Below are 57376 nucleotides of genomic sequence, written 5' to 3'. Positions count from 1 at the left end.
ACTTGCAAGCATCAAAATCACAGCTAAAAGTGGTGGAGTATAGACTTGTTGTCTGTTTAAATTTCCTGTAATTGCATAATCAATAGTCCCTCCGTTTGCTTGAGTTGCACTAGTTGGAAAAACCACTCTAATTTTATTTGCTAATTCTCTATCCACTGTATTTGTTATAGTAGAAGGATCACGGTTAAAATCCCCTGCTATCATCCAGTTAACTTGAGGTATATTTACAAAATGTGTATTTATGGGCTGTGATAATTGCTCCTACATCTGTTCCTTCATTGGCTAAAACATGGATATTGAAAAAAGCATCACTTCCATCGCGAATTCCTATAATGGGTCTTGAAACTATAGCTAAATTTACACGATTAGCTCCTACATCAACGCGAGAATAATAAATAAAAACCCTATCAGGTCTTGAAAGAGTCCTCAAATTCTACTCATATTCATCAATAGGCGTTCCACCTTGTTGCACATGGCGTCCTGTTGGAGTGGCTATTCTTAGTAAAGTTCCTATTTCTTGTATCATTAAGATATCTAAGGGGTTTGCTCCACTTGCAAGTTGTCTTATTGCATTATTGTTGATGCTACTAGTTAAAGGTGGGGTAAATAGGAGTAATAAGTGCTAAATCAGCATTGCTAATTAAACTTGGAATTTCTTGATTAGTAGGAAAAATAGGTTCAAGTCCTAGTTTTAAAGAAAAAGAATTAGTATCTTCAAATTCTCCAAATGAACGCCCCAAAGGATTTACATTTTCAAAATTTAGAAGAACATTCATTAAAGAAAAAAATCATAAAAAAAATAAAAACTTTAATTTTTTGCATTAAAAACCTTGATTATGTATTTAAATTTTTTTAAGAAAATAATAACATAATTTTCATTATAATTTTCCGCTTCTTAAAATGTTTTATTTTGTTGTTTTTAAAGGTAGAATTTACATGCATCTTAAACACTTATATTTTAGTATTTCTCAAATTTTTAATTTTTACAAAGAAGGTTTTAAAAATTTAACTCTTGGAAAGACCCTTTGGAAAATTATCTTTATCAAACTTTTTGTTATGTTTGTGATTTTAAAACTTTTTGTTTTTGATGTAAATTTTAATTCTATTTTTAAAAGCGACAAAGAAAAAAGCACTTTTGTACTCAAAAATCTTACACTCGAAGGAAAATAAATGAACGAACTTAATAGCGTTGATTGGTCAAGAGCGCAGTTTGCTTTAACTGCACTTTATCATTTTTTGTTTGTGCCTTTAACCTTAGGCTTATCTTTTATCATTGCTATCATGGAGACTATCTATGTAAAAACTAAAAATGAAAGATGGAAAAAAATCACCAAATTTTGGCTTTCATTATTTGCTATAAATTTTGCTATCGGTGTAGCTACAGGTATTATAATGGAATTTGAATTTGGAACAAACTGGGCAAATTATAGCTGGTTTGTGGGAGATATTTTTGGTGCACCTTTGGCGATTGAAGGTATTATGGCATTTTTTTTAGAGGCTACTTTTTTTGCAGTTATGTTTTTTGGCTGGGATAAAGTAAGTAAGGGTTTTCACTTACTTTCAACTTGGTGTGTGGCTATAGGAAGTAATCTTTCTGCTTTTTGGATTTTAGTGGCAAATGGTTGGATGCAATATCCTGTAGGAATGAGCTTTAACCCTGATACAGCAAGAAATGAAATGCAAAGCTTTTTTGAAGTAGCACTTTCTCCTGTGGCTATTTCAAAATTTTTACATACCATAGGCAGCGGTTATGTGATTTCAGCTTTATTTGTAATAGGAATTTCAGCTTGGTTTATGTTAAAGGGACGTTATATTATCGAGGCTAAAAAAAGCTTAGTTGTAGGAGCTAGTTTTGGTTTGGTTTGTTCAATCTTTTTGTTTTTCAGCGGAGATGAAAGTGCTTATCGTGTAACTCAAACTCAACCTATGAAACTTGCAGCTATGGAAGGGGTTTATCAAGGTGAACATCGTGCAGGGCTTGTGCCTTTTGGAATTTTAAACCCTAAAAAAACCATAGACAATAACGAAAGTGTGTTTTTATTTGACATTACTATACCTTACGCTCTTTCTATATTAGGAAACCGTGATCCAAATTCTTTTGTTCCAGGAATTGAAGATTTAATCTATGGAAATGAAAGCAAAGGTATAGAACCTATGCAAAATCGTATCGATAGAGGAAAAATCGCTATACAAGCTCTAAAAGACTATAAACTTGCTAAAGAAAACAATGATACAATAGCTATGGCAAATCACAAATCTATTTTAGAAACTCATTTTAAAGATTTTGGTTATGGATATTTAGAAAAACCAAGTGATACTATTCCGCCTGTGGCTTTAACTTTTTATAGCTTTCATATTATGGTTGCTTTAGGAAGTTTTTTCTTTTTACTTTTCATCGTTACACTTTATCTTACTATGGCAAATGATATTGAGAAATTTAGAAAAGTACTTTGGGTGTGTTTGTTATCCATTCCATTGGGTTATATCGCCGCTGAAGCAGGCTGGATTGTTGCTGAAGTAGGCAGACAACCTTGGGCAATTCAAGACTTACTTCCCGTACATATCGCAGCAACACAACTTGGAAAAGTCAATGTTCAAATTTCATTTTGGATTTTTGCAGTACTTTTTACAGCCTTATTGATTGCAGAAGTTAAAATAATACTTACTCAGATTAAAAAAGGTTTTGACGCACATGCAGGACATACTCCACTTATGGGCAAAGGAGAAAAATAATGTTTTTTGGTTTAGAACTTGAAGGTTTGCAAATTTATTGGTGGTTGATTTTAAGTTTGCTCGGTGGACTTTTAGTTTTTATGTTTTTTGTCCAAGGTGGACAGACTTTAATCGATGAGCTTAGCAAGGATGAGCTTGAAAAAACCATGCTAGTCAATTCTTTAGGGCGTAAATGGGAGCTTGGTTTTACAACTCTCGTACTTTTTGGCGGAGCAGCTTTTGCAGCTTTTCCACTTTTTTATAGTACCAGTTTTGGCGGAGCTTATTGGGCTTGGCTTTGTATTTTATTTTGTTTTATTTTACAAGCTGTGGCTTATGAGTATCGTAAAAAAGAAAATAATGTTTATGGCTCTAAAACCTATGAAATTTTTCTTAAAATCAATGGATATTTAGGGGTATTTTTAATCGGAGTTGCAGTAAGTAGCTTTTTTAGCGGTTCTGAATTTATCTTAAATGAGCATAATTTTGTTTCTTGGCAAAACCCTTTGCACGGCTTAGAACTTTTACTCAATCCTTTTAATTATCTCTTAGGCTTAGCTTTGGTATTTTTAGCAAGGCTTTTAGGCGCAGCGTATTTTATGAACAATATCAATGATGAGAATATCAAAATAAGAGCTATGAAAAAACTTATGATCAATAGCATTCTATTTTTACCTTTTTTCTTAGGTTTTTTAGCGTGGATTTTCTTAAAAGATGGTTTTAGTGTAGATGCAAATGGAACTGTAAGCATGAATGCGAATTTATATTTATATAATTTCTTAAATCAAATGATTTTTGCTGTTTTGCTTGTTATTGGTGTGATTTTAGTGCTTTTAGGTATGGTTCAAGGAGCAAAAGGTTGTTCTAAGGCTATTTTTACTCTAGGACTTGGAACGGTTTTAATAGTTTTTGCTTTATTATCAAGTATTGGTTTAGGTCAAAGTGCTTTTTACCCATCTTTAAGTGATTTACAAAGTTCTTTAACTTTAAAAAATGCAAGTTCAAGCTATTATACTCTAAGCGTCATGGCTTATGTGTCTTTGCTTGTACCTTTTGTTTTAGCTTATATTATCTATGTTTGGAATGCAATGGATAAGGTAAAAATCACACGCGAAGAAATCGCAAACGATGATCACGCATATTAAGGAGAAAAAATGTTACATGCTTTGTTTTTATTGACTTGGCCTTTAGTAATTTATCTAAGCTATAAATTTATAATGCTAAATATCAATCAATTAGAAAAAGATAGCAAACTATAAAGCAAGATAAGATTTAAACCGATATAAGTATAAATCTTTTCAAAATATTGCAATTTGCCCATTTTTGGGCATCTTTTAATCATAAATCTTTTAAAGCTTCATTAGCAGCATCAAGGGCGTGAATAAGGCTTGTGTCAAAAATTTTGATATTTGTATCATTTTTGGATATTAATAAACCAATTTCAGTGCAAGCTAAAAGCACTCCCTTTGCACCTTTTTCTTGTAGTTTTTTTATAATATTTAAATATTTTTCTTTAGATTCTTGCTTGATTTTACCCTTGCAAAGCTCATTAAAAATAATATCATTAACGATTTTTATATCTTCATCGCTAGGAATAATAACGCTAATATTTTCTTCAATAAGCATTTTTTTATAAAAATCCTGAGTCATTGTGTATTTAGTACCCAATAAACCAATTTTTTGTATGTTTTCTTGTTTTAAAGCCTTAGCAGAGCTTTTTGCAATATGCAAAATAGGGATATTTATGTTTTGTTGAATTTCATCAAAAACCTTATGCATAGTATTAGTTGCAATTATTATAAAACTAGCCCCTGCAAGTTCTAATTTTTTAGCACACTGAGTTAAAATTTGCGCAGCTTCTTGCCATTTATCTTGGCTTTGTAAATTTTCTATTTCTTCAAAATTAACACTGTAAAGTAAAATTTTTGCAGAATTTAAAGATTTTAATTTATCATTTATAGCTTGATTTATTGTTTTATAATAAGTAATAGTACTTTCAAAACTCATTCCGCCTATAATACCAATGGTTTTCATTTTTCTCCTTAAAAATTAATTTTTGAGTTGTTTTATTATAATATATTTCATAGAAATACGATTTATTTTTAAATAAATAAATAAATATATTTTAATATTTTTATTAAAATTTAAAATAATTTTTTAAACTATTTTCCAATCTACAGGAATTTTACCAACTTTTTTTAAAAATTTATTAGCCTTTGAAAAATGCTTACAACCTAAAAATCCTGTTCTAGCTAAAGGGCTTGGGTGAGCTGCTTTTAAAATCAAATGCTTAGTATTATCAATCAAAATCTCCTTGCTTTTTGCGTAATTTCCCCAAAGCATAAAAACAAGCCCTGATTTTTCATTGCTTAATTTATGTATTATAGCATCACTAAATTCTTGCCAACCCCACGAACTATGACTAGCTGCTTTATTTGCTTCAACGCTAAGAATAGAATTTAAGAGCAAAACTCCTTGTTTTGCCCAAGAGCTTAAATCTCCGCTTTTTGCTGGAGTGATGTTTAAATCATTTTGCAATTCTTTAAAAATATTATTAAGACTTGGTGGGATTTTTACATTTTTTGGAACCGAAAAACTAAGCCCCATTGCTTGGTTTGGTTGATGATAGGGATCTTGTCCTAGGATAATAATTTTAATTTCTTTTAAGGGACATAAATTAAAAGCATTAAAGATTAAATTTGCAGGCGGATAAATAATTATATTTTGATCAATCGCATTTAGGTATTGTTTTTTGATTTCTAGAAAATATTTTTTTTGAAATTCGTCTCTTAAAAATTCTTTCCAGTCATCATTTATTTTAATCTTATCTATGTTTATTGTAATTTCTTCCATGTTATCCCTAATTATTTAAATTATTAAAAATTTTATTCTAACAAAAAAGCTTGCAAAAATATATTAATTTTTTTTGAAGTAAATAAAATTTTTTATATTAATAAAAATTAAATATAAAGACATAATAGGATATAAAAATACTTAATTTATTATATTTTGAAAGTATTTTAATTATTAACCAATTATTAACTAAAAATGCAATATCATTATTTTATGATTTAAATCAAAAATTTTTGATTTTAAATTAAAATACTTTTATGAAAGGTTCAAAATGGGAACAAGAAAAGAACATGATTTTATTGGGGAATTGGAAATCTCTGATGAGGTTTATTATGGAGTGCAAACTTTTAGAGCTGTTGAAAATTTTGATATTTCTCATGATAGATTAAAAGATTTTCCTCGCTTTGTTAGAGCTTTGGCTAGAGTAAAAAAAGCTGCAGCTATGGCAAATCATGAATTAGGTCTTTTGGATAAAAATATCCAAGATGCGATTATTAAAGCGTGTGATAAAATTTTAGAAGGCGGGTATTATGATCAATTTGTAGTAGATATGATCCAAGGAGGTGCTGGAACAAGTACAAATATGAATGCTAATGAAGTTATAGCAAACATAGGACTTGAACTTATGGGTCATAAAAAAGGTGAATACCAATATCTTCATCCAAATGATCATGTTAATTTAAGCCAAAGTACTAATGATGCTTATCCTACAGCTTTACACCTTGCCTTGCATGATTATTTAAGTGATTTGGCAAAAGCTATGGAGCATCTGAAAAAAGCTTATGAGAGAAAAGCTGAAGAATTTAAAGATGTTCTTAAAATGGGTAGAACCCAACTGCAAGATGCTGTACCTATGACTTTAGGTCGTGAATTTAAAACTTTTGCCGTAATGATAGGTGAAGATATACAAAGAGTATTAGAAGCTAGAAAATTGATTTTAGAGATCAATTTGGGTGGAACTGCTATTGGAACGGGAATTAATTCTCATCCTGATTATCCGAAGGTTGTAGAAAGAAAAATAAGAGAAGTGACAGGTTTTGAATATACTGTGGCTGAGGATTTGATCGAGGCGACTCAAGATACGGGAGCTTATGTACAAATTTCAGGTGTTTTAAAACGTGTTGCAACAAAACTTTCTAAAGTATGTAATGACTTAAGACTTTTAAGTAGTGGTCCAAAATGTGGTCTTAATGAGATTAATCTTCCAAAAATGCAACCAGGTAGTTCTATCATGCCAGGTAAGGTAAATCCTGTTATTCCTGAAGTAGTTAATCAAGTTTGTTATTTTGTTATTGGAGCAGATGTAACTGTAACTTTTGCTTGCGAGGGTGGACAATTACAACTTAATGTTTTTGAACCAGTTGCAGCATATAGCTTATTTAATTCTATTGTAATGCTAGAAAAAGCAATGTATACTTTAGCTGATAAATGTATAGATGGTATTACTGCAAATGAAAAAATTTGTTCAGACTTTGTCTATAATTCAGTAGGTATAGTAACAGCTTTAAATCCTTATATTGGTTATGAAAATTCAGCTTCTATAGCTAAAGAGGCAATGAACACTGGAAAAAGAGTGGCTGATATTGCGCTTGAAAGAGGGCTTTTAAGTAAAGAACAAATTGATGAAATTTTAACACCATCAAATATGCTAAATCCTCACATGGAAGCTAAAAAATAGCATTTTAGGATTTAATATGGATATAATGATAATTTTGCAAGTAATCGTCCTTCTTGGGGCAATTTTTATCGGTATTCGCCTAGGCGGTATTGCTATAGGTTATGCTGGAGGATTAGGTGTAGTTATACTAGGACTTGTTTTAGGTATGAAACCTGGTAATATTCCTTGGGATGTTATTTTAATTATTGCTGCAGCTATTGCAGCAATTTCTGCTATGCAACAAGCAGGTGGACTTGATTATATGGTAAGGGTGACAGAAAAAATTTTAAGATCAAGCCCTAAATTTATAAATTATTTAGCTCCAGCTTGTGGATGGTTGCTTACAATCTTAGCAGGAACAGGAAATGCAGTATTTTCTTTAATGCCTGTTGTAGTTGATGTTGCAAAATCTCAAAACATAAAACCTAGTGCTCCACTTTCATTAATGGTTGTTTCTTCGCAAATTGGAATCACTGCTTCTCCTGTGAGTGCAGCTGTGGTTTATATGAGCGGCGTTTTAGAGCCACTTGGATGGAATTATCCAACTTTAATTGGAATTTGGATCAGTACAACTTTTATAGCTTGTATGCTTACAGCTTTTATAGTGAGTTTAATCACTCCTATGGATTTAAGCAAAGATAGCGTTTATCAAGAACGCTTAAAAGCAGGACTTGTTAAAGATGCAGGAGCTATTTTACATGGTGAAGATAAACCAGGTGCTAAACTTTCAGTAGGAATTTTCTTGATCACTGTTTTGGCAGTTGTACTTTATGCAACCGCAATTTCGAGCAATATTAAATGGATCGATCCTGTTGTGGTTCCAAGAGATGCAGCTATTATGAGCTTTTTACTTACTGCAGCAACTTTGATCACTTGGCTTTGTAAAGTTGAACCAGGTAAAATTCTTGATACCAGTGTATTTAAAAGTGGTATGACTGCTTGTGTTTGTGTTTTTGGTGTAGCATGGCTTGGAAATACTTTTGTTGCAGGACACGAAGCTTCTATTAAAGAAGTAGCAGGCGACTGGGTTAAACAAACCCCTGCTATGTTAGCAGTTGCATTTTTCTTTGCAAGTATGCTTTTATATTCTCAAGCAGCAACCGCAAAGGCCATTGTACCTGTAATTATCACCGCTTTAGGAATTTCAGCAACAAATCCGCATGATTCTTATATGCTTGTAGCTTGTTTTGCAGCAGTTTCAGCACTTTTTGTGCTTCCAACTTATCCAACCTTACTTGGCGCTGTGCAAATGGATGATACAGGAACGACTAGAATTGGTAAATTTATATTTAATCACTCTTTCTTTATACCAGGAGTTTTAGCTATTGCAATTGCTGTAGCATTAGGCTTTGTATTAGCTCCTATGCTTATTTAAATCAAACCCTAGGTTTTTCTCCTAGGGTGAAAATTTTTTCATTAGTTTTTAAGTATATACTACGCTATAATATTCATTTTTAATTTTCTTTAAGAAAGGAATTTAATGAAGATAAAAGTTGGGTTGATTTTTTCAGGTATTGTTTGCCTTTTTTTAACAGCTTGTGTTAATCAGGTTAAACAAAATACAACATTTGAAAATGCTTTAACACAAAAATATTGTGGTGATGATTTTTTCAATCAAAATTTAGAAAAAATTAAAAAAAATGATGATGTCATTTATACAGGATTAAATGCAGGTTTGATTGCTAGAAATTGTGGTGATTTTAACAAAAGTAATGTATTTTTTGATGCTGCGGAAGAATCTTATAAATATGATGTGGATTTAGAAAATGTAGGCTCTAAAGCAACTAAATTTGTTGGTACAACCTTGCTTAATGATACTATAGTTGATTATGATGGTTCTTTATATGAAAGAATTATGGTTAATATATATAAAGCTCTAAACTATATGGAAGAAGATGATTATGAAAATACAAGAGTTGAGTTTAATCGTGCTTTAATGCGTCAAGATAAGGCAAAAGAATATTTTGCTAAAGAAATTGAAAAAAATCGTGCTGATTTAGATAAGGCAAAAGAAGATAAAAATTATGATAAAAATATGAATGAAAATTCAAAAGTTATAGAAGAGCAATATGACAACTTATTTAAAGAATTTGATACAACAAAAAATTTCATAAATCCTTATGCGACTTATCTTGCTTCAATATTTTTCTTTATGGATAAAGATTATAGAAAAGCTGCAGATTTATTTAGAGAAGTAGCTATTATTTATCCAAAAAATAAAACTATCAAAAAAGAGGCTAAAATTTTTAAAGAATATGCCACAAAAATAAAAGTCAAAAAAGCTAAAAAATATGTTTTTGTAGTTTATGAAAATGGATTTGGTGTAGTTAAGGATGAATTTGCTTTAACCTTACCTTTTATAGTGGATAAAAAAATTATTAGCACAAATATTGCTTTACAAACCTTGAAAAAAAGGGAAGCTTCTTTTGCAAATTTAAATATAAATGGTCAAAATACAAATGATTTTGTAGATTTAGACAATATTGTCGCTACTGAATTTAAAATAAATATGCCTGCAATGATTGCTAAAGCCTTAGCTCAAACTATAATTAAAACCACTTTAAATGTAACTGTTGCAAATAATGACTCTACAGGTGGATGGCTAAGTCTTGCAACAGCAGTAGCAACTGCTGCAACCAACAAAGCTGATGTGCGTTCTTGGAGAGGTTTACCAAAAAGTATTGCCATAGCAACAATAGAAAACGACGGAAATTTAGAAATCAAAGATCCACAAGGCAATATTTTGTTTCAAAAATCATTGGATAAAAATAAAAATGCTCTTGTTGTAGTGCGTTCTTTTGCTCCGTATTTACCTGCAAGTGTTGCTATCATGGAAAAATAAGGCTAAAAGATGAAAAAAATTATTTTATTTATTTTAATGTTTTTACTTAGTGCTTGTGCACCAAGTTATCAAATAAATTCAAATCAAAATACTGTAATTTTAGGTTCAAATTTACCAAAAAGTTTAGTAAAACAATTTCAAAAGCGTATAAATAGCAATGGTTATTTAGAATTTGAAGTGATTTTACGCAGTACTTTTGCTAAAGATGTAATTTATAAAGTAGATTGGTTAGATAAAGATGGTTTTGTGCTAAGAGATGTTTTAAATGAGGATTATCAAGCCCTTAGAATTCCAGCAGGACAAGAGGTAATTCTTCGTAAACTTGCATCTGATACAAGAGCGAAGGATTTTAGATTAGAAATTAAAGCAAAAAATTAATCTCATTTTAGGAAGGATAAATCATGAAAAAAACAAAAATTTTAGGAACAGCTCTTATTGGAGCTTTGCTTTTTAGTGGTTGTGCGCAAACAGCTTATACAGATGGAAAGGCAAGTCAGGTAAAAAAAGGCGATGCTTTAACCTTGGGTCTTGATAGACAAGATTTTGAAAGTGCAGCTGAAACTATGATAAATAGTATGTTAAGCGATCCTGCTTTTGCAAATATTAAACCAGGTACAAGAAAGGTTATTGCTATTGGTAGGGTTGTGAATGATACCCCGCAAAGAATCGATACTGAAAAACTCACCGCAAAAATCACTTCTGCATTAAGAAAATCAGGTAAATTTGTTCTAACTTCGGCAGTTGCTGCAGGCGGAGCGCTTGATAGCATGAGTGAAGATGTAAGAGAATTAAGAGATAATGATGAGTTTAATCAAAAAACCATAGCAAAAAAAGGGACATTGGTATCGCCTGATTTTTCTCTTGCGGGTAAAATTAGACAAGATAATGTAAAACTTAGCAATGGTAAAACTCAAGTAGAATACTTTTTCTTACTAAGACTTACTGATTTAACATCAGGTTTAGTTTATTGGGAAGATGAGCAAACTATTGATAAAACTGGTTCTAGTAAATCAGTTACTTGGTAAAATAAAAATTAATTTATGAATAAAATTTTTAGCTCAAGTGTTTAGCTTGAGCTTTTTTTATGATTTTTAAAAGGATATGAAATGAAAAAAATATTATTTATTGGCTCTTTAGTTATGGCAAGTTTACTTTATGCACAAGGTTCCCAGCCTGTAGAAATTACACAACAAGATATAAATACTCAAAATGAAATGTCTGATGCAAGTACTAAGGATATTACCCCAAAATCAATTGAAGATTTTTTTGAAGAATTTGCCGATAATTTCGGTATAGAATATGGTATAACCAAAGATGGAAAAACTTTTTATACGGGAAAAAGTACTGTTGCTGTAAATGATACTGATCCACAATTTGCACAAGCTTTACAAAATGCTTATCAAAAAGCAATGTTAAATTTACAAAGCGAATTTATAAGAGATGCTTTTGGAAGAATTGCTACAAGCAAGATTCAAAATTATGAAGCAGATAATTCTACTAATGCTAAGGAATTTGATGAATTGCCAAAAGGTGATAAGGTTGATCAAATTTTAAATAAACTTACACAATTAGCTGGTGCTCAGCTTGATAAGGCATTAAAAGATTTAGGTATAGATACAAATTCTTTAAGCGAAGACAGAAAAAAGACTTTATTAAAGCAAGAATTTCTTAATAAAACTATGACAAATGCCATAGGTTCTATGAGTGGACTTGTTCCTGTGCAAACTATAGTTACACAAAGAAGAGGTGAGTATGATGTAGGTGTTATTGCTGTTATTTCCAATAAAACTCGCCAATTAGCAAAAGATATGGCACTAGCAAGACAGAGTGCTATTAAGGGTAAAGGCAAGGCAATAAGTGAGTATCTGCCAAAAGATACAAAAGGCTTTTTAAATGAATATGGAATTCGCTTAGTTTATGATGAAAATGGTGCGCCTATTATTTTAAGTTATGGAAACTGGGGTTATGTAGCAGATCCTAGCAATGCTAAAAAAACAAATATTTTAGAAGATAGAGCCAAAGAAACAGCACTTACTATGGCTGATGCTGCTATTATAGAGTTTATTAATACAAATTTAAGTCTTAAAGATGAAAGAACAACTGGTGATACTTACGAGGAAATTATCAAACAAAGTATTAATGTTAATGATAGTTCCACTCAAGAACAAACTCAAAACATAACAAATATTATTGACAAAGTAAGTAGTAAAATAAAAGCAAGTGCAAGCGGTAAAATTCGTGGTATTCGTACTCTTAAAAAATGGAGCTATACAAGTGAAAATGGTATTGAATATGTAGGAGCTGTGAGATTTTATTCTTATGAAAATTTAGCTAACACAAATGAGGCTTTAAATTCAAAGTCAAATACAACAAAAAATGAAGCTAAAAAATCTTCTAGCATACAAAGAAGCTCTAATGTTGTAAATAGCATGGATGATTTTTAAAGGTAAAAGATGAAAATAATTAAAATTCTTTTTTTAGGCTTATTTTTAAGTCTAAGTCTTAATGCTAAAGTTATAACCACAACTTCAACAAAATCAAGCACAGGCGAAGGCACAGGCTTGACTAGGGAAGATGCGATAAACAATGCCATTATAGAAGCTATAGGAAAAATGAGCGGAGTAAGCATCAATTCTCTTAAGAAATCTAACACTAGCGTTTCAACTGATAATTCAGGTTCAAACATACAAGATAATTACAGCGAGCAAATTTCAAAAGCCACCAAAGGTAGAGCCGATACTTATGAAATCAATAGTGTTGAACAAGATGTAAATGGTAAATATACAGCCAATGTAACGATTTTTAAAACCACAACAACAAAAAAGTATCAAGCTCCAGGTTTAAGTGCAGATAATAGAAGAAGTATTACTGTTTTTGATTCTACTCCAGATGTTGCAAAAAGAGGTATAGGCTCAGCTTTGCAACAAAAAATCATTTCTGATTTATTGCAAAGTCGTAAATTTAATGTTTTAGACCGTGATTCTAGTGGCTATTATGAAATGGAAAAAGCTTTAATCAAAAGTGGCGACGCAGCTAGTGATGAAGTTTATAAACTTAAAAATGTGTTAGCAACAGATTATATTTTATTGTTTTCTGTTTCAGGACTTGAAGGTAAGCAAAAAACAAGCAATTTAACAGGAAAAAGCAAAACTGAAATTGAAGTTATCGTAGATTATCGCGTGTTTTTATTTGCTACAAGACAAATTAAATTTTCTAATACTTTAAGTATGAAAGTTAGCATTAAAGACGATAGCCTTAGTGCCAATGAAGCTGCACTCAAACAAATTGCAAATCGTATTGCAGGAGATATTTTAAATGCAATTTATCCTTTGAAAGTTGCAAGCGTTGAAAACAATGAAGTAGTATTTTCTCAAAGCTTAAATCAAGGTGATATTTATGAATGTTTTGCTCTTGGGAAGGTTATAAAAGATGCTTATACAAAAGAAAATACAGGAAGAGTAGAAAGCAAAACAGGAAGTATTGAAATCACTCGCACAAGCCCTAAACTTTCTTATGCAAAAATCACAGAAGGTAGTGTAAAAGTAGGCGATATTTGTAGACCTTTAATTGGTAGCAATAGTGGAAATGGTTATACTATAGGTCGTGATGCAAATTATGAAACCCAAGAAGGTGGCGGAGTAAATCTAGGCTTTTAAATTTTTAGAGTTTGATTTTTCTCAAACTCTAAATCCTTTCTTAAATTCATCAAAAATTAAAGAAAAATTTTGTAAAATCAAAATTCTATTAAACCACTAAAGCTTTTAAATCCGTTATTGCGGTGCTTTATGGTACTACCAATTTATAAGGAAAAGCAATGTATGCTATTATCAAACACAGCGGAAAGCAATACAAAGTAAGTGTTGGCGATGAGCTAAAACTAGATCACTTTGAAGCTGAAAGCAAAGCAAGTATTGAAGTAAGCGAAGTTCTTGCTATCAATGATAAAGAATTAAAGGTAGGTGCGCCTTTCGTAGCAGGTGCAAAAGTTGTTTTAGAAGTGATCAATCACGGAAAAGATAAAAAAGTTGTGATTTACAAAAAAAGACGCAGAAAAGATTCTAAACTCAAACGCGGTTTTAGAAGACAATTTACTCGCGTTGTAGTAAAAGATATCAAAGCTTAAGGAGTAAAGAATGGCACACAAGAAAGGTCAAGGTTCAACTCAAAATAACCGCGATTCTATAGGTCGTCGTTTAGGTGTTAAAAAATTTGGTGGCGAGTTTGTTAGAGCTGGAAATATCATCATCCGCCAAAGAGGAACTGCAACTCATGCAGGTAACAATGTAGGTATGGGAAAAGATCATACTATCTTTGCTCTAATTGATGGTTTTGTAAAATTCGAAAGAAAAGACAAAGACAGAAAAAAAGTTTCTGTATATCCTGCATAAGTTTTCAGGACGCTTTTTTAGCGTCTTGAAAACTTTAAATTTATAAATTTAACTTCTTTTATTTACTCAAATTTAGCTTTATAAATTTAAAGTCAAAGGCAATTTAAATGTTTATTGATAGTGTTAAAATTACTTTAGCTTCAGGCGATGGCGGCAAAGGTGCTGTAAGTTTTCGCCGTGAAAAACATGTTCCACTTGGTGGCCCTGATGGAGGAGATGGTGGAAATGGTGGTGATATTATTTTCGTATGTGATAATAATACCCACACTCTTGTAAATTTCAAAGGCAAAAGAGAATTACGCGCACAAAATGGTGCTGGTGGAATGGGACGCAATAAAAATGGCAAAAAGGGTGAAAATTTAGAACTTATAGTGCCCGAAGGAACGCAAGTTATCGATGCACAAACTAATGAAATTTTACTCGATCTTACCAAAGAAGGACAAAAAGAGCTTTTTTTAAAAGGTGGAAAAGGCGGACTTGGCAACACTCATTTTAAACACGCCACTAATCAACGCCCCGATTACGCACAACCTGGTATAAAAGGAGAAAGTCGCTTAGTTAGACTTGAACTTAAACTTATTGCCGATGTAGGGCTTGTGGGCTTTCCAAATGTGGGAAAATCTACTCTTATAAGCGTTGTTTCAAATGCAAAACCTGAAATTGCAAATTATGAATTTACCACCCTTACTCCAAAACTTGGACTCGTAGATGTAGATGAGTATAATTCCTTTGTTATGGCTGATATTCCAGGGATTATCGAAGGAGCAAGTGGGGGTAAAGGCTTAGGACTTGCTTTTTTAAAGCACATAGAAAGAACGAGCTTTTTACTTTTCGTGCTTGATCCTATGAGAGAAATGCCTTTAAAAGAACAATTTATAGTACTAAGAAAAGAACTTGAAAAATTTTCCAATGAACTTTTTGGGCGTAAATTTGGCATCATGATTTCAAAAAGTGATAGTGTTAATTTAGGAGAAGAATTTGCCGAGCAAATTGCTTTAAACATTAATGAGTTAGAAAATTATCTCAAAGAAATAAATAATCCGCAAAGCTTTTTAATCAAAGTCTCAAGCCTTGAAAAAACAGGACTTAAAGAACTTAAATTCATGCTTTTAGAAGAAATTAAAACTTTAAGAAATAACAAATAAAAATTTTAACAATCTAGGAGTGTTTTATATTAAAAATTTCAAACACTCCCTATTTTTTCAAAAAATAACTAGTTTATATGAAATTTTGGCTAAAATTATAAAAATTTTTCAAGGAATAAGCATGAAAAGAATAGTTGTTAAAGTGGGTTCTCATGTGATTAGCGAAGAAAACACTTTAAGTTTTGAGCGTCTTAAAAATTTAGTCGCATTTTTAGCTAAACTCATGGAAAAATATGAAGTGATTTTAGTAACTTCAGCGGCTATTTCAGCAGGACACACCAAACTAGATATCGATAGAAAAAACCTCATTAATAAACAAGTTTTAGCCGCTATTGGACAACCTTTTTTAATCAGTGTTTATAACGAGCTTTTAGCCAAATTTAATAAACTAGGTGGACAAATTTTACTTACAGGTAAGGATTTTGACTCTAGAAAAGCTACCAAACACGCAAAAAATGCTATCGATATGATGATAAATTTAGGAATTTTGCCTATTATCAATGAAAATGACGCTACAGCTATAGAAGAAATTGTCTTTGGTGATAATGATAGCTTAAGTGCTTATGCTACGCATTTTTTTGATGCGGATTTGCTTGTGATTTTAAGCGATATTGATGGATTTTATGATAAAAATCCTAGTGAATTTAGTGATGCAAAGCGTTTAGAAAAAATCACTCATATTAAAGAAGAATGGCTACAAGCAACCATAAAAACAGGTAGTGAGCACGGAACAGGTGGTATAGTAACTAAACTTAAAGCAGCTAAATTTTTACTTGAACACAATAAAAAAATGTTTTTAGCAAGTGGATTTGATTTAAGTGCGGCAAAGACATTTTTATTAGAAGATAAACAAATAGGTGGAACTTTGTTTGAGTGATTAATTTATTAAATTCTCTTTTAAAATCAAATAAGTTATAATTAAAACTTTTAATTTCACACAAAGCGAAAAAATGAAAAAAATTATTTTTATGGGTACTCCATCTTACGCAACTTGTATTTTAAAAGCACTAGTAGAAAATGAAAATTTTAAACTCGTAGCACTTTTTACCCAGCCTGATAAAGCTGTAGGTAGAAAGCAAATTTTAACTCCAAGTGATACTAAGGCTTTTTTAAGTCAAAATTATCCTAGTATTCCTATTTTTACTCCAAGTTCTTTAAAAGATGAAAATATTATAAGAGAGATTAAGGATTTAAATCCTGATTTTATCGTGGTTGCTGCCTATGGAAAAATTTTACCTAAAGCCATTTTGGATTTAGCACCTTGTGTGAATTTGCACGCTTCTTTACTTCCAAAATACCGTGGTGCCAGTCCGATCCAAAGTGCAATTTTAAACAAAGATGAAAAAAGTGGAGTTTGCACCATGCTGATGGAAGAAGGGCTTGACACAGGTGCTATACTTGAAAGCTTAGAATGTGATATAAAAGATAAAAATTCAAGTGAAGTTTTTGAACTTTTAGCAAATTTGGCCGCTAAGCTCATCCTCTCTACTCTTTTAAATTTCGATAAAATCACCCCTAAAAAACAAGAGGAAAGTCTAGCAACACTTTGTAGAAAAATCAAAAAAGAAGATGGACTTATAAATTTGCAAAATGCAAGAGAACTTTATCAAAAATATCTAGCTTTTACTCCTTGGCCTGGAGTTTTTTTGGAAAATGGACTTAAATTCTTAGAACTTGAACTTGTGGATGAATTAAAACAAAATGCTAGGATGGGTGAAATTTTAGAATTAGAAAAAGAAAGTTTTTTGCTTGCTTGCAAACAAGGAGTTTTGCGTATTAAAAAACTTCAAGAAAGTGGAAAAAAAGTTCTTGATGGTAGGACTTATTTAAATGGAAAAAGGCTTAAAAGTGAAGATAGTTTGTGTTGAAAGTATAGACTCAACTCATCTTTTTTTATGCGAGCAAATACGCAATGGAAAGATTGATGGAAATTTTGCTATTTATGCTTTAGAACAAACAAATGGAGTTGGAAGCAGGGAAAATTCTTGGCAAAGCTCTAAAGGAAATTTACATCTTTCTTTTTGTATTAAAGAAGAAGATTTACCAAAAGATTTACCTTTGGCCTCTGTGGGCATTTATTTTGCTTATTTACTTAAAGAAGTTTTACAAGAAAAAGGTTCTAAAATTTGGCTTAAATGGCCTAACGATCTATATTTAGATGATAAAAAAGCTGGAGGGGTTATAAGTGCTAAAATTTCAAATTTTATCATAGGCGGTATGGGTTTAAATCTGAAATTTTCACCTCAAAATACAGCTTTATGCGATATAGAAATTTCGCTTAAAGATTTAGTGAGTGAGTTTTTGCAAAAAGTAGAAAAAAAATTTTTATGGAAGAATATTTTTAGCAAGTATATGTTAGAATTCGAAAAATCAAGAAAATTTAGCGTCCATCATGAAGGTAAAGTTTTTTCACTTGAAAATTCTTTTTTGTATGAAGATGGTTCAATTTTACTAGGTGATAAAAGGGTGTATAGTTTAAGATGAGCGAAATTATTACAATAGCAAACCAAAAAGGTGGAGTAGGAAAGACTACAACAGCAGTAAATTTAGCCGCTTCTTTAGCTGTGGCTGAGAAAAAAGTACTTTTGATTGATGTTGATCCGCAAGCTAATGCGACTACAGGACTTGGTTTTAATCGTAATAATTATGAGTATAATATTTACCATGTTTTTATAGGAAGAAAAAAGCTTTCAGATATTATTTTAAAAACAGAATTGCCACAACTTCATTTAGCTCCTTCAAATATAGGTCTTGTAGGTATAGAACAAGAGCTTGCTAAAGGTGAAAATAATGAGAAAAAAATGCTGCTTAAAAATCAAATTCAAGAAGTGATTGATGAGTATGATTTTATTATTATTGATTCTCCACCTGCTCTTGGAAGTATTACTATAAATGCTTTTGCAGCAAGCGATAGTGTAATTATCCCTATACAGTGTGAATTTTATGCGCTTGAGGGTGTAGCTATGGTTTTAAATACAATTAAAATTATCAAAAAAACTATTAATTCTAAACTCAGGGTTCGTGGATTTTTACCGACAATGTATAGCTCTCAAAATAATCTTTCTAAAGATGTTGTAGATGATTTGAAACAAAATTTTAAAAAACAACTTTTTACTATTAATGGAAACGAAGATGACTTTATTGTGATCCCTCGCAATGTAAAACTTGCAGAAAGTCCAAGTTTTGGAAAGCCTATAATTCTTTATGATATTAAATCGCCAGGTTCTGTTGCTTATCAAAATTTGGCGTATTCTATATTAGGATAATTATAATGGGGTTAAATAAAGATAGGGGTTTAAGCAGTTTAATCAGTGATATGGATACTGTTTATAGTAAAGAATTGGGTTTTGATAAAAATCAAAGCACTATGATAGAAATTGATCAAATTTCACCCAATCCATTTCAGCCAAGAAAGAAATTTGATCAAGAAGCTTTAGATGAGCTTGCTAATTCTATCAAAGAATTTGGACTTATTCAGCCTATTATTGTATTTAAAAAAAATAGTAAATTTATTTTAATTGCTGGAGAACGTCGCTTAAGAGCGGTGAAAGCATTAGGAAAAAAAGAAATTCTAGCTTTTATTGCTGATATTGATGAGAATAAGCTTAGAGAATTGGCTCTTATTGAAAATATACAAAGAGAGAATTTAAACCCTATTGAGCTTGCTAATTCTTATAAGGATTTGATGCAAGTTCATAAAATTACTCAAGAGAATTTAGCAGAACTTATTCATAAGTCTCGTACTCAAATAACAAATACTTTAAGACTTCTGAATTTAGATATTAGAACTCAAGAGTTGATTGCTTCTGGAAAAATTTCTCAGGGTCATGCTAAAGTTTTAGTTGGTTTAGATCAAAAAGATGAAAAAATGTTGGTTGATAGTATAATAGGTCAAAAACTTAATGTTAGAGATACCGAAAAAATAGTTAAAAAAATAAAAAATAATGAAAGCTTGCCTAATCAAGAATTTGAAGATGAAATAAAGAAATTAAAACACATACTAAATCGCTTTGGATTTGACTGCAAAAATAAAAATAATGATTTTGTAATTCATTTAGAAAATATTGATAAAATTAAAAAATTAATCAAAATGCTTGAAAAGTTTTAACCAAAATCTTAGCTTTTTTATGGTAGAATAGTCCTTCAAAAATTCTAACCAAGGAGAATTATGTTTGAAGATATGCATCCTTCCATAATGCTTGCTACTATGGCTATTTTTTTAGCTATGATAGTTATTTTAAATAGTATGCTGTATAAGCCGCTTTTAAAATTTATGGATGAAAGAAATGATTCTATAAAAAATGATGAGAATAAAGTAAAAGAAAATTCTCAAGAAGTTTTAGGTGTGAATGATGAACTAGAAGCTATTCATATTAACACTAGAGAAGAAATTCAAAAAATTAAACAAAGTGCTATAGCTGTTGCTAAAGAAGAGGCAGAGCAAATTCTTAGAAGCAAAAAAGAAGAATTAGAACGAAAAATGGCCAGCTTTTATGCAGATTTAGCCGTTCAAAAAAAAGAGTTGCAAGAACATTTAAACATACATTTACCTGAGCTTAAGCAGGCTTTGCAAAATAACATAAAGAAAATTTAAGAGGAGAGAAATGAGTAAGTTATTCTTTATTATATTTTTGCTACCTTTGTATGCTTTTGGTGCATCAAATGGTAGTGGAGAATATGATATTATTCCAAGGACTATTAATTTTCTAATTTTTGTGGCTATATTGTATTATTTTGTTGCAACTCCATTTAAAAATTTTTACAAAAACCGTATTGTAAAAATTTCTTCTAAGCTTGATGAAATTCAAAAAAAACTTTTAGAAAGTAAAGCTAAGAAATTAGATACGATGAAAAAACTTGAAGAAGCGAAAGCAAATGCTGCTGCTGCTTTAGTTACAGCAAAAAAAGAAGCTGAAATCTTAGTTCAAAATATTAAGAAAGAAACTCAAGATGAGTTGGATTTACTTCAAAAACATTTCGAGGAACAGAAAGATTATGAATTTAGAAAAATGGAAAAAGAATTAGTATCAAATACTTTAAACGAAATTTTTTCTGATCCAAATATGACATTAAAACAGAGTGAAATAATAGAACTTATGATGAAGAAGGTATCTTAAATATGGAGAATATAATTGCAAGAAGATATGCAAAAGCGATAGCTTCAAGAGCTGATATAAATGATTTTTATCAGAATTTGTGTATTTTAAATTCTGCTTTTGTTTTGCCGAAATTTAAAAATGTTATAGAATCTAACGAGATTAAAAAAGAAAGAAAAATGGAATTTCTTGATTCTTTTTTTGATATTAAAAATTCTAGTTTTCAAAATTTTTTAAGACTTTTGATTGAAAATTCAAGATTAGAATACATTCCTCAAATAGTTAAAGAACTTGAAAGACAAAAAGCTTTTAAAGAAAATATTTTTGTTGGTATTGTGTATTCTAAAGAAAAATTAAGTCAAGAAAATCTTAAAGATCTTGAAGTAAAACTTAACAAAAAATTTGATGCAAATATTAAATTAAACAATAAAATCAGTCAAGATGATAGTGTTAAAATAGAATTAGAAGAATTAGGTTATGAACTTTCTTTTTCTATGAAAGCTCTTCAAAATAAGCTAAACGAATATATATTGAAAATTATCTAAGGAGAAAAAGTAAATGAAATTTAAAGCTGATGAGATCAGTTCAATAATCAAAGAAAGAATTGAAAATTTTGATTTAAATCTTGAAATTGAAGAAACAGGAAAAATTATTTCTGTAGCTGATGGTGTTGCTAAGGTATATGGACTTAAGAATATTATGGCTGGAGAAATGGTAGAATTTGAAAATGGTGATAAAGGAATGGCCTTAAACCTTGAAGAGTCGAGTGTAGGTATTGTTATACTTGGAAAAGGAGAAGGTTTAAAAGAAGGTGCTTCTGTAAAAAGACTTAAGAAGTTACTTAAAGTTCCAGTAGGTGAGGCTTTGATTGGCCGTGTTGTAAATGCTTTAGGTGAGCCAATTGATGCTAAAGGTGTGATCAATGCTAATGAATATCGTTTTGTTGAAGAAAAAGCAAAAGGTATTATGGCGAGAAAAAGTGTTCATGAGCCTTTACATACAGGAATTAAAGCTATTGATGCACTTGTGCCAATTGGTCGTGGTCAAAGAGAGCTTATTATAGGCGATAGACAAACAGGTAAAACTACTGTTGCTGTTGATACTATTATATCTCAAAGAGGTCAAGGAGTTATCTGTATATATGTTGCAATTGGTCAAAAGCAAAGTACAGTGGCACAAGTGGTTAAAAGACTAGAAGAACATGGTGCTATGGAATATACTATTGTTGTAAATGCCGGTGCTTCAGATCCTGCGGCTTTACAGTACTTAGCTCCATATACTGGTGTAACCATGGGTGAATTTTTTAGAGACAACGCAAAACATGCTTTAATTGTTTATGATGATTTGAGCAAGCATGCTGTAGCTTATCGCGAAATGTCTTTGATTTTACGTCGTCCTCCAGGTCGTGAAGCTTATCCAGGCGATGTTTTTTACCTTCATTCAAGATTGCTTGAAAGAGCAAGCAAGCTAAATGATGAATTAGGTGCTGGTTCTTTGACGGCATTGCCGATAATTGAAACACAAGCAGGAGATGTTTCTGCTTATATTCCAACTAATGTTATTTCAATTACAGATGGACAAATTTTCTTAGAAACTGATTTATTTAACTCAGGAATTCGTCCTGCAATTAATGTTGGTTTATCAGTATCTCGTGTAGGTGGGGCTGCTCAAATTAAAGCTACAAAACAAGTTTCAGGCACATTAAGACTTGACCTTGCTCAATATAGAGAGCTTCAAGCTTTTGCACAATTTGCTAGTGATTTAGATGAGGCAAGTAGAAAACAACTTGAACGTGGACAAAGAATGGTTGAACTCTTAAAACAACCACCTTATTCTCCGCTTAGCGTTGAAAAACAAGTAGTTTTAATTTTTGCAGGAACCAAAGGTTTCTTAGATGATATTGCTGTTTCTAGAATTAAGGAATTTGAAGATGGAATTTATCCTTTTATTGAGGCAAAACATCCAGATATTTTTGAGCAAATTCGCTCTAAAAAAGCTTTAGATTCTGATTTGGAAGAAAAACTAGCTAAAGCCATTAATGAGTTTAAAGCAAATCATTTATAAGGTCTTTTATGTCTAATTTAAAAGAAATTAAAAGAAAAATTAAAAGTGTTCATAACACTCAAAAGACTACAAATGCTATGAAGCTAGTTTCTACTGCTAAGTTAAAAAAAGCAGAAGAAGCAGCTAAAAGATCAAAAATTTATGCACAAAAAATCGATGAAATTTTGAGCGAAATTTCATTTCAGATCAATAAAATTGTTCACAATGAAGATGATGTGCGTTTATCTTTGTTTCATAAAAAAGAACAAATTAAAACCGTAGATTTAATATTTATCACTGCAGATAAAGGCTTATGCGGTGGTTTTAATATTAAGACTTTAAAAACAGTAAGTGAAATGCTAAAAGAATATGAAGCAAAAAATATTAATATTCGTCTTAGAGCTATAGGTAAAACTGGGATTGAATATTTTAATTTTCAAAAAATAGAATTGTTAGAGAAATATTTCCATCTTAGTTCTAGTCCTGATTATGAGAAAGCATGTGAAGTAATTCATGCTGCTGTAGATGATTTTTTAAATGGAAATACAGATGAAGTGATTTTAGTTCATAATGGTTATAAAAATATGATTACCCAAGAACTTAAAATTAATCATCTTATTCCAGTTGAACCAAAGAGTATTGAACAGACTCATAATTCTCTTTTAGAGCTTGAACCAGAAGGAACTGAGCTTTTAGAAGATTTAATGAAAACATATTTTGAGTATAATATGTATTATGCATTAATCGATTCTTTGGCGGCAGAGCATAGTGCAAGAATGCAAGCTATGGATAATGCAACTAATAACGCAAAGGCAAGAGTGAAACAACTGAATTTAGCTTATAACAAAGCAAGACAAGAATCCATTACTACTGAGCTTATAGAAATTATCAGTGGTGTTGAATCAATGAAATAGTAAATTTTAAGGAGAAGATAAATAATGCAAGGATTTATTTCACAGGTATTAGGTCCGGTTGTTGATGTAGATTTTAATGACTATTTACCTCAAATTAATGAAGCAATTGTTGTAAATTTTGAAAGCGAAGGAAAAAAACATAAACTTGTTTTAGAAGTAGCAGCTCATTTAGGAGATAATAGAGTTAGAACTATTGCTATGGATATGACAGATGGTTTGGTAAGGGGCTTAAAAGCTGAGGCTTTAGGTGCTCCTATTAGTGTTCCTGTTGGTGAGAAAGTTTTAGGAAGAATTTTCAATGTTACTGGAGATTTGATCGATGAAGGTGAAGAAATTTCTTTTGATAAAAAATGGGCGATTCATAGAGATCCACCAGCTTTTGAAGATCAAAGCACAAAAAGTGAGATTTTTGAAACAGGGATTAAAGTTGTGGATTTACTTGCTCCTTATGCAAAAGGTGGTAAAGTAGGTCTTTTTGGTGGTGCAGGTGTTGGTAAGACTGTTATTATTATGGAGCTTATTCACAATGTTGCATTTAAGCATAGTGGCTATTCTGTATTTGCAGGTGTGGGTGAGAGAACTCGTGAAGGAAATGACCTTTATAATGAAATGAAAGAAAGCAATGTTTTAGACAAAGTTGCTCTATGTTATGGACAAATGAATGAACCACCAGGGGCAAGAAATCGTATTGCTTTAACAGGTTTAACAATGGCTGAGTATTTTAGAGATGAAATGGGTCTTGATGTGCTTATGTTTATTGATAATATCTTTAGATTTTCACAATCAGGTTCTGAAATGTCAGCACTTTTAGGAAGAATTCCATCAGCTGTGGGTTATCAACCAACCTTAGCAAGTGAAATGGGTAAATTCCAAGAAAGAATTACTTCAACTAAAAAAGGCTCAATCACTTCAGTTCAAGCTGTTTACGTTCCAGCTGATGACTTAACCGACCCAGCTCCAGCAACTGTTTTTGCTCACTTAGATGCTACAACGGTTTTAAATAGAGCTATTGCTGAAAAGGGTATTTATCCTGCAGTTGACCCACTTGATTCAACTTCAAGAATGCTTGATCCAAATATTATTGGAGAAGAACATTATAAAGTTGCTCGTGGTGTTCAATCAGTACTTCAAAAATATAAAGATTTACAAGATATCATTGCCATTTTAGGTATGGATGAGCTTAGTGAAGAGGATAAACTTGTAGTTGAAAGAGCAAGAAAGATTGAAAAATTCTTATCACAACCATTTTTCGTTGCAGAAGTTTTCACAGGTAGCCCAGGAAAATATATAAGCCTTGAAGATACAATAGCAGGATTTAAGGGAATTTTAGAAGGTAAATATGATCATTTACCAGAAAATGCTTTCTATATGGTTGGAAATATAGATGAAGCTATTGCAAAAGCGGATAAATTAAAAGGTTAATTTATGAACGATTTGATTAATTTCGAGATAGTTACGCCTTTGGGTGTAATCTATCAAGGAGAAGTAAAATCTGTTACTTTACCAGGTAGTGAAGGAGAATTTGGCGTGCTTAAAGGACATGCTGCTTTGGTTTCTTCTTTAAAATCTGGAGTAATTGATATTGAAAAAGCTGATTTAAATCATGAATTAATTGCTATTGATGCTGGGCATGCAAAGGTAGATGAAGATAAGATTTGCGTGTTGGCAAAGGGTGCGGTTTGGGTTTGTGGAAGTGATGAAAGTGAGATTGAAAAAAATCTTGCTCAAGCAAAAGATTTGATCAAATCTATGAGTTCTGATAATGCAGCTTTAGCAGCAACTTTTTCAAAACTTGATAATGCAAGGATGCATTAATGAATTTTGAAGCTATATTTCATTTTTTCAATAGTTCAAGTATTATTACTTATATAGTTTTATTATGGCTTTCTTTATATTTTATTTTAGCGTTTAGTATTTTGTTTGCTAGATTGACTTATTTGGCTACATGGAGAAATAAGGAAAAAGAAAGTTTAGAAACTTTGCTCTTGGGTGAGAAGGATTTAAGTCGTACTGATTCGATTTTAAGAAAATGCAATGATACAACTTCAAATCATTTAGAAATCTATAAAAATTTAGCAAGTCGTCGCGCTTCTGCTGGACTTACTTGGCTTAGTATTATTGCTTCAACTTCACCTTTTATAGGTCTTTTTGGGACAGTTATTTCTATACTTGAAACTTTTGGTGGGCTTGGAACTCAAAATTCTTTAAGTATCATAGCTCCTAAAATCAGCGAGGCTTTAGTTGCTACAGGTTGCGGTATTTTAGTGGCAATTCCTGCTTATACATTTCATCTCATCATTAAAAGAAAAGCTTTCGAACTTTTAAGCATTATTGATAGCGAGATTAAAGTTATAAGTTCGAGTAAATAAGGTTAAAAATGCCATTTGATGATGAAAAACCTGAACTTAATATCACACCTTTAGTGGATATTATGCTTGTATTGCTTGCGATTTTAATGGTAACAGCTCCAAGCATTACTTATGAAGAAAAAATTAATCTTCCACAAGGTAGTCAAAAAAATACTAGCGCTCCAACTGTTAAGAGTTTAATTATTAGTATTAATGCAAAAAAAGAAATTTTTTTAAATCAAGAAAAATACGATTTTATAAGTTTTGCTGACAATCTTGCTCAAAGAAAAGCACAATTTAATACCGAAGATCCAGTTTTTATACGCGCTGATAAAAGCTTAAAATATGACGATGTTATTTCAGTCTTAAGAAGTGTAAAAAATTTAGGATTTAATAAAGTTGCTTTACAGACTGAATAATCATGAAAAATTATGGTTTGAGTAATTTAAATTCGTTTTTACTTGCTTTAGTAATATATATTAGTATAGTAATTCTTGTTTTTTTTAGACTTGTAAGCGAGGTTGAATCTGCTATACAATATACCGATATAAAAGATAGTTTTGTAGATATTGAACTTGCTGAACCATCAAAACAAGTTATTACTCAAAGCAACACTCCTAAAGAAATACAAAAACCAACAGAGCAAATTGATATAGAAAAACTTTTTGCTCAGACTACAAATAAAACAGTTAAAACTGAAGATATTGACCAAAAGGCAAGTAATTTTAATGAGCTTTTTGGAAATATTAAAGAAATACAAGAAGAAAAGACTACAAAAATTCAATCAAGTGCTAAATCAGGAATTTCTAGTGCTCCAAAACCTCAAGCTTCCGAACTTGTAAAACAACTTAATGATAGTTTACTTCAAGAAGAAAGTTCAACGCAAGGCGAAAGCACAAAGGCGCAAAAGATTGGAATTTATGATGAATTTTTAGGGAAAGTTGTGCGTATTATCACTCAAAGATGGACTCAGTATTATCCAAATAGTGAAAAAATTTCTGTTAAGGTAAAAATTTTTATTGATGAAAATGGAAAATTTGGCTATACTTCAGTTGAAAAAAGTGGGAATCCTTTATATGATGCTAAAGTGGCTGAATTTTTAGAAAGTCAAAAAGGTAAATTTATTACTTATCCTCCGCAAAATAAAAATATAAGCATTACCATGAATTTAAGAGATGAAGCAAAAGTTAAAAATGATTAGGAGAAAAAAATGAAAAAAATTGTAGCAATTTTTTTAGTCTTTTTAGGAAGTCTTTGGGCAGAAGATCCAGTGATTGATGTTGTTAATTCTGGTGTAGTTTTACCAAAGATTATTGTTAAAGATAATTCAAATTTAAGTGATGAGAATTTAAAGAAAAGCTTTTATAATATCATTGTGAACGATTTGAAAGTAAGTTCAAACTTTGAAGTTGTTGCTAATGCAACTGAGACAAGTAATTATACTTTTGAATACGCTTTAAATAAAAATGGTAACACTTTGAGTTTAAATGTAAAAATAAAAGCTGGCGGTTCTGATAAGTCAGAGCAAACTTATACTTTAAATGGTTTAGAGCAATATCCATTTTTGGCACATAAAAGCGTCAAAGCTTCTGTAAATGCGTTAGGACTTGCACCTGTTGATTGGATGGATCATAAAATTTTGATCGCGAGAAATTCTAGCTCTAAGAAAAGTCAAATTATTATGGCTGATTATACTTTAACTTATCAAAAAGTTATTGTTGATGGTGGGCTTAATTTATTTCCAAAATGGGGAAATAAAGAACAAACTCTATTTTATTATACAGCTTATGATCATGATAAGCCAACTTTATACCGTTATGATTTAAATACCAATAAAGCTAGTAAAATTTTATCAAGCGGCGGTATGGTTGTAGCAAGTGATGTGAGTGTAGATGGAAGTAAACTACTTGTTACCATGGCTCCAAAAGATCAGCCTGATGTTTATTTATATGACTTAAATACCAAAAATCTAACACAATTAACTAATTATTCTGGTATTGATGTTAATGGAAATTTTATTGGCTCAGATGATAGTAAAGTGGTATTTGTAAGCGATCGTTTAGGATATCCTAATATTTTTATGCAAGATTTAAATAGCAATAGTGCTGAACAAGTTGTTTTTCATGGTAGAAACAATTCGGCTGTTTCGACTTATAAAGATTTTTTGGTTTACTCAAGTCGTGAACCAAATCAAGCAGGTGTTTTTAATATTTATTTGATGTCAATTAATAGTGATTATATTCGTCAACTTACAGCAAATGGAAAAAATTTATTTCCAAGATTTTCTAGTGACGGTGGAAGTATAGTATTTATTAAATATTTAGGTGCGCAAAGTGCTTTAGGTGTTATTCGTGTAAATGCAAATAAGACTTTTTATTTTCCTCTTAGGGTTGGAAAAATTCAATCAATTGATTGGTAAAAATTTCAATTTTAGGTTAAAATTAATTAAAAATTAGATATAATAGTAAGAATTTATTAACTTTGAAAGGTCATAAATGAAAAAAATTCTTTTTACTTCAATTGCAGCTCTTGCAGTTGTTATTAGTGGTTGTAGCACAAAAAGCACTAGCGTAAGCGGTGATAGTAGTGTTGATTCAAATCGTGGTTCAGGTGGAAGTGATGGTTGGGATATTGATTCAAAAATTTCTCAACTTAATGATACTTTAAATAAAGTATATTTTGATTTTGATAAATTCAACATTCGTCCTGATATGCAAAATGTTGTAAGCACGAATGCTAATATCTTTAACACTGAAGTAAGCGGTGTAAGTATTACTGTTGAAGGAAACTGCGATGAGTGGGGAACTGATGAATATAACCAAGCTCTAGGTTTAAAAAGAGCAAAAGCTGTAAAAGAAGCTTTAATCGCTAAAGGTGTAAATGCTGATAGAATTGCTGTTAAAAGCTATGGAGAAACAAATCCTGTGTGCACTGAAAAAACTAAAGCTTGCGATGCGCAAAACAGACGTGCTGAATTTAAATTATCAAGATAATTAATGAAAAAAATATTCACAGTAGCTCTTCTTGGAGCTACTTTACTTTATGCAGAAAGCTCAGCTTTTGGTGCAGGAGATATAACAAGCAATTCTTCTTATGGTTTAACTTCAAATGAAAAATTATTTAAAGAAAAGTTAGATAATTTAAATAATGAAAATATACAAACAAATGCTAGAATTAATGAAATTAACGAAAGAATCGAGGGTTTACAAAGCACTTTAGAAGGTATAAATTCTCAATATGCTAAATCAAATTCTAGATTAAGTCAAGTTGAAGAGAATAATCAAAATATTGAAAATAATTTTACTAGTGAAATTCAAAAATTAAAGGCTTATGTTGAAGAAAGTAGAAAAATTCAAGAAGCTAATAATAAGCAAGTAAAAAAAGTTTTAGCCGAACTTAGTTCTTTAGTAGATGCTATTAATGCAAATTATGTTTCTAAAAACGAATTAAATGATGCAAATTTAAGCGTTAAAGCTACTACACCTAGTGTTGTTGTTTCAACTACAGATTCAAACAGTACTATTGAAAACAATAATGCTCAAAATACCCAAGATGATAAAGTAAAACAAATTGATGAATCTTGGAAAAAGAAAAAAAATAATGAAATTTTAGAATTAGCGATAAAAGATGTTGATAAAAATGCTTTTGAAGATTCCAAAGCAAAATTAAATTTTCTCATAACAAAGCAGTATAAACCCGCAAGAGCAAATTTTTGGTTAGGGGAGATCGAGTATAAACAAAAAAATTATAACAATGCTATTGTTTATTATAAAAAAAGTTCTTCTTTGAGTACAAAAGGGGATTATTTCCCAAAACTTTTATATCATACTGCCATTTCATTGGATAAAACAGGTGATACAAAAACAGCAAATGGTTTTTATAAAGCTTTAAAAACTAATTATCCAAATTCACCCGAAGCAAAAGCTTCACCCAATAGAAAATAAATTAAGGAGATAAAATGGCTATAGAAAAAAATAGTGTAGTTTCAATGTTTTATGAGTTAAAAGACGCAAATACAAATGAAGTTTTAGAATCAAATTTATATTCTCAACCTATTTCTTTTATTTTAGGCAAAGGTCAGATTTTAGAAAGCTTAGAAGAAGAAGTGATGAAGCTTGATTGTCCTAGCAATGCTGATGTGGTAATTAAAAAAGAAAAAGGTTTAGGCGAATACGATGAAAATGCCGTTCAAACTTTACCAAAAGAGCAATTTGCAGGTATTGATTTAAAGGTAGGTATGGAGCTTTTTGGCGAAGGTGAAAATGGCGAAACTGTTCGTGTAACTGTAAAAGAAATTAGTGAAAATGATGTGACAATTGATTATAATCACCCTTATGCGGGTCGTGATTTGCTTTTTTCTTTAAATATCGTAGATGCTAGAGCTGCAAGTGAAGATGAAATTCTTACAGGTATTATCGCAGGAAGTCATAGTTGTGGTTGTGGAAGCGGACATGGACACGATCATAATCACGGACACGGTGGCGGCGGTTGCTGTGGTGGCGGCGGTTGCGGTTGTCATTAATGAAGACCGCGTTTATATTTCCAGGTCAAGGCTCACAAAGTCTTGGCATGGGAAAAGATTTTTATGAAAACTCTATAAAAGCCAAAGAACTCCTTCAAAACGCAAGTGATTTTTGTAAGATTGATTTTAAACATTTGCTTTTTGAAGAAAACGAAAAACTCAATCAAAGTGAATTTACTCAACCCGCCATCGTTTTAAATTCCTTAATGGCTTATAGTGTTTTACTTGAAAAAAAACCTGATTTAAGTTCGAAATTTGCTTTAGGGCATTCTTTGGGAGAATTTTCAGCCTTAGCTGTCAATGGTGCTTTTGATTTTTTAGAGGCTCTTTCTTTGGTCAATAAAAGAGGGCTTTTTATGCAAGAAGATTGTGTAAAAGTTGAAGCGGGTATGATGGTTGTTTTAGGGCTTGATGATGAAAAGGTTGAAGAGCTTTGTCAAAAAGCACAAAAAGAAAACAAGCAAATTTTCGCTGCAAATTATAACTGCGATGGACAAATCGTTGTAGCAGGTTTAAAACCTGATTTAGCAAGTTATGAAAGTGTATTTAAAGAAGCAGGAGCTAAAAGAGCTATGCTTTTAAATATGAGCGTGGCAAGTCATTGTCCTCTTTTGGAAAATGCTTCAGCTAAGCTTTGTGTGGAGCTTGAAAAGGTGTTAAAACCAAATTTTAAAGCCGTAATTTCTAATGCAAATGTCAAAATTTATACAAGCAAAGAAGAAGCCCTTGAGCTTTTAAAAGCACAACTTATCTCTCCTGTGCTTTATAAACAAAGCATTAAGGCATGTGAAAATGAAGTAGATTATTTCATAGAATTTGGCGCAAGTGTGCTTAAGGGTTTGAATAAAAAAATCACTTCAAAAGAAACTTATGCTTTAACAAATATGAATGATATTGATGAATTTTTAAAGGTTATATGATGAAAATAGCAATTTTAGGAGCCATGAGTGAAGAAATCACTCCTTTGCTTGAAACACTTAAAGATTATACAAAAATAGAACACGCTAATAATACTTATTATTTTGCAAAGTATAAAAATCATGAACTTGTTTTAGCGTATTCTAAAATCGGCAAGGTAAATTCTACTCTTAGTGCTAGTGTGATGATAGAAAAATTTGGCGCACAAGCTTTGCTTTTTACAGGAGTTGCAGGTGCTTTTAATCCTGAACTTGAAATTGGTGATTTGCTTTATGCAACAAAATTAGCTCAATACGATCTTGATATTACCGCTTTTGGGCATCCTTTAGGTTTTGTTCCAGGTAATGAAATTTTTATCAAAACCGATGAGAAATTAAACAATCTTGCTTTAGAAGTTGCTAAGGAATTAAATATCAAACTGCGTGCAGGTATTATCGCAACGGGTGATGAGTTTATTTGCGATGAAGCAAAAAAAGCAAAAATTAGAGAAATTTTCAATGCGGATGCTTGTGAAATGGAAGGCGCAAGTGTGGCTTTGGTTTGTGATGCTTTAAAGGTGCCTTGTTTTATCTTAAGAGCTATGAGTGATAAAGCAGGGGAAAAGGCTGAATTTGATTTTGATGAATTTGTGATCAATTCAGCTAAAATTTCAGCCAATTTTGTGCTTAAAATGTGCGAGAAATTATGATAAATCTTAGCAAAAAACTCATACGCCAAGTTGCACAAGCTAATGCTAAATTTGGACTTATTAAAGATGGAGATAGGGTTCTTTTAGGGCTTAGTGGCGGGAAAGATTCTTTGGCTTTAGCCCATCTTTTAAATCGTATGCAAGCTCATGCTCCTTTTAAATTTGAACTTGAAGCGGTAACTTTGAGTTATGGCATGGGCGAGGATTATTCTCATCTTCATGCACATTGTGAAGAACACGGCATTAAACATAGCGTGCTTGATTCAAATATTTATGAAGTTTCAGGTGATACCATAAGAGAAAATTCAAGTTTTTGTAGTTATTTTTCGAGAATGCGTCGTGGAGCTTTATATACTTACGCTCTTGAAAAAGGTTTTAACAAGCTTGCTATAGCCCATCATTTAGATGATGCAGCAGAAAGCTTTTTTATGAATTTTATTCATAATGGAGCTTTAAGAACCTTAGCGCCTATTTATCAAAGCAAACGCGGTGTAATTGTGATACGCCCTTTGATTTTTGTGCGAGAAAGACAGCTTAGGGATAATGCTACACAAAATGAACTTAGCGTGATAGGAAATGAATTTTGTCCTGGTATGAAACTCAGCGAAAAAAATGTAAAATTCCCCCACGCTAGAGAAGAAGCTAAACAGCTTTTAGCAAATTTAGAAAAAGATCATCCTAAGCTTTTTACAAGTTTAAAAACCGCTTTTGCCAATTTACACACGGAGAGTTTTTGGCTTCAAAAGGCATAAAAGCATGAAAAAAGCTTTTGTTTTAGTGGATTATCAAAATGATTTTATTGATGGAAGTTTAGGTTTTGATAAGGCTTTAAAAATCAAAGAAAATATTCTTAAAGCCTTAAATCAAATCGATTTTAATAACACGCATTTGCTTTTAACCTATGATACGCATGATGAGCATTATCTACAAAGTAAAGAAGGTTTAAATTTACCTGTAAAACATTGTATTAAAGAGAGTTTGGGTTGGCAAATGCCAAAGGAATTTGAACCTTTTTTACAAAAAGCTCATAAAATTTTTTATAAAAATACTTTTGGTAGCTTAGAACTAGCTAATTTCATACAAAAAAGCGATTATGAAGAACTTCATTTTGCAGGGCTTGTTTCTCATATTTGTGTGTTTTGTAATATCATTTTAGCTTTTGGTGCTAAGCCTAATGCAAGGATAATTTTACACCAAAATTTAAGTGCAAGTTTTGATGAAAATTTAGAAAAATCCGCTTTTGATATACTTAGAGCTTATGGTATTGAAATTGTTTAATGCAAGGCTTTATACTTCATACTCAAAAAGTTAAAGACGAGGATTTGATCGTTTATATTTTAAGTCCTAAAATGCTTATTAAGGCTTATCGTTTTTATGGACTTAGACATTCTAGTATTTTAAGCGGCTATAAAATCGACTTTGCTTTAGAAGAAAATCCTAGTTTTTTACCAAGACTTAAAGATGTATTGCATTTGGGATTTTTATGGATTATGCAAAGGGATAAAATGTTTATTTGGCAAGAATTTATCCGTCTTTTATATAGACACTTAAAAGATGTGGAAGAGCTTGATAGTTTTTATTTTGATTTACTTGATGAGTGTGTGAAAAGGTTTGAAAAACAAAATCCAAAGCGTGTTATTGTTGATGCTTATTTAAAAATTTTGGAATTTGAAGGAAGATTGCATAAAGATTTTTTTTGTTTCGCCTGTGATGAGAAAATTCAAAATTCCATTACATTACTAAGGGCTTTTTTACCTTCGCATTCTCAATGTGCTTTAGGATTTGAGTTTGAAGAGAAAAAACTAAAACAATTTTATAGCAGTAAAAATTGTGCGATTTTTGATGATGAAGAAATAGAAAATTTATATCATTTGATTAAGGAAGGTTTATGATATTAAGTGATGAAAAATGTGATTTTTTAGAATCTATAGCAAGTTTTTTAAGCCCTAAAGATGTGGAGCTTGTCTTTGTGGATAGTAAAGAAATGCAAGAAATTAACTTAGAGCAAAGAAAACAAGATAAAACCACTGATGTACTTTCTTTTCCGCTTGAAAATATCGATGAAAGTTTGCCTTTGGGTTCTGTTGTGATCAATGTGGATTTGGCAAAAGAGAAGGCTAAAGAGTTAGGGCATAGCTATGAAGAAGAAATAAGCTTGCTTTTTATCCACGCTATGCTTCATTTGTTAGGTTTTGATCATGAAAATGATAATGGAGAAATGAGAGAAAAAGAGAAAGAACTTATAGAGCATTTTAATTTGCCTAAAAGTTTGATTATAAGGACTTTAAAAGATTAAGTAAGAATTTTTTCTTCGAGTGTTAGAAGGTTTTATATTATATATTTTAAATTATGAGTAGATATTTTAAGAAAAAATCATTTTTGCCGATTTATCTTATAAATAAAACTTTACTTACAGGAAGGCAAAAATGATTAATGGTATAAATTCTTATTCAAACTACAATTACACAAATAATACCTCAAATACAAAATCATCTAATGTCATAGCAAATAATAACCTTGTAAATGATAAATCACAAGCAGTAGATAAAATTTTAGGCTATGGCGTAGATAAAGAGGGCTTTTTTACAAGTGATTTTAACGAAGCAGCAGGCTTGCCAAAAGATTATAAGATTTATGCAGATGGTTTAAATAATTTTGTAAATAACTTTATTAAAAGACAACCTTTTTACTCTCAAATAGACATTGCCAAAACAATAGGAGATGCTTATAACTCTTTTTCTTCTTTTGTTAAAGATAAGGGATTAGGAGAAAGCTTTCAAGAACAGGATTTAAAAAATCTATCCCAAAAAGATGGGGTAAATTATTGGCAAGAATTACAAAGCGATAATGCTTTCATTTGGAAGCTTGCTGATAAAAATATAGCGGATTTGGGTTCTAATAAATATCAAATACATGATAACAAAATATCTAAAGGTGGTGCTTTAATTGCGTTTTTTATAAATAATCTTAGCACAATTAAAGGACAAACAACCTTACTGGGTAAATTAGCTGGACTTAATAGCGATACGGACAACAATGAAATAAAAGAATTTTTGTCCTTTATGAATAAAAATCCCTTAAAATATTCCTACGAGCAAGATGGCTGGGGCAATCCTATGGGAGATAGTTTATCAATATGGAATTATATAAATAGAGCTAAAAATTTAGGAGATGATAAACTAATAAAAACTATTGAGAATTTAGGAGATGAATACAATAAGCTTATTAATTCTAATATGAGCCTAGAAGAATTTAAAACTAAATATCTTGATTTTAAACAAAGGCACGATGAGTTTGTAAAATCACTAGAAGAAGCAGAAAAGGCAAAAGGTGTAGATTATAGTAATCCTTTAAAAAATACAAATAACAAAGAAACTTCAGAAGAAGGCAAAGAAAAGCCTTTTAAACCTATACAAGCAGAAAGTAAAAACAAAGAAACTTACAAAGATGATAATATAAGAAACCAACTTGTAAAAAAACTATTAGAAGGTAAATTTAGCACTAGTAAAGAATTAGAAATTCTTTTTGGTGTGAAATTTAGTGATGATGATGCAGGAGAATTTAATAAAATTCTTTCTTTAAATTCTGCACCAAAAAGTATAGATATTAAGGCTTAAGGTTTTTTAAATTATAAAAATCGATCAAGTTAAACTAAAAAATTCTTCTATTTTTTTTCGCATTTCTTCGACATTGTCGATACGATTAACGCTATCTCTAAAGGCTGAAGCGTCTTTATGCCCTTTAGAATACTCGTGTAAATGTTTGCGAAATATACTTACGCCTTGATCTTTGTAGTGTTTTATCATTTCATCAAAATGAGTGAGTATGATTTCTTTTTTGAGTTTTTCATCTACACTTTTACCGCTTTTGATTTCATAAAATATCCAAGGATTTCCTACGCTTGCACGCCCTATCATAAGTCCATCACATTTTGTGATTTTATAAACTTCTTTAGCATTTTGTGCGTTAATATCACCATTTGCAATCACAGGAATACTAACGCTTGCTTTAGCATTGGCAATGGATTCATAATCGGCTTTTCCGCTATAAAGCTGTTTTCTTGTGCGTCCGTGGATGCTTACAAAATCCACCCCCAAGCTTTCACAAATTTTAGCCATTTTTTCAGGATATTTTTCATTAAATCCTAGTCGAAATTTCACACTTGTAAGGCTTTTTTTATTGTTTTCTTTAATTACTCCTACAAGATTTTTAAAAAGCTCTAAATTTTCTAGCAAAGCACTACCAGCGCATTGTTTAACAACTTTATTTACAGGGCAACCGCAATTAAAATCAATCCCATCTACAAAATCCATTTCATTTAGCATTTGCACTGCTTTTTTTAGCACTTCTTTATCTCCACCTGCAATTTGGACTATATAAGGATTTTCTAATTCAGCTCTTTCTAGCATATGTAGAGTTTTAGAACTTTCATAAACTAAGGCATTAGAACTTATCATTTCGCTTATGGTGATATCAGCACCAAATTTTTTTACTACATTACGAAAAGGCAGATCTGAAAAACCTGCCATAGGAGCTAAAAATAAAGGTTTTTTGCTAAAATCTATCATTGTATGAGTTGGTTTAGATTGATTTTGATATTTTTTTCACGCAAGGCTAAAAAGGCCTTAAAATCATTAAATTTCTTATCATCATTGTGAATTTGCTCTCTTAACTCATCTAAAAGTCCAAATTCAGCTAAAAGATATAAATGTGCTCTTAAAGCTTCGCTTTTTTCATTTTTAATTTTGTTAAAAATTCCTAAAATAGCATCAGGATTTAAAAGTTTAGTACTTAGTTTTGCTGCGTTAAGATAGTCTTTTTCGCTTAGTATATTGTGTGAAAGTAAAACTTCGTATTCTGCTGCACTAAGTTCTAAATTTCCTTCTTTAAAACGCTTGATAAGTGTGAGAACTTCAGAAGGCTTTTTAGGGATTTTTACATTTTTAATTTGTTCATAACTAGCTTTTTCTATAAGAGTATTAAAAGCAATTTCTTCAAATTCATCTTTGATTTCATTAAGGTTTTTAAGTTTGCTATAGGCATAATTTGCATCGTTTTTGAGATGATTTTTTTCATTTTGCAAATATAAAACATTGTTATTTTCGAGTTTAAATTTACTAAGGTTAAAAAATTCGTTTTTATTTAAACCATCAATAAGATCTAAAATTTCATTGATTTTATTTGAGTGTGGAATTTTTTCATGTGTTTTTAGGGTTTTAAAAAGTTGTGCCACAGCTCTAAATTCTTTTGTTTGAAAAGTGGTTTTAAGATCTTTTTCAAGGAGCAAATCTTGAGTATAAGCTTCAAATTTAGCTGCATCTTTAAAAAAATGCTTAAATTTTAAATAACGCAAAAATCCATAAAATGCTATGTGCAAAACGGCTAAAATCATATAAACAAATAAAGGAATAACAAGCCATATCATAATAGGTAGTTCAAAGGTATAAGTACTGATATTTAGAGTATAGCTTCCTAGTTCTAGATGCCAAGCAAAGGCAAAAATAAGTGCTATATAAATAAAACTTGCAAGTAAAAAGAGTTTAATTTTCATGTTTTTTTCCTTGTTCTGCAATTTGACGGCAAGTGATACAATATCTTGCGTGAGGTTTGACTTTTAGTCTTTGAGAGTCGATTTCATCATCGCAAGATTCGCAAATTCCATAAGTGCCGTTTTTGATTTTATCTAAAGAATTTTCGATTTCTATAAGTTCTTCTTTGAGATTGGTGCTGATAGTAAAGTCAATTTGAGAGCCTGTTTCTATGATAGAAAAATCTACACTATCGCTTGGGACGCTATTGTGAAGAGCTTCGATTTCATTTGAATTGCTTTGCAAATTTTCTAAGATGGTTTTTTTTCTTTCTTCTAAAATATTTTTGAAATTTTGTATTTCATTTTTTTTCATTTTAAAACTTTCTATTTGTGATAAGGGTGATTGTTGTTGATGCAAAATGCACGATAAATTTGTTCTAAAAGTAAGGTTTTAACAAATTGATGTGCTAAAGTAAGTTTGCTTAATGATAGTCTAAAATCCAAACTTTGATTAAATTCTTCTCTTAAACCATAAGCACCACCTATAAAAAAACTTAATTCATTTTTATCTTGGATGAGTTTTGCAAATTCTATACTTGTAAGTTCTTTCCCTTTTTCATCAAGAGCGATACAATAGCCTTTTTTATAAGGCATAAAAGCTTCTTCATAGCTTTTTTTTGCTTCTATGGCATTTAAATTTTGAGCTAAGGCTATTTTTTTATTAAAAACATTTATTTCTTTTAAAGTGGCGTATTTAGAAATAAGTTTAGAGTATTTCTCACTCCAAGTTTTAAATTCATCACTTTTTTGAATACAAAAGATATTAACTTGCAAATTATTTTCCACTGAAAAATTTTAGCACATCGCTAAGATATTGTTTTTGTTCTCCTCTTTCAACTATGGCATCTATAAGTCCATGTTCTAACAAGAACTCTGCTTTTTGAAAACCTTCAGGTAAATCTGTTCCTATAGTTTGTTTAATAACTCTTGCACCAGCAAAACCTACTAAAGCTTCAGGTTCAGCGATGATTAAATCTCCAAGCCAAGCAAAAGAAGCACTTACTCCGCCCATAGTAGGATCAGTTAAAATGCTAATATAAGGAAGTTTTTCTTTGCTAAGAAGTTTAAGTGCGGCGCTAGTTTTGCTCATTTGCATCAAAGAATAAGTACTTTCTTGCATTCTAGCTCCACCGCTTGCACTTACGATGACAAGAGGGGTTTTGCTTGTGATGGCTCTTTGTACAGCTCTAACGATTTTTTCTCCTTCAACAGAACCTAAAGATCCGCCCATAAAAGAAAAATCAAATACAACAAGTTGGGTTTTTAAACCATTGATTTCACATTCTCCACTAATAACAGAACTTTTTCTACCTGTTTTACTTTCACCTTCGCTAAGGCGTTTTTTATAGGATTTGCTATCAACAAATTTTAAAGGATCTATAGCCTCTAAATTTGCATCATACTCAATAAAACTGCCTTCATCACTTAAAAGTTTAATACGTTCATCAGCTGAAATTCTCATGTGATAATTACATTTAGGGCAAACATTAAAACAAGATTCTATTTCTTTATAATACATCAAAGCATGACAACTTTGGCATTTTACCCAGTGATTTGGAGCTTCTTTAACGCTAGGTTGTTGTCTTCTTATTTTTGAAAAAATATCTGCAAAATTCATATATTCACCTAATTATTTTTTAAAAATTTTAAGATTATATCAAAAATTTTTTTGTCTTGGCTTAGGAGAAGGAAATTTTCATTTTTTTCTATATATAAATTTTGATGAATTGTTAAAGCAGCTACTGTATCAAAAATTCGTGTTTTTCCAAGAATTAATACAAAACTAAAATACGAAGCATAAGTGAGACTTAAGGCTGTTGCGCCCAAAGAGCGAAATTTTAATTGATTTTTTGTTAAAAAATCGAGAAGTTCTGGATAAAGTGAAATTTTTTCAACTATACCTATTTTAGAAAATAGATTAGGTGTTAAGGGTGAGTATTTTGGATCGGAAAGATTAGATTTAAAAGCTTGATTGTTATTAAAAGCAAAAATTTCTTGACTGACAAGATTGCAAACAAAAGCGCTTTTTGCCTGATCTTTTTCTATGAGAGCTATAGAAGTTCCATAAAATGGTATTTTAGAAACAAAATTTGAACTTCCATCCAAAGGATCAAGAATCATTTGTTTTGGGTTATCTTTCCCGATCAAGCCACTTTCTTCAGAAAAAATTTGCCCAAAACAACTAAGGTATTTTATGAAAATTTGTTCACATTTTAAGTCAAGCTCATAGCCTTGATTTTTATCATAGCCTAATTTAGAGCAAAGTTTAAGATCATTTTGTGGGATATTGTTTAGATACTTGCGTATTTGCAAATTTGCATTCAAGCAAGCATCTAAAAATTCTTTCATTAAAAGCGTGTTCCAAGATTAAATTCAAAACTATTAGTATCATCACCTTTTTTATCATTAAGAGGTTTGGCAAATACAAGTTGTAAAGGTCCAATTGGTGTAATCCATTCAATGCCTATACCTGTACTCATTCTTTTTATTTCATCTAAATTTTTGCGTCCTATCATACCATAATCAAAAAACACGCTACCACGAAGTTTGATTCTATCAATCAAAGGAAAACTAAGTTCTACGGAATTGGTAAAAGCTATGGTTCCTCCCACTTCATCTCCCCATTGGTTTTTAGGGCTTACTGTTCTACTTTCAAAACCGCGTATCGATCTAATGCCACCTAAATAAATTCTTTGATTAATTGGTAAATAACCTTCATTCCATACTTTATAAAAGCTTGCTTTGTAGCGATAAATAAGATCATATCCTATATAGTCTTGTAAACCTTGATAAAAGTTAAATTTAGAGCTTGATGAAATAAATTCTTGATCTCCGCCAAGTCCAGCGTATTCTAAACTAGTTGAAGCAATGATACCTGATCGTGGCAGATAATAATCATCTGTATTGTTAAAGGTGATTGCTGGAGTTATAGAGCTTTTAATACTTTTGCCAAGTTCATATCCTGTTCTTAAAAGAGTTGGACTTAAGTGATAAATATCGCTTTGTTCAAGATTATAAGTTAAGCTTACATTATAGTATCTTGCAAATTGGCGTCCAACTGTTATATCAAAGCCGTAATTTTTTTCTGAATAATTATCCCATTCATAGTCATTTGAATAAAGTGTTCCACCTAGGCTATATTGACTATCAAGAACGCGTGGATTTATGAGACTAATCCTTCCTGATAAGGTATCATCGCTTTTATCTACGCTTACAGAGCTTTTTATCCCTGAACCAAAAATATTTGTATCTGATAAAGAAGCATTAAGTAAAATACCATCGCTTGATCCATAGCCAATGCCTCCAGAAATAGCTCCTGTAGAAGCTTCTTTAACATCAACAATCAAATCAATATGTGTATCGTCAACTTTTTCTTCTTTGATATTCACATCGTCAAAATAAGAAGTTCTTTTTAAAGCATTTTTTGACTCGCTTAAGTCTGTTCTATTGTATAAATTACCTTCTGTTATATATAATTCTCGGCGTATGACGCGATCTACAGTGCGTGAATTTCCTGAAATAATAACATTTCTTATATAAACTTTATCATGAGGGATTACTTTAAATACAACAGTAGCTTCTTGAGTTTGATCATTTTTTTGAATATCAGGATAGACTTCTACAAACGCATAACCTAAATCAGCACTTTGTGTTTCTATGGTTTTAACATCTTTTCTAATGTCTTCAATATTGATAGTTTTGCCAGCGCTTGATCTTAAATCTTTTACGGTTTGTGCATTTTTTTTATCATCAAATAAAGGATTTTCTATGTTTATACTTTTAATTTTATAAGGCTTTCCTTCTTTGATAAAATAAGTCAAATTTGCTTGATAAGTATCTGTGTAGGTTTTAAGATAAGGAGGAGATACTTGAACATCTAAATATCCTTTTTTCATGTACTCATCAGCAATTCTTGAACTATCATTGCTAAGCTCAAAAACTTTTAATTTTCCATCATTGCGTCCCCACATCCAACCCATAAATTCTTTTTCTTTATTGACAATTGAAGGTTCTATATCAGAATATGAAAATTTCTTGGCTCCACTTAAATGAACATTATCAATAATGATATTTTCACCACGATTTACTATAAATTCAAGCTCTAACCCATCGGTATTTTCTAAAGTCTTTTTTTTGTATTCTACAATAGTATCAAAATAACTTTTTGCTTCATAATAAGCTTTAATGCGTTCAATAGCTTCTTTTATACTTCCTTCATCAAGTAGCGTACCTCTTTTAATCCCTAAAATACTTTCAACTTGTTTTCTATCATTTGAAGCTATACCTGTTATACTAACCTTTGCTATAGTTGGTTTTTCAGTAACTATAATTTCCAAAATTCCATTGTTGTTTTCAACTGAAATATTTTCGAAATAATTTTGTTTATAAAGATTAAGAATAGCAGTGTTGATTTTTGCAGGATCTATTTCTTCTCCTATTTTAAGCCCTGTAATATTTATGGCACTTGTATTTGATAAGTGGTTTAATCCGATAAATTTAATATCCTTAATGGTTGCTGCATTGGCTATAGCAACTAAAGCACAAATACTAATAAGATGTTTTTTCATTGATTTTTTACCTAAAGCTTTATTAAAAGCTGTATAATAGCAAAAAAAATTTAACAAAAAAACTAAGGTAGAAAGTATGAAAATAGCAATTATAGGGCTTGGGCTTATGGGTGGATCTTTAGGGCTTTGTTTGAAAGAAAATAAGCTTATTTCTTGTGTTTATGGTATGGATTTAAGTAAAGAAAATGAAAAAGATGCCCTGCGATTAGGTCTTATTCATGAGCTTATAGAATTTAAAGATTTAGCTTTATGTGATATGATTTTTGTCGCAACTCCTGTTAATGCTATTATAGAAATTTTGCAAAAGTTAGTTGATTTGCCTTCTAATGTAACAATTATAGAGCTTGGAAGTACAAAAAGAAAAATTATAGAAAGTTTGCCTAAGAATTTAATCAAACAAACTCTTTTTGCTCATCCTATGACAGGAACTGAAAATTCAGGTCCAAAAGCGGCTTTTAAAGAGCTTTATAAAGATGCAGTTTGTGTTCTTTGTGATAGTGAAATAGCTGATGACTTGCATCAAAAAAGAGCAGTAGAAATTTTTTCTCATTTAGGGATGAAAATTGTTTTTATGGATAGTAAAGCCCATGATCATCATGCTGCTATTATTTCTCATTTGCCTCATGTTATAAGTTTTTCTTTGGCAAATTTTGTAATGAAAGAAGAGGATAAAAGAAATATTGTTCATTTAGCTGGAGGATCTTTTAAAGGTATGAGCAGAATTGCCAAATCATCGCCACAAATGTGGGAAAGTATTTTTTTACAAAATAAAGATAACTTATTAAGTTCTATTGATTTTTTTCAACAAGAATTAGAGAGATGTAAACAAATGATACAATTAGACAAAAATGATGAATTAAGAGAATGGATGAAACAGGCTAATACTCTAAGAGAAATTTTATAAATTTGCTAGATATTTACTGAAAATATAATAGAATTTATACTAAAAACAACAAAAACATTGAAAATTTTTAAGGAAGGTTATGGCAAAAAGAAAAGGCAAAACTTATTTATCTGTTTTAATTTTAGTTTTAATAGCAATTTTGATTTTTTTTATTTCAAGATTAAGTATTTTTGAAAAAAATCCTCCTCAAATTTTAATGCCAGATGTTGTATATACTGATCTTAAAAAACCTATTTTAGTGCATGTTAAAGATGATGAAAGTTCTATCAAAAATGTACAAATTATATTGCATAAAGACGACAATACTAGTGCAATGGTTATAGCAGATGAAAAGATTTCTAATTTAAAAGATATTACCTTACAAGTTGCTTTGCCAAAATTTGGTTACAAAGAAAATGTAAAATCTTTTGTTTTGGAGGTGATAGCTAAAGATTCTAGTTTTTGGAATTTTTTTAGTGGCAATGAAGCAAGAAAACAAATTGCGGTATTAGTAGATAATACGGCTCCAAAAATCAATATCATAAGCAATTCTTACCAAATCGAGCAAGGCGGTGCTGGGGCAGTTGTTTTTAAGGCCGATGATGCTAATTTAGATAAGGTGTATATAGAAACAAATAAAGGTAAAATCTTTAAAGTTACACCTTATGTAAAAGAAGGGTATTATGCGGCTTTGATTGCTTGGGATGCAAGGGATGAGGAATTTCGCGCATTTGTTATCGCTACGGATAAAGCGGGAAATATTTCAAAAGAACGTATAAGGTATTATTTTATTAATCGTAAATATCGTGTTTCAAATATCAATCTAACGGATAAATTTTTAGATGGAAAGATTGAGAATTTAGCCAATCAATACGCTCCAAAAGATAATAATCTCAATCGTTATGAAAAATTTAAGTTTGTCAATGAAACTTTAAGAAATAGTAATGAAGAACTTATCCATGAAATCACTTCAAAAGTACCTGAGGAAAAAATTGATAATTTTGATTTGAGTTTATTTTTACCTCTTAAAAATGGTATGAAAGTAGCGGATTTTGCTGATCATAGGTATTATTCTTATAATGGGCAATTTGTGAGTGATTCTTATCATATGGGGCTTGATCTAGCAAGCGTAGCACAAGCTCCTATCATAAGTAATAACGCAGGCAAGGTTGTTTTTGCTGCTGAAAATGGAATTTATGGTTTAAATTTAATTGTTTATCATGGTTTTGGAGTATATAGTCTTTATGGGCACTGTTCTTCTAAAAATGTTGATTTAGATGAAATGATTAATAAACAAAGCATTATAGGCAAAACAGGAACAAGTGGGTTAGCCTTAGGCGATCATTTGCATTTTGGAGTTTTGGTTCAAGGAGTTGAAACGCGTCCTGAACAATGGCAAGATAAAAAATGGATAGAAAATAATATTTACAATGTTTTAAATGATGGTAAAAAGATAATTTTAGGAAAAAATTAATGAAACAATTAACTTTAGCAAAAACTGTCAAAGGCGTAGGTATAGGACTTCATAAGGGCGAACCTATAGAAATTATTTTAGAGCCTTTAGAAGCAAATAGTGGTATAGTATTTTTTAGAAGTGATCTTAATGCAAGTTATAAGGCAAGTCCTGAAAATGTGATCAATACTCAAATGGCAACTGTTTTAGGAGATGATCGTGGATTTATTTCTACAATAGAGCATTTAATGAGTGCGATTAATGCTTATGGAATCGATAATGTACGCATAGTTTTAAATGCAAATGAAGCTCCTGTTATGGATGGATCAAGTATTAGTTTTTGTATGATGCTTGATGAAGCAGGGGTAAAAGAACTTGATGCGCCTAAAAAAATTATGGTAATTAAAAAGCCTATAGAAGTAAGAGATGGTAATAAATTTGTGCGTTTAACTCCTACTAAAGAACCCCGTATTAATTACACAATTAAATTTGACAATGCTGTTATAGGTGAACAAAGTTACAATTTTGAATTCAGCAAAAAAAATTATATAGAAAACATAGCAAGAGCTAGAACTTTTGGTTTTTTAAAAGATGTTCAAGCCCTTAGGAGTATAAATTTAGCACTAGGTGGAAGTTTAGAAAATACTATAGTGGTAGATGAAAATCGTATTTTAAATCCTGAGGGTTTGCGTTTCAAAGATGAGTTTGTAAGACATAAAATTTTAGATGCAATTGGAGATTTAACCTTACTTGGATATCGTGTTTTTGGAGATTATACTTCATATGCTGGGAGTCATCATTTAAATCATTTGCTCACTAAAGAAGTTTTAAAAGATAAAGATGCTTATGAAATTGTAAGCCTTGAAAAAACAACCCAAAAAGCTTATGAAAAGGTATTTGCATAAAAACCTCTCTTTTGCTTAATGCTTTATCTAAGCCTTTAATGATCGGAATTTATCAAGATGATAAACTTATAAAAACTTATAAAAGTGAAGAAAAAGCAAGCGAATTTTTACCAAAAATTTTAGATGAATTGCTTAAAGAATATGATTTTACAAGTTTAATTTATGCTAATGGTCCAGGTTCTTATATGGGGATTAAAATTTCTTATGTAAGTTTGAGTACTTTAAGTATAGTGAAAAATATTCCTTTATTTGCGGTGAGTGCTTTTGAATTAAATGACTATAAACCTATAAGCGCAAATAAAAACTTTTGTTTTGTATATAAGGAGGGTGAAATTTGTTTAGAGCAAAATATCCCAGCAGAGTTTTTTTTACCAAAAAATTTACAAGAGCTTAAACTAAATAATGATAATCTTCCCTTTTATTTTTTAGATGCAATTTAGGATGAAATTTGAAAATTTTAGTTCCCGCTACGAGTGCGAATTTAGGGCCAGGTTTTGATTGTTTAGGACTTAGTTTAAAGCTTTTTAATGAAACTCAAATCCAAAAATCAGGTGTTTTTAGCATTAGTATTGGAGGTGAGGGTAGTGATAATATTTTTCTTAAAAAAAACAATATATTTGTAAATATTTTTTATGAAATTTATGAAAAACTAAGCGGAAAAAAAGATAATTTTCGTTTTATTTTTCAAAATAACATTCCTCTTTCAAGAGGGTTAGGAAGCTCTTCAGCTGTGATTGTTGGAGCTATTGCCAGTGCTTATTATATGAGTGGATTTAAGGTAGAAAAAGAACGTATTTTAGATGAAGCTTTAATTTACGAAAACCATCCAGATAATATCGCTCCAGCTACTCTTGGTGGTTTTGTGTGTTCTTTGGTTGAAAAAAATAAAGTTTATAGTATCAAAAAAGAGATTGATAAAGATTTAGCTGCTGTGGTTGTGATCCCAAATTTGGCAATGAGCACAGAACAATCACGCCAAGCTTTGGCCAAAAATTTAAGTTTTAATGATGCGGTTTTCAACCTTTCCCATGCTTCATTTTTAACCGCTTGTTTTTTGGAGAAAAAATATGAATTTTTAAAATTTGCAAGTCAAGATAAACTCCATGAAATCAATCGTATGAAAAACTTACCCGAGCTTTTTAAAGTGCAAAAATTTGCCTTAGAAAATAAAGCTTTAATGAGCACACTTTCAGGTTCGGGATCGAGCTTTTTTTCTTTAGCTTTTAAAGATGATGCTTTAGCTTTAGCAAAGAAAATGCAAACAAAATTTAAAGATTTTCGTGTGCAATATTTAGAATTTGATGATAATGGCTTTGAAATTTGCTAAAAAATATAAAAAAAAGATATAATTTTGAAAAAACATATACCAATTAGAATGTGCATAGTGTGTAAAAACCGCTTTGAGCAAAATATGTTATTTAGATTTAAAGTTGTTTTAGGAGATATTGTGCCTAAAGCAGAACATGGAAGAAGCGGATATTTATGTCAAAATTGTATTGAGAAAGAAGATAAAATCTTACAAAAAGCATTTTCTAAAATATGTAAAAATTTAAATACTAAAATTACTCAGCAAGGACTTAAGGAGATATTTTTAAATGGCAAAGATTAGAATTCATGAAATCGCAAAAGAATTAGGTTATGATAGTAAGGAAATTATTGAAAAGGCAAATGAATTAGGACTTGGAATTAAAACAGCATCAAATGCTGTAGAGCCTGAGATCGCAGCAGCTATTTATGAGTATATACAAACAAGAGAAATTCCAGAAGCTTTTAAGAAAAATATCAAAACTCCTACGGCAAAAAAGCCTAAAAAAGAAAATATAAAAGAACAAGAAAAGCTAAATGAATCTGAAAAAAAAGAACCTAAAAAAGAAGAAAAGCTTAAAAAAGAAGTTAAAAAAGAAGAATTAAAAGTTGAAAAAGAAAATGCAAAAGAGGAAGAAAAACAAGAAATTATTGATACTCATAAGCCACAAAGCCTTGCTAGTGCAACTTTAGCCAAAAGACGCGGACTTGTCATTGTTAAAAAGAAAAAAGACGAAGAAGAAATTCAAGTTAAAAAAGAAGAAGTAAAAAATTCAAATGATATATCTATCAATAATGAAGAGCGCTTAAGTTTAAAAACTATGTTTTCAAATGCTGATGAGAGTTTAAAGAAAAAGAAAAAAGAAAAAAAATCTTTTGTTGCGAGTAAAAAAGAAAGTACCGAAAAAATGAATTTTTTAGATGAACATGATTTTGGTGATATTTCTTTAGATGATGAAGATGAGGTAGTGTTACCTGATTTTAGCGTAAAAGAACAAGAAAAACCACAAAATATCAATAAAAAACAACCTAATTTTATAAGACAAGCTGTTGGAAATTCTGCGGGTTTTGGGCTTGAAGGTGGAATTCAAAGAAGAAGTCGTAAAAAACCACCTAAAAAGATTGAAAAAAAGGAAGTAGAAGAAGTAAGTAGTGTTTCTATTTCTAAAGAAATTCGTGTGTATGAATTCGCTGATAAGATAGGAAAAAGCACTAGTGAAGTGATTTCAAAACTTTTCATGCTTGGAATGATGACAACAAAAAATGATTTCTTAGATGAAGATGCGATTGAAATTTTGGCTGCTGAATTTGGTATAGAGATCAATATCATTAACGAGGCTGATGAGTTTGATTATGTAAAAGACTATGAAGAAGAGACTGATGAAAAAGATTTAGTGACTAGAGCACCTGTGATTACCATCATGGGGCATGTTGATCATGGTAAAACTTCTTTGCTAGATTATATCAGAAAATCACGCGTTGCAAGTGGTGAAGCAGGGGGTATTACTCAGCACGTGGGTGCTTATATGGTAGAAAAAAATGGACGTAAAATTACTTTTATCGATACCCCAGGTCACGAAGCTTTTACTGCTATGCGTGCAAGGGGTGCAAGTATCACTGATATTGTAATCATTGTTGTGGCCGCAGATGATGGGGTAAAACCACAAACCAAAGAAGCGATAAATCATGCCAAGGCAGCAGGTGTGCCTATTATTATTGCTATTAACAAAATGGATAAAGAAGCAGCAAATCCTGATATGGTAAAAACTCAACTCGCAGAAATGGAAATCATGCCAGTAGAATGGGGCGGATCTTATGAATTTGTAGGAGTTTCGGCTAAAACAGGAATGGGGATTGAAGATTTGCTTGAGATCGTGCTTTTACAAGCTGATATTTTAGAACTTAAAGCCAATCCAAAAAGTTTTGCTAAAGCAAGCATTATAGAAAGTTCTGTGCAAAAAGGGCGTGGTGCGGTAGCTACTATCATCGTGCAAAATGGAACACTTACTGTAGGAAGTACTGTGGTTGCAGGCGAGGCTTATGGAAAAGTGCGTGCGATGAGTGATGATCAAGGTAAAGCTTTAAAAGAAATCAAACCAGGTGAATGTGGGGTTATCGTAGGACTTAGTGAAGTAGCAGATGCAGGTGAAATTTTAATCGCAGTAAAAACCGATAAAGAAGCAAGAGAATACGCTAATAAACGCCACGAATACAATCGCCAAAAAGAACTTAGTAAATCCACTAAAGTTAGCATTGATGAGCTTGGAGCTAAGATTAAAGAAGGCAATCTAAAAGCCTTACCTGTTATTTTAAAAGCTGATGTGCAAGGATCTTTAGAAGCTTTAAAAGCAAGTTTAGAAAAACTTAGAAATGATGAGATTAAAGTGAATATCATTCATAGCGGGGTAGGAGGGATCACACAAAGTGATATAGAGCTTGCAAGTGCGAGTGAAAACTCTATAGTACTAGGTTTTAACATACGCCCAATAGGGGAAGTTAAAGAGCGTGCTAAGGATAAAGGCGTAGAAATTAAAACCTATAATGTGATTTATAATCTTTTAGACGATGTAAAAGCCTTGCTTGGTGGTATGATGAGTCCGATTATTTCTGAAGAGCAATTAGGACAAGCAGAGATTAGACAAGTGATCAATGTACCAAAAATCGGACAAATCGCAGGTTGTATGGTAACTGAAGGGGTGATTAACCGTGGAGCCAAAATTCGCCTTATCCGTGATGGAGTTGTGGTTTATGAAGGAAATGTAAGCTCACTTAAACGCTTTAAAGATGATGCTAAAGAAGTGGCAAAAGGCTATGAGTGTGGCGTAGGTATAGAAGGGTGTGATGATATGAGAGTGGGTGATTATATAGAAAGTTATAAAGAAGTAGAGGAACAAGCAAGTCTATGAATCCAAGTGAGATTAAAAAACTACGCACCGAAAGTATTTTAAAAGAGCTGATCCCTGAAGCTTTGGCAAATTTAGATGATGAAAATTTGAAAAATTTGTGTGTAGTGGATGTAGAGTGTAAAAAAGGCAGATACGATGCTTTTGTGTATCTTGATAAGATGTTTTTTAATGTTCATGAGCAAGAAAAAATTTTATCTTCTTTAAAAAAAGCAAGTAGAGCTTTACAAAATTATTGCATGAGTGAGCAGGGCTGGTATAGGTGTCCGAATTTTCATTTTAAATTTGATGATAGACTTGAGTATCAAAACCATATGGATGCACTTTTTGAAAAAATAAAAAAGGACAAAAATGAATCTTGAAGTCCTTTGTAAAGAAGCAGAACTTAGTTTTTATGATGATGAGCTAGTAAGTGAGAATGGTAGAAAAATTTATAGAATTTATGTGCAAAAAGAAGGTGGGGTAAATCTTGATGATTGTGCAAGGCTTAGTGAGATTTTATCGCCTATTTTTGATGTAGAACCACCTGTAAATGGGGAGTATTTTTTAGAGGTATCTTCACCAGGACTTGAAAGAAAACTGAGTAAGATAGAACACTTTGTAAAAAGTATAGGCGAACTTGTGAAGATCACAACCAATGAAAAAGAAAAAATTGAAGCAAAAATCATTGCTGTAGATGATGAAAATATCACTTTAGAAAATTTAGAAAATAAAGAAAAAACTACTATAAATTTTAATGATATAAAAAAAGCTAGAACCTTCATACAATGGTAAAAATTTATATAATTAAAATAAAAACAAAAAATCAAAAGGCATGCAATGTTAGAAAATAAATGTGATTGGAAAATAAGTAAGACAGATCAAAATGGTAATGTGTATTATTATTTTCCAAAAGATGAAGATGAATTTAAAGAAGCAGTTGTAAAAAATGGCGGTATGAGTGTGTATGTTTATCAAGAAGGTAAATTTATAGATGAATTTCACACAAAAAGTCAAGGTGATAAATGGACTTCTTCTATTCTTAATTATTTAAAAACTATGAGTAAAGATGGAGAAATATTTTATAGATATTATAAAAATTGCAAATTTTTTGCTATACCAAAAAATACATTTTCTAGAGATGATTTTAAAATTATAAAGGATAATATAAATAATAATATATCCTTAAACCAAATTCTTTATGGGTCTCCAGGGACAGGAAAAACTTATCATACTATAGATAAAGCTTTAGAAATTTTAGGTGAAAATTTAGAAAACAGAGATGATAAAAAAGCAAAATTTGATGAGTATGTAAAAAATGGAAAAATAGTTTTTACCACTTTTCATCAAAGCTACGGATATGAAGAATTTGTAGAAGGTATAAAGCCTAGTTTAAATAGTGATGAAAATTCGCAAATTAATTATAAGGTTAAAGATGGAATTTTTAAAGAGCTTTGCAAGAAAGCTTTGGAGAATAGAGATGACATAGAAAGTTTTAATTTTTATATAAATGACTTGAAAGAAAAAACAAAAGAAGATGCCAATAATCCTGAAAAATATTTTCAATTGCCAAATACAAAATATTCTATTCAATATAGAGGTGGAAAAACATTTAGAATTAAATTTGATGATATGAGCAAAAATCATAAAGACTATCCAGTAAGTATAGATAATATAGAAAAATTATATAAAACTCCTAATATAGATGAAATATATAATTCAGCATATGTTAAAGCTATCTTAAACTATTTGAAATCACAAGGTTTAAAAGATTATAAAGAAAAAGATGAAAAAATAAATTTACCTTATATAATCATTATAGATGAAATCAATCGTGGTAATGTAAGTAAGATTTTTGGTGAGCTTATAACCTTGATAGAGCCTAGTAAGAGATTAGGAAATGAAGAAGCATTAGAATTAACTTTGCCTTATAGTGGTGAAAAATTCGGAGTGCCTAACAATGTATATATTATAGGCACTATGAATACAGCTGACAGAAGTATCACTTCTCTTGATACAGCTTTAAGAAGACGTTTTGAATTTGTTGAGATGATGCCTAATTCTGATTTACTTAATAATGTTTTTATTTGTAAAGATGTAGAAAATCCAAATGAAGACGAAGATTATTTAGGAGATGATGCTAAAACAGAGGGTTATGCAGAGATACTTCAAAATATTTTAATAAGTATAAATAAAAGAATTGAATTTTTATTAGATAGAGAAAAAACTATAGGGCATGCATTTTTTATGAGTGAAGCTGTTAAATTTAATAAAAATAATTGGATTAAGCCAGATGAATATGAAGAAGATTGGTATGTTTTAAGTATCTCAAAGTTAAAAAAAGTTTTTCAAAATAAAATCATCCCGCTTTTGCAAGAGTATTTTTATAATGATTATGCTTTGATTAATGCGGTTTTAAATGATAATGGTATGATTTTTGAAGATAAAAAAGATGATAAATATCTTCAAAAAATAAAAAATCTAGATAGTGTTAATAGCGAGAGAAATATTTATAATATTGCTTCATTTGATGATAAAATTTGGGATAAAATAGAAATATATCAAGCAATTTATAATGATGAAATAGCAAATAAATTAAAAAACGAAAATGAATAGCACTTTTTCCATCATCGAATACCAAGCTTTTTCTAAAGAAGATTTAAAAGGAATTTTCAAAGAAAAGGCCGAAGGGTTTTATAAAGAGCTAGAAGACTTTGCAAAAAATAATGAAAATCTTCTAGGCTTTAAAAATAAAAATACCTTAAAAGCTAAAAATTATGTCGGCATTATACAGACTAAAAGTGGGGTTTTGGAGATCTTGCCAAAATGCACGAATTTAGATAGCTATAAAAAAGAAGATAGCTCTTCAAATCACGATAAAGAAAAACTAAAAAGATACTATGAATTAGACAATATTTCTAAAAATAATGATTTTTATGAAAAAGATTTTAAATTTAATCCCAAAAATCTTTTGATAAATATGCTAAAAACCTTAAAAAACTCCCCCTTTAAAAAATCGCAAATTTCATCTTTGCAAAGTTCTAAAATTCCTTTATTTGAAGTGTTTATCACTATGTTTTTAGATGAATTTGATAGCGTGTATAAAAAAGGCTTGATGAGATCTTATCTAAGTTGCGAAGAAAATAGGGCTTTTTTAAAGGGAAAATTACTATTTAACAAGCATATCAAGCAAAATTTGATACACAAAGAAAGATTTTTTACAAGCAATGATGAGTTTGTTTTAGATATAGCACCCAATCGTTTGATAAAATCAACGCTAAATTTTTTAAAATCCAAAACAAGTTTGAATAAATTTAGACTTATAAAATCTATGCAAATGCTCGATGAGGTAGAATTTTCTAAAAATTATGAAAAAGATTTTAGTTATAAAATTTCAAGACATTTTGATTATTATGAAAACTTGCTTTTGTGGTGTAAAATTTTCTTAAAAAATGAAAGTTTTATGCCTTATCATGGTAAAAATGAAGCTTTTGCTTTGCTTTTTCCTATGGAGAAAATTTTTGAAGATTATGTAGCTTATATGCTAAAAAAAGCAAATCCAACTCAAGATATTAAAGTTCAAAACAATGGAAAGTATTTAATCTCAAAAAATGATGAAAATTGTTTCATGTTAAAGCCTGATTTATATATAGAAAATAAAATGATTTTAGATACCAAGTGGAAAATTCCAGATAGTGATGAAGATAAAAAGCAGGGCATAGAACAAAGCGATTTATATCAAATGTTTGCTTATGCTTGCAAATTTAAAATTTATGATATTAAACTTGTGTATCCTTTATGTGAAAAAACTCAAGATTTACAAAGAAAAATCGCAGAAAAATTTTTTGTTTTTAAAGCAAGCGAACATTTGTATTTTAAAGAACAAGGGCAAAAAGATATAAAAGTGCAAGTGTGTTTTGCACCTTTACCTTTTTAAAAATTTGCCTATCAAATGCACTAAAAAACTAAAACAAGCTACAGCTATGATGCAAGCACCGCTTGAGAGATTAAGATAATAGCTAAGTATAAGTCCTAAAACACAAAAAATCATACTTAAAAAACTTGCCAAAATCATGATAAAGCCAAGTCTTTTAGTGAAATTTTCAGCAATAAAGCTTGGGATACTAAGCAAAGCCATAACCAAAATAAGCCCTACAAGGCGTATAGAAATAACTATACAAAAAGCCATAAGGGCGATTAAAAGATAATGAAAAAAACTTGTATTGATACCACGAACTTTTGCAAATTCCGCATCAAAGCTTAATGCTTCAAATTGTCTATAAAATAAAAAGATCAAAAGAACCACCACGCTATCAACCAAAGCCATAAGCCATAAATCTTGTGTTCCTACAGCTAAAATACTTCCAAAAAGATAAGCCATTAAATCTGTGTTATAACTAGGGCTTAAATCGATTAAAATAATCCCAACAGCCATTCCAAAAGCCCAGATTACAGCGATAATACTATCACTTCTGTGTTCATAGTGTTTAGCTAAAAAAGCTACTAAAAAAGCCAAAAATAAAGTAAATATTCCCGTGCTTAATAAAATAGGCAAAGAGAAATAAAAAGCTATACCTATACCACCAAAAGCTCCATGTGTTATACCTCCAGCCATAGAAAAAAGGCGATTTATCATCACCAAAGTACCTATGATCCCACAAGCTATACTAACTAAAATCGCTCCTAGTAAAGCGTTTTGAAAAAAGGTGAAATTTAAAATTTCAAGCATTATTTTCCTTTGAAAATTTTAAACAAAAATTTTCTTTTTTAAATTCTGTTTTTTTCAAATTTCTTCTTGTAAATTCTTGTTCGCATAGTTTTTTACTATCGCAATTTTCTTCATCACAAAAACAAGTATTTAAACTCATTTCTACATCACAAAAATGAGAGTGGTTTTCGTATAAATGTTTTAAAAATGAACTTTTTTCTTTTTCTTTAGTGTTGGTATGCAAGAAAAGTTCTTTGTTTAAATGTGCAATTTTATCGCTATAAGCTAATACAAGGTTGATATCGTGACAAATGAGTAAAATTCCCATGCCTTTTTGGTGTAAAGAGCTTAGAAGTTCAAAAATTTGTATAGCAGACTTGTTATCAATGCTTGCGGTAGGTTCATCTAAAATAAGCATCTTACATTCACTAGCTAAGGCTCTTGCGATAAAAACACGTTGTCTTTGTCCTCCGCTTAGAGAATCAATTGTTTTGTTCCAAAATTTTTCCATTCCTACGCTTCTTAAAGCTTGCATAGCTTTTTCTTTATCTTTTTTCCCATAAAAACCAAAAATTTTTTTACTTAAAAGTCCCATAAGAACGATTTCAAGCACTCTTGGACAAAAATTAGGATTGGCTAGAGTGTGTTGAGGAACATAGCCTATTTCTTTTCTTTGAAGAGCTTTGAAATGGATTTTATTTTTGGATTTTAAAAGTCCTAAGATAAGTTTTACGAGTGTTGATTTTCCTGCGCCATTTGGACCTATGATAGAGAGAAAGTCTTTATTGTCATAGCTAAGATTGATATTTTTTAAGATGATTTCATTGTCATAAGCGTAGTTTAGATTAGAAATTTCAAAAAAAAGCATCAAAAAGCCTGATTATAAATTATGAGAAAAGGCATCAGCAGTTTTTAAAAGCTCATTTTCCCAATCATAAGATAAATGATCTATTTTGTAAATTTTTACATTACATTCTTTAGCAAGTGTTTTTGCTGCATTTTCAGGGAATCCATTTTGAACAAAAATGACTTTTAAATTTTTATCTTTTATTAGAGTAATAAGGTTTTGCAAATCTTTGCTTTTTGGTTCTTTGCCTAAAATTTCTACAGGAATTTGCGTAAGATTATAGCGTTTTGCAAAATATGTCCAAGAAGGATGATAAACTACAAATTCTCTATTTTTTAATTTTTCTAATTTTGAGGCAATTTGTAAATTTAAACTATCTAATTCTGCTAAAAATTTATCTAAATTTTGTTTATATAAATTTTTATTTTGTGGATATTTTTGAATTAAGGTGTCATAAATATTTAAAGCCATAGTTTGGACTAAAATAGGATCTAACCAAGTATGAGGATCAAAATGCTCATGTTCATGAGAGTGTTCGTGAGTGTCATGAGTTTGAATTAAAGCTATGTTTTTTTGCATATTTACAACTTGAAGTTTTGGAAAATTTTGTTTAAATTTATCCGTAAAAACTTTCTCAAATTCTAAGCCCATGGTGAAATAAATATCACTTTTTTCAAGTTTTTTCATAGTGCTTGGTTTAAATTCAAAATTATGCTCATTGCTATTTGGGGGCAAAATAACATTGATATCTAGAGTATTTGCAGCTATTTTTTTAACAAAAAATGCTTGAGGTGCTATACTGACACTAACTAAATTGCTGTTGTTATTTTGATCTTGTTCGAAGTTTTTAGCTTGTGTGAAAGTATAAAATATCCCTAAAGATAAGATAAATAATATAATTTTTTTCAAAATATTTCCTTCGATATAAATTTTTCTAAATTATAACGATATTAAGCTTAATACATAGAATTTTCGAAGCGATATTACTTTAAATAAAAATAATAAATATAAATTAATTTAATATTAATTAAATTAATTTTTTATAACTTTTAAATTTAAGTAAAAATTTAAATTTTTTAATTTATAATTATAAAACTTTATGTAAATATCCCTATAAAATAATATTAGAAAGGAGCGCTTAAATTATGAAAAGCGTAAAATTGAAGGTTTCACTGATTGCAAATTTAATCGCAGTAGTGTGTTTGATAATTTTAGGTGTTGTAACATTTATATTTGTAAAGCAAGCAATTTTTCATGAAGTTGTGAATGCTGAAATAAATTATGTTAAAACGGCTAAAAATTCTATGGAGTCTTTTAAGGCAAGAAATTCTTTAGCTCTTGAAAGTTTGGCTAAAAGTATTTTAAAGCATCCTGTAGAACAGTTAGATAGTCAAGATGCTTTAATGCATTATGTTGGAAAAGATTTAAAGAATTTTAGAGATGCTGGAAGATTCTTAGCAGTTTATATTGCTCAACCAAGTGGCGAACTTGTTGTAAGCGATCCAGACTCTGATGCTAAAAATTTAGATTTTGGAACTTATGGAAAAGCTGATAATTATGATGCTAGAACAAGAGAATATTATATAGAAGCAGTTAAAACAAATAAACTTTATATTACCCCATCTTATATTGATGTAACTACAAATTTACCTTGCTTTACATATTCTATTCCGCTTTATAAAGATGGTAAATTTATAGGAGTTTTGGCCGTAGATGTTCTTGCAGCAGATTTGCAAGCTGAATTTGAAAATTTACCAGGTAGAACTTTTGTATTTGATGAAGAAAATAAAGTATTTGTTTCTACAGACAAAGCTCTTTTACAACAAGGTTATGATATTAGTGCAATTGCAAATCTTGCAAAAACCAAGAAAGATTTTGAACCTTTTGAGTATACTAGACCAAAAGATAATAGTGAAAGATTTGCTGTGTGTGCAAAAGTTTCTGGAATTTATACTGCTTGCGTTGGAGAACCAGTAGAACAAATAGAAGCTCCAGTTTATAAAATTGCATTTATACAAACTGCGATTGTTATTTTTACAAGTATTATTAGCGTCATCCTCCTTTATTTCATCGTATCAAAATATCTCTCTCCACTTACAGCTATCCAAA

General features: G+C 30.5%; 64 protein-coding genes and 1 pseudogene (1 of these 65 cut by a window edge). 51 read left to right on the top strand and 14 right to left on the bottom strand.

From position 1 onward, the window contains the following. Together AJ886_RS10690 and AJ886_RS05280 are read right to left on the bottom strand one after the other, a co-directional pair. Window positions 1-571 (bottom strand): annotated as a pseudogene (locus tag AJ886_RS10690) (cytolethal distending toxin subunit B family protein) (its annotated part extends 37 nt beyond the left edge of the window); the annotation flags it as partial. Between the two features lie 16 nt (window positions 572-587). Next, complete coding sequence (locus tag AJ886_RS05280; protein ID WP_002860919.1) at window positions 588-776, bottom strand: hypothetical protein; 189 nt, start codon at window positions 774-776, stop codon at window positions 588-590. A gap of 160 nt (window positions 777-936) precedes the next feature. On the opposite strand from AJ886_RS05280, the gene AJ886_RS05275 reads away from it, so the two are divergent. The 3 genes from AJ886_RS05275 to cydB are packed head-to-tail and all read left to right on the top strand — an operon-like array spanning window position 937 to window position 3857. After that, entirely contained in the window at window positions 937-1170 is a 234-nt protein-coding gene (locus tag AJ886_RS05275; RefSeq protein WP_002860921.1) for a DUF4492 domain-containing protein, read from the top strand. After that, window positions 1171-2733, top strand: a complete 1563-nt coding sequence (locus AJ886_RS05270; protein ID WP_044779851.1) for a cytochrome ubiquinol oxidase subunit I — start codon at window positions 1171-1173, stop codon at window positions 2731-2733. It abuts the gene before it with no gap. Next, the gene (gene cydB / locus AJ886_RS05265; RefSeq protein WP_044779850.1) at window positions 2733-3857 is read left to right on the top strand and encodes a cytochrome d ubiquinol oxidase subunit II; all 1125 of its coding nucleotides are present in this window, start codon (window positions 2733-2735) and stop codon (window positions 3855-3857) included. The genes AJ886_RS05270 and cydB overlap by 1 nt, the downstream gene beginning before the upstream one ends. A gap of 193 nt (window positions 3858-4050) precedes the next feature. Here cydB and AJ886_RS05255 read toward each other — a convergent pair whose 3' ends face one another. Continuing rightward, window positions 4051-4746, bottom strand: coding sequence for an aspartate/glutamate racemase family protein (locus AJ886_RS05255; RefSeq protein WP_044779849.1), 696 nt, complete (start codon window positions 4744-4746; stop codon window positions 4051-4053). A 123-nt stretch (window positions 4747-4869) separates the two neighbouring features. Then, complete coding sequence (gene ung / locus AJ886_RS05250; RefSeq protein ID WP_002881270.1) at window positions 4870-5565, bottom strand: uracil-DNA glycosylase; 696 nt, start codon at window positions 5563-5565, stop codon at window positions 4870-4872. Window positions 5566-5836: 271 nt separating this feature from the next. Here ung and aspA point away from each other — a divergent pair, with 271 nt between their 5' ends. From aspA to AJ886_RS05070, 36 genes are all read left to right on the top strand, one after another. Continuing rightward, window positions 5837-7243, top strand: a complete 1407-nt coding sequence (gene aspA / locus AJ886_RS05245; RefSeq protein WP_002854440.1) for an aspartate ammonia-lyase — start codon at window positions 5837-5839, stop codon at window positions 7241-7243. A gap of 16 nt (window positions 7244-7259) precedes the next feature. After that, a complete protein-coding gene (locus AJ886_RS05240; protein WP_070274131.1) occupies window positions 7260-8597 on the top strand; it encodes an anaerobic C4-dicarboxylate transporter in 1338 nt (445 codons plus the stop codon). Window positions 8598-8702: 105 nt separating this feature from the next. Then, window positions 8703-10064 (top strand): COG3014 family protein, encoded by a 1362-nt coding sequence (locus AJ886_RS05235; RefSeq protein ID WP_070287325.1) that lies wholly within the window; start codon window positions 8703-8705, stop codon window positions 10062-10064. Window positions 10065-10073: 9 nt separating this feature from the next. Further along, the gene (locus tag AJ886_RS05230; protein WP_002881373.1) at window positions 10074-10442 is read left to right on the top strand and encodes a YcfL family protein; all 369 of its coding nucleotides are present in this window, start codon (window positions 10074-10076) and stop codon (window positions 10440-10442) included. Window positions 10443-10465: 23 nt separating this feature from the next. Next, window positions 10466-11089: a penicillin-binding protein activator LpoB gene (lpoB, locus tag AJ886_RS05225; RefSeq protein WP_002851945.1), complete on the top strand. Its 624-nt coding sequence runs from the start codon at window positions 10466-10468 to the stop codon at window positions 11087-11089. An 81-nt stretch (window positions 11090-11170) separates the two neighbouring features. Beyond that, window positions 11171-12508: a DUF6844 domain-containing protein gene (locus tag AJ886_RS05220; RefSeq protein ID WP_070233960.1), complete on the top strand. Its 1338-nt coding sequence runs from the start codon at window positions 11171-11173 to the stop codon at window positions 12506-12508. A gap of 9 nt (window positions 12509-12517) precedes the next feature. Next, window positions 12518-13720 (top strand): CsgG/HfaB family protein, encoded by a 1203-nt coding sequence (locus AJ886_RS05215; protein WP_070287323.1) that lies wholly within the window; start codon window positions 12518-12520, stop codon window positions 13718-13720. Between the two features lie 158 nt (window positions 13721-13878). After that, on the top strand, window positions 13879-14187 hold the full coding sequence (gene rplU, locus AJ886_RS05210) for a 50S ribosomal protein L21 (protein WP_002778820.1): 309 nt from the start codon (window positions 13879-13881) through the stop codon (window positions 14185-14187). A 10-nt stretch (window positions 14188-14197) separates the two neighbouring features. Continuing rightward, window positions 14198-14452: a 50S ribosomal protein L27 gene (gene rpmA, locus AJ886_RS05205; protein WP_002800974.1), complete on the top strand. Its 255-nt coding sequence runs from the start codon at window positions 14198-14200 to the stop codon at window positions 14450-14452. Between the two features lie 107 nt (window positions 14453-14559). Continuing rightward, complete coding sequence (obgE, locus tag AJ886_RS05200) at window positions 14560-15597, top strand: GTPase ObgE (protein ID WP_002860931.1); 1038 nt, start codon at window positions 14560-14562, stop codon at window positions 15595-15597. A 121-nt stretch (window positions 15598-15718) separates the two neighbouring features. After that, on the top strand, window positions 15719-16474 hold the full coding sequence (proB, locus tag AJ886_RS05195) for a glutamate 5-kinase (RefSeq protein WP_002871097.1): 756 nt from the start codon (window positions 15719-15721) through the stop codon (window positions 16472-16474). 73 nt (window positions 16475-16547) lie between these two features. Beyond that, window positions 16548-17465 carry a methionyl-tRNA formyltransferase gene (gene fmt, locus AJ886_RS05190; RefSeq protein WP_002860933.1) on the top strand — a complete coding sequence of 306 codons (918 nt, stop codon included), beginning with the start codon at window positions 16548-16550 and terminating at the stop codon, window positions 17463-17465. Next, entirely contained in the window at window positions 17428-18081 is a 654-nt protein-coding gene (locus AJ886_RS05185; RefSeq protein WP_070287321.1) for a biotin--[acetyl-CoA-carboxylase] ligase, read from the top strand. The genes fmt and AJ886_RS05185 overlap by 38 nt, the downstream gene beginning before the upstream one ends. Further along, the gene (locus AJ886_RS05180) at window positions 18078-18863 is read left to right on the top strand and encodes a ParA family protein (protein WP_002851697.1); all 786 of its coding nucleotides are present in this window, start codon (window positions 18078-18080) and stop codon (window positions 18861-18863) included. The genes AJ886_RS05185 and AJ886_RS05180 overlap by 4 nt, the downstream gene beginning before the upstream one ends. Before the next feature lie 5 nt (window positions 18864-18868). After that, entirely contained in the window at window positions 18869-19705 is an 837-nt protein-coding gene (locus tag AJ886_RS05175) for a ParB/RepB/Spo0J family partition protein (RefSeq protein WP_002871098.1), read from the top strand. Between the two features lie 60 nt (window positions 19706-19765). Then, window positions 19766-20191 (top strand): FoF1 ATP synthase subunit B', encoded by a 426-nt coding sequence (locus AJ886_RS05170; RefSeq protein ID WP_052858914.1) that lies wholly within the window; start codon window positions 19766-19768, stop codon window positions 20189-20191. A gap of 10 nt (window positions 20192-20201) precedes the next feature. Further along, window positions 20202-20714, top strand: coding sequence for a F0F1 ATP synthase subunit B (locus AJ886_RS05165; protein WP_044779374.1), 513 nt, complete (start codon window positions 20202-20204; stop codon window positions 20712-20714). A 2-nt stretch (window positions 20715-20716) separates the two neighbouring features. Beyond that, the gene (locus tag AJ886_RS05160) at window positions 20717-21238 is read left to right on the top strand and encodes a F0F1 ATP synthase subunit delta (RefSeq protein ID WP_044779375.1); all 522 of its coding nucleotides are present in this window, start codon (window positions 20717-20719) and stop codon (window positions 21236-21238) included. 13 nt (window positions 21239-21251) lie between these two features. After that, the gene (atpA, locus tag AJ886_RS05155; protein WP_002851836.1) at window positions 21252-22757 is read left to right on the top strand and encodes a F0F1 ATP synthase subunit alpha; all 1506 of its coding nucleotides are present in this window, start codon (window positions 21252-21254) and stop codon (window positions 22755-22757) included. Between the two features lie 8 nt (window positions 22758-22765). Continuing rightward, entirely contained in the window at window positions 22766-23650 is an 885-nt protein-coding gene (gene atpG, locus AJ886_RS05150) for an ATP synthase F1 subunit gamma (RefSeq protein WP_002860587.1), read from the top strand. 24 nt (window positions 23651-23674) lie between these two features. Then, window positions 23675-25072 (top strand): F0F1 ATP synthase subunit beta, encoded by a 1398-nt coding sequence (gene atpD / locus AJ886_RS05145; protein WP_002852005.1) that lies wholly within the window; start codon window positions 23675-23677, stop codon window positions 25070-25072. A gap of 3 nt (window positions 25073-25075) precedes the next feature. After that, window positions 25076-25465 carry an ATP synthase F1 subunit epsilon gene (gene atpC, locus AJ886_RS05140; protein ID WP_002851752.1) on the top strand — a complete coding sequence of 130 codons (390 nt, stop codon included), beginning with the start codon at window positions 25076-25078 and terminating at the stop codon, window positions 25463-25465. Then, window positions 25465-26019, top strand: a complete 555-nt coding sequence (locus AJ886_RS05135) for a MotA/TolQ/ExbB proton channel family protein (protein WP_002854361.1) — start codon at window positions 25465-25467, stop codon at window positions 26017-26019. The genes atpC and AJ886_RS05135 overlap by 1 nt, the downstream gene beginning before the upstream one ends. 8 nt (window positions 26020-26027) lie before the next feature. Beyond that, window positions 26028-26417 (top strand): ExbD/TolR family protein, encoded by a 390-nt coding sequence (locus tag AJ886_RS05130; protein WP_002866730.1) that lies wholly within the window; start codon window positions 26028-26030, stop codon window positions 26415-26417. Window positions 26418-26419: 2 nt separating this feature from the next. Then, entirely contained in the window at window positions 26420-27199 is a 780-nt protein-coding gene (locus AJ886_RS05125; RefSeq protein WP_070276135.1) for a TonB C-terminal domain-containing protein, read from the top strand. Between the two features lie 9 nt (window positions 27200-27208). Next, complete coding sequence (gene tolB / locus AJ886_RS05120; RefSeq protein ID WP_002860943.1) at window positions 27209-28417, top strand: Tol-Pal system protein TolB; 1209 nt, start codon at window positions 27209-27211, stop codon at window positions 28415-28417. A gap of 76 nt (window positions 28418-28493) precedes the next feature. After that, entirely contained in the window at window positions 28494-28991 is a 498-nt protein-coding gene (pal, locus tag AJ886_RS05115) for a peptidoglycan-associated lipoprotein Pal (RefSeq protein WP_002851617.1), read from the top strand. 3 nt (window positions 28992-28994) lie between these two features. Beyond that, window positions 28995-29942 (top strand): tetratricopeptide repeat protein, encoded by a 948-nt coding sequence (locus AJ886_RS05110; protein ID WP_070276136.1) that lies wholly within the window; start codon window positions 28995-28997, stop codon window positions 29940-29942. Window positions 29943-29956: 14 nt separating this feature from the next. Beyond that, the gene (locus AJ886_RS05105; protein WP_070233950.1) at window positions 29957-30520 is read left to right on the top strand and encodes a peptidylprolyl isomerase; all 564 of its coding nucleotides are present in this window, start codon (window positions 29957-29959) and stop codon (window positions 30518-30520) included. Window positions 30521-30567: 47 nt separating this feature from the next. Beyond that, a complete protein-coding gene (locus AJ886_RS05100) occupies window positions 30568-31440 on the top strand; it encodes an ACP S-malonyltransferase (RefSeq protein ID WP_261662636.1) in 873 nt (290 codons plus the stop codon). Then, entirely contained in the window at window positions 31437-32126 is a 690-nt protein-coding gene (pfs, locus tag AJ886_RS05095) for an aminodeoxyfutalosine nucleosidase (protein WP_002859787.1), read from the top strand. Before AJ886_RS05100 ends, pfs begins: the two co-directional genes overlap by 4 nt. Next, window positions 32123-32878, top strand: a complete 756-nt coding sequence (locus tag AJ886_RS05090; protein WP_002860947.1) for a tRNA 2-thiocytidine(32) synthetase TtcA — start codon at window positions 32123-32125, stop codon at window positions 32876-32878. The genes pfs and AJ886_RS05090 overlap by 4 nt, the downstream gene beginning before the upstream one ends. Window positions 32879-32882: 4 nt before the next feature. Further along, the gene (locus tag AJ886_RS05085) at window positions 32883-33404 is read left to right on the top strand and encodes an isochorismatase family cysteine hydrolase (protein ID WP_002785057.1); all 522 of its coding nucleotides are present in this window, start codon (window positions 32883-32885) and stop codon (window positions 33402-33404) included. Then, window positions 33404-34018 (top strand): recombination protein RecO, encoded by a 615-nt coding sequence (gene recO, locus AJ886_RS05080; RefSeq protein ID WP_070283824.1) that lies wholly within the window; start codon window positions 33404-33406, stop codon window positions 34016-34018. The genes AJ886_RS05085 and recO overlap by 1 nt, the downstream gene beginning before the upstream one ends. Further along, window positions 34015-34422, top strand: coding sequence for an rRNA maturation RNase YbeY (gene ybeY, locus AJ886_RS05075; RefSeq protein WP_002871111.1), 408 nt, complete (start codon window positions 34015-34017; stop codon window positions 34420-34422). Before recO ends, ybeY begins: the two co-directional genes overlap by 4 nt. Before the next feature lie 130 nt (window positions 34423-34552). Continuing rightward, window positions 34553-35743, top strand: a complete 1191-nt coding sequence (locus AJ886_RS05070; RefSeq protein WP_070287317.1) for a Cj0814 family flagellar-dependent secreted protein — start codon at window positions 34553-34555, stop codon at window positions 35741-35743. Window positions 35744-35767: 24 nt separating this feature from the next. Here AJ886_RS05070 and AJ886_RS05065 read toward each other — a convergent pair whose 3' ends face one another. From AJ886_RS05065 to bamA, 7 genes are read right to left on the bottom strand one after another with little or no spacing between them, the layout of a single operon-like run. Next, window positions 35768-36694 (bottom strand): tRNA dihydrouridine synthase, encoded by a 927-nt coding sequence (locus AJ886_RS05065; protein ID WP_070276140.1) that lies wholly within the window; start codon window positions 36692-36694, stop codon window positions 35768-35770. After that, window positions 36691-37677 (bottom strand): hypothetical protein, encoded by a 987-nt coding sequence (locus tag AJ886_RS05060; RefSeq protein ID WP_002877207.1) that lies wholly within the window; start codon window positions 37675-37677, stop codon window positions 36691-36693. The genes AJ886_RS05065 and AJ886_RS05060 overlap by 4 nt, the downstream gene beginning before the upstream one ends. Beyond that, complete coding sequence (gene dksA, locus AJ886_RS05055) at window positions 37667-38029, bottom strand: molecular chaperone DnaK suppressor DksA (RefSeq protein WP_002870403.1); 363 nt, start codon at window positions 38027-38029, stop codon at window positions 37667-37669. Before dksA ends, AJ886_RS05060 begins: the two co-directional genes overlap by 11 nt. An 11-nt stretch (window positions 38030-38040) precedes the next feature. Then, window positions 38041-38490 (bottom strand): 23S rRNA (pseudouridine(1915)-N(3))-methyltransferase RlmH, encoded by a 450-nt coding sequence (locus AJ886_RS05050; protein ID WP_002870404.1) that lies wholly within the window; start codon window positions 38488-38490, stop codon window positions 38041-38043. A gap of 1 nt (window position 38491) precedes the next feature. After that, entirely contained in the window at window positions 38492-39334 is an 843-nt protein-coding gene (gene accD / locus AJ886_RS05045; protein WP_002860953.1) for an acetyl-CoA carboxylase, carboxyltransferase subunit beta, read from the bottom strand. Between the two features lie 8 nt (window positions 39335-39342). Continuing rightward, the gene (locus AJ886_RS05040; protein WP_070287314.1) at window positions 39343-40065 is read right to left on the bottom strand and encodes an inositol monophosphatase family protein; all 723 of its coding nucleotides are present in this window, start codon (window positions 40063-40065) and stop codon (window positions 39343-39345) included. Next, window positions 40065-42284, bottom strand: coding sequence for an outer membrane protein assembly factor BamA (gene bamA, locus AJ886_RS05035; RefSeq protein WP_070287312.1), 2220 nt, complete (start codon window positions 42282-42284; stop codon window positions 40065-40067). Before bamA ends, AJ886_RS05040 begins: the two co-directional genes overlap by 1 nt. A gap of 76 nt (window positions 42285-42360) precedes the next feature. On the opposite strand from bamA, the gene AJ886_RS05030 reads away from it, so the two are divergent. The 11 genes from AJ886_RS05030 to AJ886_RS04980 all read left to right on the top strand — a co-directional run bounded on the left by AJ886_RS05030 (window position 42361) and on the right by AJ886_RS04980 (window position 53649). Further along, entirely contained in the window at window positions 42361-43188 is an 828-nt protein-coding gene (locus AJ886_RS05030) for a prephenate dehydrogenase (protein WP_002860956.1), read from the top strand. Between the two features lie 79 nt (window positions 43189-43267). Then, window positions 43268-44641 carry a M23 family metallopeptidase gene (locus AJ886_RS05025; protein ID WP_070287309.1) on the top strand — a complete coding sequence of 458 codons (1374 nt, stop codon included), beginning with the start codon at window positions 43268-43270 and terminating at the stop codon, window positions 44639-44641. Then, a complete protein-coding gene (lpxC, locus tag AJ886_RS05020; RefSeq protein WP_070287307.1) occupies window positions 44641-45525 on the top strand; it encodes a UDP-3-O-acyl-N-acetylglucosamine deacetylase in 885 nt (294 codons plus the stop codon). Before AJ886_RS05025 ends, lpxC begins: the two co-directional genes overlap by 1 nt. A 38-nt stretch (window positions 45526-45563) precedes the next feature. Then, the gene (locus tag AJ886_RS05015; RefSeq protein ID WP_070287347.1) at window positions 45564-45965 is read left to right on the top strand and encodes a tRNA threonylcarbamoyladenosine biosynthesis protein TsaB; all 402 of its coding nucleotides are present in this window, start codon (window positions 45564-45566) and stop codon (window positions 45963-45965) included. An 8-nt stretch (window positions 45966-45973) separates the two neighbouring features. Then, window positions 45974-46852 (top strand): homoserine kinase, encoded by an 879-nt coding sequence (gene thrB / locus AJ886_RS05010; RefSeq protein ID WP_002870409.1) that lies wholly within the window; start codon window positions 45974-45976, stop codon window positions 46850-46852. A gap of 24 nt (window positions 46853-46876) precedes the next feature. Next, entirely contained in the window at window positions 46877-47134 is a 258-nt protein-coding gene (locus AJ886_RS05005; protein WP_002870410.1) for a DUF448 domain-containing protein, read from the top strand. Continuing rightward, window positions 47121-49736: a translation initiation factor IF-2 gene (gene infB / locus AJ886_RS05000; RefSeq protein WP_070287304.1), complete on the top strand. Its 2616-nt coding sequence runs from the start codon at window positions 47121-47123 to the stop codon at window positions 49734-49736. Before AJ886_RS05005 ends, infB begins: the two co-directional genes overlap by 14 nt. Next, on the top strand, window positions 49733-50095 hold the full coding sequence (rbfA, locus tag AJ886_RS04995) for a 30S ribosome-binding factor RbfA (RefSeq protein WP_002778650.1): 363 nt from the start codon (window positions 49733-49735) through the stop codon (window positions 50093-50095). Before infB ends, rbfA begins: the two co-directional genes overlap by 4 nt. Then, the gene (rimP, locus tag AJ886_RS04990; RefSeq protein ID WP_070287302.1) at window positions 50085-50507 is read left to right on the top strand and encodes a ribosome maturation factor RimP; all 423 of its coding nucleotides are present in this window, start codon (window positions 50085-50087) and stop codon (window positions 50505-50507) included. The genes rbfA and rimP overlap by 11 nt, the downstream gene beginning before the upstream one ends. Window positions 50508-50552: 45 nt before the next feature. After that, window positions 50553-52328, top strand: coding sequence for an McrB family protein (locus AJ886_RS04985; protein ID WP_070287300.1), 1776 nt, complete (start codon window positions 50553-50555; stop codon window positions 52326-52328). Further along, entirely contained in the window at window positions 52321-53649 is a 1329-nt protein-coding gene (locus tag AJ886_RS04980; protein ID WP_070287297.1) for an McrC family protein, read from the top strand. The genes AJ886_RS04985 and AJ886_RS04980 overlap by 8 nt, the downstream gene beginning before the upstream one ends. Here the strand turns inward: AJ886_RS04980 and AJ886_RS04975 are convergent. The 3 genes from AJ886_RS04975 to AJ886_RS04965 are packed head-to-tail and all read right to left on the bottom strand — an operon-like array spanning window position 53638 to window position 56176. After that, on the bottom strand, window positions 53638-54441 hold the full coding sequence (locus AJ886_RS04975; RefSeq protein WP_002870414.1) for a metal ABC transporter permease: 804 nt from the start codon (window positions 54439-54441) through the stop codon (window positions 53638-53640). The two genes, AJ886_RS04980 and AJ886_RS04975, sit on opposite strands and share 12 nt — an antisense overlap. Next, window positions 54434-55288, bottom strand: coding sequence for an ABC transporter ATP-binding protein (locus AJ886_RS04970; protein WP_070287295.1), 855 nt, complete (start codon window positions 55286-55288; stop codon window positions 54434-54436). The genes AJ886_RS04975 and AJ886_RS04970 overlap by 8 nt, the downstream gene beginning before the upstream one ends. A 12-nt stretch (window positions 55289-55300) precedes the next feature. After that, complete coding sequence (locus AJ886_RS04965; protein WP_070233931.1) at window positions 55301-56176, bottom strand: metal ABC transporter solute-binding protein, Zn/Mn family; 876 nt, start codon at window positions 56174-56176, stop codon at window positions 55301-55303. Between the two features lie 236 nt (window positions 56177-56412). On the opposite strand from AJ886_RS04965, the gene AJ886_RS04960 reads away from it, so the two are divergent. Then, window positions 56413-57376 (top strand): cache domain-containing protein (locus tag AJ886_RS04960; protein ID WP_222548775.1); only part of this gene is annotated, 964 nt, incomplete at its 3' end.

Source organism: Campylobacter sp. BCW_6465, from assembly GCF_001762815.1.
Lineage (GTDB): Bacteria > Campylobacterota > Campylobacteria > Campylobacterales > Campylobacteraceae > Campylobacter_D > Campylobacter_D jejuni.
The sequence above is the reverse complement of the archived record's forward strand: the minus strand, read 5'-3'. Positions and strand labels throughout refer to the sequence as shown.

Bases quoted from the DNA above. Each gene is read 5' to 3' on its own strand.
- AJ886_RS05280 (WP_002860919.1), bottom strand. From the start codon at position 776: ATGAATGTTCTTCTAAATTTTGAAAATGTAAATCCTTTGGGGCGTTCA.
- AJ886_RS05275 (WP_002860921.1), top strand. From the start codon at position 937: ATGCATCTTAAACACTTATATTTTAGTATTTCTCAAATTTTTAATTTT.
- AJ886_RS05270 (WP_044779851.1), top strand. From the start codon at position 1,171: ATGAACGAACTTAATAGCGTTGATTGGTCAAGAGCGCAGTTTGCTTTA.
- cydB (WP_044779850.1), top strand. From the start codon at position 2,733: ATGTTTTTTGGTTTAGAACTTGAAGGTTTGCAAATTTATTGGTGGTTG.
- AJ886_RS05255 (WP_044779849.1), bottom strand. From the start codon at position 4,746: ATGAAAACCATTGGTATTATAGGCGGAATGAGTTTTGAAAGTACTATT.
- ung (WP_002881270.1), bottom strand. From the start codon at position 5,565: ATGGAAGAAATTACAATAAACATAGATAAGATTAAAATAAATGATGAC.
- aspA (WP_002854440.1), top strand. From the start codon at position 5,837: ATGGGAACAAGAAAAGAACATGATTTTATTGGGGAATTGGAAATCTCT.
- AJ886_RS05240 (WP_070274131.1), top strand. From the start codon at position 7,260: ATGGATATAATGATAATTTTGCAAGTAATCGTCCTTCTTGGGGCAATT.
- AJ886_RS05235 (WP_070287325.1), top strand. From the start codon at position 8,703: ATGAAGATAAAAGTTGGGTTGATTTTTTCAGGTATTGTTTGCCTTTTT.
- AJ886_RS05230 (WP_002881373.1), top strand. From the start codon at position 10,074: ATGAAAAAAATTATTTTATTTATTTTAATGTTTTTACTTAGTGCTTGT.
- lpoB (WP_002851945.1), top strand. From the start codon at position 10,466: ATGAAAAAAACAAAAATTTTAGGAACAGCTCTTATTGGAGCTTTGCTT.
- AJ886_RS05220 (WP_070233960.1), top strand. From the start codon at position 11,171: ATGAAAAAAATATTATTTATTGGCTCTTTAGTTATGGCAAGTTTACTT.
- AJ886_RS05215 (WP_070287323.1), top strand. From the start codon at position 12,518: ATGAAAATAATTAAAATTCTTTTTTTAGGCTTATTTTTAAGTCTAAGT.
- rplU (WP_002778820.1), top strand. From the start codon at position 13,879: ATGTATGCTATTATCAAACACAGCGGAAAGCAATACAAAGTAAGTGTT.
- rpmA (WP_002800974.1), top strand. From the start codon at position 14,198: ATGGCACACAAGAAAGGTCAAGGTTCAACTCAAAATAACCGCGATTCT.
- obgE (WP_002860931.1), top strand. From the start codon at position 14,560: ATGTTTATTGATAGTGTTAAAATTACTTTAGCTTCAGGCGATGGCGGC.
- proB (WP_002871097.1), top strand. From the start codon at position 15,719: ATGAAAAGAATAGTTGTTAAAGTGGGTTCTCATGTGATTAGCGAAGAA.
- fmt (WP_002860933.1), top strand. From the start codon at position 16,548: ATGAAAAAAATTATTTTTATGGGTACTCCATCTTACGCAACTTGTATT.
- AJ886_RS05185 (WP_070287321.1), top strand. From the start codon at position 17,428: ATGGAAAAAGGCTTAAAAGTGAAGATAGTTTGTGTTGAAAGTATAGAC.
- AJ886_RS05180 (WP_002851697.1), top strand. From the start codon at position 18,078: ATGAGCGAAATTATTACAATAGCAAACCAAAAAGGTGGAGTAGGAAAG.
- AJ886_RS05175 (WP_002871098.1), top strand. From the start codon at position 18,869: ATGGGGTTAAATAAAGATAGGGGTTTAAGCAGTTTAATCAGTGATATG.
- AJ886_RS05170 (WP_052858914.1), top strand. From the start codon at position 19,766: ATGTTTGAAGATATGCATCCTTCCATAATGCTTGCTACTATGGCTATT.
- AJ886_RS05165 (WP_044779374.1), top strand. From the start codon at position 20,202: ATGAGTAAGTTATTCTTTATTATATTTTTGCTACCTTTGTATGCTTTT.
- AJ886_RS05160 (WP_044779375.1), top strand. From the start codon at position 20,717: ATGGAGAATATAATTGCAAGAAGATATGCAAAAGCGATAGCTTCAAGA.
- atpA (WP_002851836.1), top strand. From the start codon at position 21,252: ATGAAATTTAAAGCTGATGAGATCAGTTCAATAATCAAAGAAAGAATT.
- atpG (WP_002860587.1), top strand. From the start codon at position 22,766: ATGTCTAATTTAAAAGAAATTAAAAGAAAAATTAAAAGTGTTCATAAC.
- atpD (WP_002852005.1), top strand. From the start codon at position 23,675: ATGCAAGGATTTATTTCACAGGTATTAGGTCCGGTTGTTGATGTAGAT.
- atpC (WP_002851752.1), top strand. From the start codon at position 25,076: ATGAACGATTTGATTAATTTCGAGATAGTTACGCCTTTGGGTGTAATC.
- AJ886_RS05135 (WP_002854361.1), top strand. From the start codon at position 25,465: ATGAATTTTGAAGCTATATTTCATTTTTTCAATAGTTCAAGTATTATT.
- AJ886_RS05130 (WP_002866730.1), top strand. From the start codon at position 26,028: ATGCCATTTGATGATGAAAAACCTGAACTTAATATCACACCTTTAGTG.
- AJ886_RS05125 (WP_070276135.1), top strand. From the start codon at position 26,420: ATGAAAAATTATGGTTTGAGTAATTTAAATTCGTTTTTACTTGCTTTA.
- tolB (WP_002860943.1), top strand. From the start codon at position 27,209: ATGAAAAAAATTGTAGCAATTTTTTTAGTCTTTTTAGGAAGTCTTTGG.
- pal (WP_002851617.1), top strand. From the start codon at position 28,494: ATGAAAAAAATTCTTTTTACTTCAATTGCAGCTCTTGCAGTTGTTATT.
- AJ886_RS05110 (WP_070276136.1), top strand. From the start codon at position 28,995: ATGAAAAAAATATTCACAGTAGCTCTTCTTGGAGCTACTTTACTTTAT.
- AJ886_RS05105 (WP_070233950.1), top strand. From the start codon at position 29,957: ATGGCTATAGAAAAAAATAGTGTAGTTTCAATGTTTTATGAGTTAAAA.
- AJ886_RS05100 (WP_261662636.1), top strand. From the start codon at position 30,568: ATGGGAAAAGATTTTTATGAAAACTCTATAAAAGCCAAAGAACTCCTT.
- pfs (WP_002859787.1), top strand. From the start codon at position 31,437: ATGATGAAAATAGCAATTTTAGGAGCCATGAGTGAAGAAATCACTCCT.
- AJ886_RS05090 (WP_002860947.1), top strand. From the start codon at position 32,123: ATGATAAATCTTAGCAAAAAACTCATACGCCAAGTTGCACAAGCTAAT.
- AJ886_RS05085 (WP_002785057.1), top strand. From the start codon at position 32,883: ATGAAAAAAGCTTTTGTTTTAGTGGATTATCAAAATGATTTTATTGAT.
- recO (WP_070283824.1), top strand. From the start codon at position 33,404: ATGCAAGGCTTTATACTTCATACTCAAAAAGTTAAAGACGAGGATTTG.
- ybeY (WP_002871111.1), top strand. From the start codon at position 34,015: ATGATATTAAGTGATGAAAAATGTGATTTTTTAGAATCTATAGCAAGT.
- AJ886_RS05070 (WP_070287317.1), top strand. From the start codon at position 34,553: ATGATTAATGGTATAAATTCTTATTCAAACTACAATTACACAAATAAT.
- AJ886_RS05065 (WP_070276140.1), bottom strand. From the start codon at position 36,694: ATGATAGATTTTAGCAAAAAACCTTTATTTTTAGCTCCTATGGCAGGT.
- AJ886_RS05060 (WP_002877207.1), bottom strand. From the start codon at position 37,677: ATGAAAATTAAACTCTTTTTACTTGCAAGTTTTATTTATATAGCACTT.
- dksA (WP_002870403.1), bottom strand. From the start codon at position 38,029: ATGAAAAAAAATGAAATACAAAATTTCAAAAATATTTTAGAAGAAAGA.
- accD (WP_002860953.1), bottom strand. From the start codon at position 39,334: ATGAATTTTGCAGATATTTTTTCAAAAATAAGAAGACAACAACCTAGC.
- AJ886_RS05040 (WP_070287314.1), bottom strand. From the start codon at position 40,065: ATGAAAGAATTTTTAGATGCTTGCTTGAATGCAAATTTGCAAATACGC.
- bamA (WP_070287312.1), bottom strand. From the start codon at position 42,284: ATGAAAAAACATCTTATTAGTATTTGTGCTTTAGTTGCTATAGCCAAT.
- AJ886_RS05030 (WP_002860956.1), top strand. From the start codon at position 42,361: ATGAAAATAGCAATTATAGGGCTTGGGCTTATGGGTGGATCTTTAGGG.
- AJ886_RS05025 (WP_070287309.1), top strand. From the start codon at position 43,268: ATGGCAAAAAGAAAAGGCAAAACTTATTTATCTGTTTTAATTTTAGTT.
- lpxC (WP_070287307.1), top strand. From the start codon at position 44,641: ATGAAACAATTAACTTTAGCAAAAACTGTCAAAGGCGTAGGTATAGGA.
- AJ886_RS05015 (WP_070287347.1), top strand. From the start codon at position 45,564: ATGATCGGAATTTATCAAGATGATAAACTTATAAAAACTTATAAAAGT.
- infB (WP_070287304.1), top strand. From the start codon at position 47,121: ATGGCAAAGATTAGAATTCATGAAATCGCAAAAGAATTAGGTTATGAT.
- rbfA (WP_002778650.1), top strand. From the start codon at position 49,733: ATGAATCCAAGTGAGATTAAAAAACTACGCACCGAAAGTATTTTAAAA.
- rimP (WP_070287302.1), top strand. From the start codon at position 50,085: ATGAATCTTGAAGTCCTTTGTAAAGAAGCAGAACTTAGTTTTTATGAT.
- AJ886_RS04985 (WP_070287300.1), top strand. From the start codon at position 50,553: ATGTTAGAAAATAAATGTGATTGGAAAATAAGTAAGACAGATCAAAAT.
- AJ886_RS04980 (WP_070287297.1), top strand. From the start codon at position 52,321: ATGAATAGCACTTTTTCCATCATCGAATACCAAGCTTTTTCTAAAGAA.
- AJ886_RS04975 (WP_002870414.1), bottom strand. From the start codon at position 54,441: ATGCTTGAAATTTTAAATTTCACCTTTTTTCAAAACGCTTTACTAGGA.
- AJ886_RS04970 (WP_070287295.1), bottom strand. From the start codon at position 55,288: ATGCTTTTTTTTGAAATTTCTAATCTAAACTACGCTTATGACAATGAA.